Here is a 57,671-nt window from a genome sequence, read left to right as displayed (position 1 = left end):
GTGCTCAGTCTCGTCAATAAAGTACTCATTGTAGAAAATTTGCGGAAGGTGCTCACGCGACACTGTATGGTAAGCATCTCGTCCTTCTTGTAACGTACTGACATCGCCCACTTGTTGCCAAAAGTCGCCTTCAAATTGATAAAAGCCTTTTGTTAACAGACGGATATCGTCGATTAATTGGTCGGTTCGGTAATCCTCAACATGTTTTACGCCAGCACCCTTGGCTTTCAAGCGCATGTTGATATCTTTCGTCACTAGAGTCACCGTACTGCCGACAAATTTAATTTGTAGCTCTAATGCGACCTGAATGATGCGGTGGTCATTCTCGTTAAGCGCTAAAGCAGATGCACTTTGCTCTAGCTCATAGTCTGGGAAAATAGCTAAGGTACCGTTTGCTTGGTGATCGCCACTCAGCTGCGTTAACGGCACGCCCTCAACGATTTGTTCCGGCGTCGCATCTTGTAACACCTCTTCAAGCGACCGAATTGCAACGCGCGCATCGCGGCTGACGTCTTTATTTCGGTCTTTAATGTTGTCTAGCTCTTCTAAAACAACCATAGGAATAACAACGTTATGCTCGTCGAAGCTTAGAAATGCGAGTGGATCATGTAGCAGGATGTTGGTGTCTAAAACGAAGTACTTAGTGGCTTGGGTAGATTGACTAACATTTGCGGTCATGGCGTACACCTTTTGTTATCGTTTGATTAAAGCTTAGACCAAAATTCGTGACACAGGGATGACAGTCGCATTGTTTTTTTCTAATCTCCCCATTACTATTGCCGACCTTTAAAGTTAGTGCATAGGAAGGACGAAGTGAGCGAGTTTAGTTTAGGGCAACGTTGGTTAAGCGAAACTGAAACAGATTTAGGTCTCGGCGTGGTCACAGCCGTCGATGGACGACAAGTTTCAGTGATGTTTCCAAGTACTGGTGAAACACGGATGTACGCTAAATCCGATGCACCCCTCGCTCGATTTGTGCTGAATGAAGGGCAAGAAGCCACACACGCCGACCAATGGCGTTTTATCGTCACCGAGGCAAAAGAGCATCAGGGGCTGGCGATATACTTTGGCGAACGAATCGACTCAGGTGAAGACGTTATGGTGCCTGAGTCTCAGCTCGCTCACCAAATAGATACTAACCCAGCGTTGACTCGCTTTATTGCAGGACAAGCCGACCGACACGATCTCTACCTTCTGCGCATGCAAGGTTTGAAGCAATTAGCACGCTGGCAGCAAAGCCCCGTCGCGGGCCTATTAGGCGCCCGTGTGAACTTGTTACCCCACCAGTGTTACGTGGCGTCAACGGTGGCGAACCGCTACCATCCCCGAGTTATGTTAGCTGACGAGGTCGGCTTAGGGAAAACCATCGAAGCGGGCATGATCATCAAGCGCCAGCATGTCACGGGGCGCAGCCAACGCATATTAATTGCCGTACCTGATAGTCTTCGTCATCAATGGCTTGTTGAGATGAAGCGCCGATTTGCGCTTGATTTCAGTGTATTTGATGAAGCAAGAATCCGAGAAGCACAACTTGATAGCGATAATCCATTTTCTACTGAACAATTAGTAATTATCAACAACAAGATCCTACACGACGAACAGTGGCATGAAGCACTCATGGGCGCTGAGTTCGATATGCTTGTGGTTGACGAAGCGCATCACCTTAATGACAACACACCGGGCTATGAACACTTTGCTCAACTAGCGAAAGCGATTCCAGGCTTACTATTATTGACGGCAACACCTGAGCAGGAGGGTAACGAAGGACACTTTAAGCGTTTGCAGTTACTTGACCCAGACCGCTTTAACGATTTTAACGCATTCGAGGAAGAGCAGACCCATTATCGCGAACTTGCTGATAAAGCGAATGATCTGAGCGGCGAAGCATTAGATGAGCTACTTGATGAACATGGCACAGGTCGGGTTATGTTTAGAAACCGCCGTCAAAATGTAGGAGGGTTCCCAGCACGTCATTTTCACCCGGTAAAACTTCCAGAACCTGAAGATGATATGCGTGAACCATGGTGGCTCGGCGATCCCCGTTTAACTTGGCTGACCGACCATATCAAAAGTAACCGTGATGATAAAACATTGCTTATTTGCCATAGCGCGAAAATGGTGAATGAGCTCGCCGAGGCATTGCGTGTAATCGAAGGGATTAACGCTGCCGTATTCCACGAAGGCATGTCATTACTTGAGCGCGACCGCGCTGCCGAGTTTTTTGCCGATGACGACAACGGTAGCCCGATTTTATTATGTTCTGAGATAGGCAGCGAGGGGCGCAACTTCCAGTTTGTACATCAGCTCGTATTGTTCGATTTGCCAGAAAACCCGGACTTATTGGAACAACGAATTGGGCGTCTTGATCGCATTGGGCAAACCCATGATATCCAAATCTACCTGCCCTACACCGAAGATTCTGACGAGGGCATTCTATTACCTTGGTATCACACCATGAATGCATTCGAACAATGTAACCCGGTCGGGCGTCGTATGTATGACGAGTTCGCGCAACCAATCAAAAAGTCCTTACTGAGTTGCCAACCGCTACCTAAAGACCTACTCGAGCAGAGCGCCGTATTGCATCAACAATTAATGAGCGAAGTAGAAGCAGGCCGCGATAAACTTCAGGAATTGAATGCTTGCCGTCCTCAACAGGCCGAGTCCGTTATTTCGGCGATTGAAGAAACCAGTGATACTGAGCACCTAAATGAGTTTATGACCACGTTCTGGGGGCGTTTTGGCGTTGACACAGAAGAGCTCGACGAAACCCGAACTTTTGTCAAACCAAGTGAACATATGCGGGTTGAGGCGATCCCAGGTTTAAATGAAGACGGCATGACAGTGACATTTGATCGCACCACAGCGCTGAACTACGAGGATGCTGAGTTTCTTAGTTGGGATCACCCTCATGTTCAAGAAGCCTTAGATATTGTTACGCAACAAGATTTTGGTAGCGTATGTGTCACTAAGCTCAATAACAAAGCACTCCCAGAAGGCGCGTGGTTTATGGAAGTTGATTTTAGTGCACATATCAACGCGCCAACGAGTGCCGTTGCGCAAGAATTTTTCCCGCTACAGAACCACCGCATCTTACTCGATGGCCAAGGGCGCGAGCTCACCAGTAAAGTGCCGCGCGATGCACTCACAAAGCAGGCTGACTTCATGGATAAAAAGACATCCCGCCAAATTCTAAAACAGTTACGTGATGTCACGAAGTCGCACCTGGAGAAAGCACGTGAATCTGCTGATGCGTGGTTGGTGGAGCATGCCGCGTGCGTTCGCAAACAGCTCACAGACAGTTTAGGGAAAGAGCTACAACGTTTGACTAAACTCAAGCAACGCAATCCATCGGTGCGTGAGTCAGAAATCGAAGCGCTCCAAGCACGCCAACGCACGTTACTCGAAGCTCTTGAACAGCCGCAGCTGTCCTTGTTTGCTGTACGTATATTGGTGAACCACCACTAATGGCGTTGCTTAATTATCAACCACCAACCCGGCCCTATCTTAAGATAATCTATCGAGATGATGCCGTGGTTGTGGTTGATAAACCAGCAGGCTTACTCAGCGTACCGGGTAAAGCCGTTGAACACAGAGATTCGGTCTATACGCGATTAGCACGAGTTTTTCCAGATATTCGCGTAGTGCATCGCCTCGACATGGCAACCTCAGGTGTGATGATATTTGCAATCGGCAAGCCGGCACAAAGCCATTTGAGCAGGCAATTTCAGCAGCGCACCACAAAAAAGACTTATTTAGCCAAAGTTTGGGGTCGACTCCCAGGAGCAAGCGGCTGTATCGATCTGCCGCTCAGTTGCGACTGGCCTAATCGCCCCAAGCAGCATGTCGACTTTTTCAACGGCAAAGCTAGCCAAACCGGCTACCAAGTCATTGATAGCGGACCTCAAAGTAGCACGGTTAAACTGTTTCCCTATACGGGTCGGTCACATCAACTGCGTGTTCACATGCTGGCCTTAGAGTGCCCCATATTAGGTGATAAGTTTTATGCACACCCTGTTGCCTTCGAGGCGGCGGACCGCTTACTGCTTCATGCATTCGAACTCAAAGTCATCAGCCCACTGACCGAACAACCTTGTGTATTTACAAGTCCCTGTCCGTTTACCTAAATAACTAAAGAGTTACCCAGCGGGGACGATAAAAAGGTATGAAAACGCATCACCTTGTCATCTTTATCGCCATTTTACTTGGGTCTATATCTGCCTATGGACAGGACGACCGTGCCCGTTTTGTACCGCCGCACGAGGTTGTTTGGTTAAACGATTCAGAATCTCCCGAAGTGGTTTACCTCGCGCTGCAACGCGACCCACTTAAAAACTTTGAGCGGGGACAATTTGTAACCCTACCTACTTGGGGTTTACATCCGCTACAATCACCACTGATTAAATCGAGCTATCAGCAAGCGGCTGAACTGGGATGGCGTAGCTGGGCGATAACGCCACCAGACACACTGATAGAACCCTCTTCACTAGCCAACTACAATACTGACGTAGGTTATTATCAGCCCGATGCAAGCGCCTTAGATCCCTATCGTTCATCATTATTTAAGCGCCTTGACGCTATCTATGAGAAGATTAACCCACGACCAGGATTCACCGTCTGGGTGATTGAGGGAATCAGTGGCGCACTCTGGCTGGATTGGGTAAAAGAAAACCCCGAGGTAGCGCCCGATGCTGTTGTCTTGATCGACGTATTCTTACCACAATTACGACTTAATGAACTATTAAGCACGCAAATTGCAAAGCTACCGTTTCCGGTTTTAGATATAAAGTCGGCATCGGCGAATCGTTGGGTTACAACGCAATGGCCGATGCATAAAACCATGAGTGATAAATACCAACAGTTAAGTTATCGCCCACGTGTTTTGCTGACTCAACCGCCCGAAGTCGCCGACGAGCTTCACAGTGTCATAAAAGGCTGGCTTAAATTTCAGGGTTTTTAACAGCTAACGCATATCACGATGTTTTTTTATCACTTCGTAGGCCGACTGAATATCTTGAGCACGTTTTTGTGCTTCTTTCATGACGTGCTCGGGCAAGCCCTTAGAAGCCAGTTTATCCGGGTGGTGACGCGCCATTAACTTGCGATACGCCTTCTTGATTTCGGCATCAGGCTGATCGGATTTAACCCCGAGTACTTCATAGGCATCTTGCAATTCAGTTTGCGACGGCTTGGACTTTTGACCGCCACTCTGCCCTTGTCGTTTGTGCTGATGAAAGCGGAAAGCCGCCTTTTGCATTGCCAACCACTGGTCAATCTGAAAACGCCTAAAACCAAGTGTCTTGCCAACATTGATGAGCACTTCATGCTCAGCGCGATCCAGCACTCCGTCGTTAAGCGCCAACGCCATCAGTTGCTCCATGAATACTTGAGAAACTTCTCGGTTGCCATAAAACGACTCGCGAAACCGCTTCATCGTATCATTAAGCGGAAACGTTGATTGTTTACCCTCTCGAAACGCTGCTTGTGCCTCTTTTTTGGCTTCAGCGTCCAGTCGAAATTGCTTCATCAACTGCGACGCTTGTAAGATATCGCGCTCCGTCACGCGCCCTTTAGCTTTTGCTAGGTGACCCATCACGGCGAATAGCGTATACAAAAACAGCGCGTCTTTACCTGCGTCCTGTTTGCCATACATAAACTGCCCAAAGCCACCGCGATTCGCGAAATCTTGCGCCATGCCACGGTCGAACCAATGACCAATCAGCACGCCGATAATCGCCCCGGGTAATCGTAAAAACAAGTAGCCAGCCAGCGCACCAATTACCTTTCCCCAAATCATTGTGTGTCCTCTACCTGTTGGTTTAACTGGCTCAAGCGAGCCGGCGTGCCGACATCCGTCCAATGTCCTTTTAATAGGCTGCCCGCCACTTTGTTGCTCGCGATTGCATCGAGCAATAAAGGTTTTAATGGTCGAAAACCCGCTGCATAACTGGCAAATAGCTCAGGTGTGTAAAGCCCAATCCCGGCAAACGTGTAACCCGCTTTTTCCGAAGCTCTAGCATTCACCCGCCCGTTTTCAAGAACAAAGTCTCCCAGTGGATTGTGCGCTGGGTTCTGAACGAACAAAAGGTGCGCCCAATCATCAGATTCGAGTTCAGTGGGCAATTCAGCTAAGTCAGATTCAATAAAAATATCACCATTCACAACCCAAAAGGGGTTATCACCGAGTAAAGGGAGCGCTTTGATAATACCGCCCGCTGTTTCTAAACCGCCCTCCGGCTCGGGTGAATAGTGTAACCGAACGCCCCAACGTGAACCATCACCCAAGTACGCTTCAATTTGATCACCTAACCACGCATGGTTAATGACAATATCCGTTACCCCAGCACCGACGAGCTTCTCAATAATATGCTCAATCAGCGGCTTGCCAGCGACTTTTAACAATGGTTTCGGTGTCAAGTTAGTTAATGGCTGCATGCGCTTGCCGCGTCCAGCTGCGAGTATCATGGCCCTCATGCGCGCTCCCAAGCAGGAATGACACGCTGAGTCAGCCAGTGGTGATAATCGCTGAGCTGCGGATACTTCGCACTGACGTTACTAAGATAGCCTAAAGTGCGCGGTACATCTTTTAAGTACCCTGTTTTATCATCACGATGAGCGAGCCGAGCAAAGATACCTGCCGCTTTCGTATGCCGCTGCAGACCCATCCAGTCAAACCAGTGCTGCCACTGTTCTGCTGTTACTGCCGATGCCAATTGACCTGTCGCTTGGAGGTCCGCTCGCAGTTGTTGAGCCAATTCAGTCACTAATTCGTCCGACCATTCGATATAACAATCACGAAGCAAAGACACCGCATCGTACGTCATAGGTCCAATCACCGCATCCTGAAAGTCAATCACCCCTAAACCTTGCGGAGTTACCATCAAATTACGCGAGTGATAATCGCGATGCACACCGACTTGGGGCTGCTCAAACGCGTTACTAACCATCAGCTCACAGAAGTGTTGCCAGATGTCATCGTCTTCATCTGTCCAGTCGATATCGATATGCTGCATCAGCAGCCAGTCCTTAAACAGCGCCAGCTCCCGGTCAAGCAAGGCACGGTCAAACGGTGGCAACGCGCCCTCTGCGGTCTCGGTCACCTGCATCACTCGAGGGAGTATCGATAACGCTTGCTGATAATATTGACGCACATTTCGCTCCTGCAATTTTGACAGCAGCACCGTGTGGCCAAAATCGGTTTGCAGCATGTAACCTTGTTTGAGATCAACATTGAGAACCATAGGCACGGGAATATCGACTGCTTGATAGGCGTCTGCAACCAATAGAAAAGGACGCATATCCTCTTTATCGGGAGGGCAATCCACAGCAATTAAGCTGCGTTGACCATCGGAAGCCCGAAAATACCGCCGAAAACTTGCGTCTCCAGAAACGACTTCGAGCTGCGCTTGAGGATGCCCAGTTTGGGCTTCACACCATGCTGCCAGTCCAATCTCACGAGAATCTTCCAAAGTGCCTCCTCTCTATGCCAATATTTGGCGAAATAAGTACCAAATTGATCTCACTAAAATAGCAGAATACTCAGATTTGCTTTATTATACCAAGCTTGTAATTAATCATTAATTAACGACTACAAACGGATTAGTATCTTGCCATTGCGTTACAAAGTTGCCAAAGCATCCGCTGTGTTACTCACCCTCATCAGCGCATCGGTTTCTGCTCAGCAGAAGCTCACAGGTGTGTGCTCAGCTCGCTACAGTGAATGGAGCTTCGAAGAACCCAGCTTTGATGTGTCCGAGCAGCTGCCGGGTAGCATCTTGGTTCATTCCGACAACTCGAATGTGAGCAATAACGGCGAAGCCTTGTTCTCTGGTAACGTCAGTATTCGACAAGATGGTCAATGGCTTATGACGGAGTCTGCACGGATTAATCAAGAAAAACAAACCATTGACGCGAATCAAGGTGTTCTATTTTCTGATGGTTATATCCAAGTTAAAGGCGACTCTTTTAATTACAACGGTATATCGTCTATCGCGGAGCTACGTGAAACTGAATACCGCATGAAGAGCACTCAAGCGCGTGGGCAAGCCCAGCTACTGCGCTTATCAGAGCAACACGTCAACTTATTTGCCTCCAGTTTCACCACCTGCCCAACCGAGGATCCTGCTTGGAAACTCACAGCCGATCGGATTGAAATCAGCGAAGACGAAGACTTCGGTGAAGCATGGGGGGCAAAGGTAGAGCTGTTCGACATCCCCGTTATTTACTTACCGTACTTTACGTTCCCAGTGAACGATAAACGTAAAACTGGTTTTTTATATCCAACCATCGACACTTCGTCGATTAACGGTCTAGAGGTTGAGGTACCGTACTATTTTAATATCGCGCCCAATATGGATGCGACTCTAGCGCCAGTTTATATTAGTGAGCGCGGTACCATGCTTAAATCAGAATATCGCTTTCTTACTGAAAACTACGGCGGGCAGTTAAACCTCGAATACTTACAAAATGACTCTTTGCGTTTAGATAATGCCGATCGCTATCTATGGCATATTGACCAACAAGCGCAATTAGGTGAACACTGGCGTGCTTATGTCGATGCGACACAAATCTCAGATGATAATTACCTGAACGATTTCGGTAGTGACTTCGCAGGTCGAGCCGACACGCATTTATACCGTGTCGCACAAGTCGATTATTTGAACGATAACTTTTTTGCACGGGTACGCGCCGAGGATTACGAGCTACTGGGCCAGTATCAAAGTCCATTTAGAACACTCCCACAAATCTCGATGCGTTACGATCAAGGCAACTATACGGGGCTTAATTGGGCTGTTGAAAGCGAGCTAACCTACTTCCAAAATCAAGATGATGCCAATCAATACGCGACGCGCGCTCATTTAGAACCGAGTTTGAGTTACGCCGTTGAGGCGCCCGCATACGATGGCGAAGCGGAATTCTCCTATCTATACACGCATTATCGTCAAGAGAGCCCGAATGCCGAACTAGCCGACTCAGTTACACGCTCAATACCCCGAGCACGACTGCGAGGTCGTTTACACCTGGAGCGCTATTTTGATGGCGCCGAAGGTAGCCGTCGTCAAACGCTGGTACCTCAAATTCAATATCTGTATGTGCCTTATGAAGAACAATCGAGTATCGGCATTTACGATACCACGCTCATGCAAGATGATTACTACGGTCTGTTTCGCGCTCAACGATACTCAGGTCTCGATCGCATTGCAGAAGCGAATCAGATCACCTATGGTGCCACCACAAGTATCTTTGATGAGCGTGAGCGTGAACTACTGCGTTTTGCATTTGGTCAAATATACTATTTTGATGAAAGCCGCACTGAATTACTGCAGCAAAATACTGAACGTACATCCAGCAACACTGAATGGGTTGCAGATATGACGTGGGCGATCACGCCAAACTGGAGTCTAAAAAGTGCAATACAGTACGATACGGAACTAAATCAAACGAGAAAGAGTCAGACCGCTGTAGAGTATCGTTTTGATAACAAAAACCTCATCCAAGTCAATCATCGCAAAGCAACAAATATCTTAAACAGCGATATTGAACAAGTTGGGGCGCAAGCGGTGTGGGAAATTAATAACCAATGGCAGGTTGCGGCGAACGTTTATTACGATTTAGTCAATAGCCGCACCAACGACGCTATTTTAGGCGTTCAATATAGCAGCTGCTGTTGGGCATTACGGGTCAGTGCGTATCGACGCATCAGCCTTAACTTAGAGCCAGCGATGGCAGGCACGGCTGACGTTGGCATGCTGCAAAACACGTTTGCGGCACCGGAGTTTGACAATGGTGTTAGCTTACAGTTTATTATCAGCGGTCTTTCAAGCGACGGAAGCAGTCTGATCGAAATGCTCGAAAAGAGTATTTACGGCTACAGACGACCTTTTTACTTAAGTAACTAGTGGTACAAATAATGAAACAGTTAGTTAAATTTAGCACTTCAATCAGCATCGCTTTGATGATGTGCGTAACAGCGACGGCGGCTCAGGCACAGCAAGTGTTAGACCGCGTAGCCGTTATCGTAGATGATGGTGTCATTTTAGAGAGCCAAATTGAGCAGTTAGTAAAACAAGTAAAACAATCAGAAAACTTCTCGCCGGCTAATGCACCCTCCGACGAAGTGTTGCGTACCCAAGCCACTGAACGCTTGATCCAGCAACAACTGCAATTGCAGATGTCTGAGCGAATGGGTATTGAAGTATCTGAAGCGCAGCTTGATCAAGCTCTTGCTCGTGTTGCGCAAGAGCGCGGTATGAGTGTCGATGAATTGCGTGAAGCAACGGTTGCTTCAGGTCAAAGCTGGGCGGCGTTTCGTGAGCAAATTAAGACTGAAATTATCACCAGCCAAGTTGAACGTGCGTCGGTACAACGTCGCGTCTCAGTAACGCCACAAGAAGTTGAAAACTTAGTTAATCTGATTGAACAAAACAACGAGTCGCCGACCGAGTACCGGTTGCAGCAGATCCTTATTGGTGTCGATTCGGAAGCTTCCAGTGAAAAGCAGGAAACGGCAAAACGCCGCGCTGAGGCCGTTATTGACCGACTCAATGAGGGCGAAGACTTCTCTCAGCTGGCTATTCGCTCTTCGTCTGGTTCGAACGCCCTAGATGGTGGTGACTTAGGTTGGATGACAGAAAACACCATGCCAACATTGTTTGCTGAAGTTGTAAAAGGCAAAGGCAAAGGTGAAATTATCGGTCCTATCCGCAGTGGTGTCGGCTTTCACATTTTACGTGTCGCAGATAAACGCGGTGAGCAAGTTGTCGAAGTACAAGAAGTTGAAGCGCGTCACATATTGATCAAGCCATCGGTGATTTTATCGGATAACAAAGCTGAGGAAATGCTCAGTGAGTTCCGCCAACAAATTATCGACGGCGATAAAACATTTGCCGAATTAGCGCGAGAGCACTCAGCTGACCCAGGTTCTGCATCACGCGGTGGTGAACTCGGCTGGTCTCGCCCTGACCGTTACGCAGAGGAGTTCAAACAACAAGTGAGCACACTCGAAACGGGCGTCATCAGCGAGCCGTTCCGTACCCAATTTGGTTGGCATATTGTTGAAGTACTCGACCGTCGTACTCTTGATGCGACACAAGAGAGTAAGCGTGATAGAGCTTATCAAATGCTATTCTCTCGTAAGTACCGCGAAGAGGTAGACACATGGCGCCAAGAAATGCGCGACCGTGCTTATGTTCGCGTTGTAGCTAAGTAGTATGCGTCCACTGCTCGCGTTTACCCCCGGCGAACCCGCCGGGGTCGGTCCTGACCTCGCCGTCATGATGGCACAACAGGATTGGAATGCAGACATCGTAGCCATAGCTGACAGTGAGTTATTAACACAACGCGCTATGGAACTGGGTTTACCACTGACCTTAATTCCTTACGATGGCACCCGTCCGAAAAACCCGATGCTTCCGGGACAACTTTTTATAAAGCATATTCCCCTTTCAGCGCCGGCTGTAGCGGGTGAGCTGAATGTCGCTAATGGCCAATACGTTGTGGAAACCTTGTCTGTTGCATCGGATGGTAATTTAACGGGTGAATTTGATGCCATTGTCACAGGACCCGTTCATAAAGGTATTATCAACGAAGCTGGCGTCGCATTTTCTGGTCATACCGAATTTTTTGCTAACAAAGCGGATCGGTCTGATGTTGTAATGATGCTCGCAACAGAGGGCTTACGCGTTGCGTTAGTAACCACTCACATTCCGCTTGCCTACGTTGCAAAAGCTATTACTGCCGAGCGCGTAGAAAAAATCATCACTATTTTGCATGATGATTTAAAACAAAAGTTTGGTGAGGATGAACCGAATATTCTCGTCTGTGGGCTAAACCCCCACGCAGGCGAAGGGGGTCACCTCGGGCACGAAGATGAGGCGATTATTTCGCCTGTCATACGAAAGCTGCAACGAGGCGGCATGCACGTTTCGGGACCCTATCCAGCGGACACGCTATTCCAACCAAAGTATTTGGCGTCGGCCTCTGCAGTCGTGGCGATGTATCACGATCAAGGGTTGCCTGTGTTAAAATATAAAGGCTTTGGCAAAGCAGTAAATATCACTTTAGGGTTGCCTTATATCCGTACATCGGTAGACCACGGCACCGCCTTGGACATGGCGGGTAGCCCAGAAATTAATCCAGGAAGCTGTCAACTCGCCATTCAGACAGCCATTGATATGGTAAACAACTCAAGACTATGAGCAAAACTCACTTAGGGCACCGAGCACGAAAGCGGTTTGGGCAGAATTTCTTAAATGATGAAAACGTCATTGAATCCATTGTTGATGCGATCCACCCTCAGAAAGGCGAAAACTTAGTTGAAATAGGACCGGGGCTTGCAGCACTGACCGAACCTGTTGCCGATCGTTGTGAACACCTTCGCGTTGTAGAACTGGATCGTGATCTTGCCGATCGTTTAGAGTCTCATCCGTTCTTGAGCAAGCAATTAGAAGTGATTCGCGCAGATGCGATGAAGGTCGACTTTAAAACCTTTGCATCACCTGAGCACAAGCTCCGCGTGTTTGGCAACTTACCTTACAATATCTCGACGCCGCTGATCTTTCATTTGCTGAAGTTCAGTGACCATGTTGAAGACATGCACTTTATGCTTCAAAAAGAAGTTGTTGATAGATTAACAGCAGAGCCAGGCAGTAAAACCTATGGTCGCATCAGCGTCAGTGTGCAACAACGCTGTGAAGTTCAGAAGGTACTAGAGGTACCACCTGAAGCGTTTACACCACCACCCAAGGTCGAGTCAGCGGTTGTTCGTCTTCGTCCCTATGCCGTTAGTCCTACACCTGTAAAAGATGTTCAGCAATTACAGTCGTTATGTTTGACAGCTTTTAACCAAAGACGTAAAACAATTAAAAATAACCTTAAACAGTTAATTGATGATACGCAATTAGAGGCCTTGGGTATTAACCCGAGTGCTCGCCCTGAGACACTCTCGGTGGCGGATTATTGCCGAATCGCCGATTGGCTAACGGATAACCAGAAGTCCCTATGACGGTAAAAACACAAATTAAAATAGACGTGACAACCCAATATATCGCGGCACAGTCTAACCCGCGCCAGGGTCAGTACGTGTTTTCATACACCATCACGATCAGCAATCACGCACCCCACAACGTGACGCTCAAAAGCCGTGAGTGGCGTATTACCGACGCAGAGGGCAAAGTAACGCGCGTCGCAGGTGAAGGCGTGATTGGCCAACAACCCTGTATCGCTCCCGGTGAGTCGTTCACCTATACCAGTGGTACCGTAATCGCTACGCCCGTAGGCATGATGGAAGGTCACTATTTAATGCACTCGAATCAAGGCGAACCGTTTAAAGTGGCGATACCCTCTTTTCGTCTAGCGATTCCGAATATTATTCATTAGCAATATGGCGACGTACTTAGTTGGGGACATCCAAGGCTGCTACGCCGAGCTTATGGAGCTACTCAGTCAAGTTGGCTTCTCAAGCAAAACGGATTCGCTGTGGTGTGTCGGTGACATTGTCGCACGAGGTCCAGACTCAAAGGCTGCTTTAGACTTTTTTATTGATAGTGGCGACGCAGTGAATACGGTCTTAGGTAACCATGACTTAAATTTGCTAGCTGTATTGATGGGCTCGCGCGACGTGAACCCAAAAGATAAACTTGATGCAGTCGTCTCATCTAATCGTCGCTTAGACTATATCGACTGGATTCGACAGCAACCATTACTGCATCATTTCGAACAACACAATACGCTACTGAGCCATGCGGGGATTTATCCGTTTTGGTCAAGTCAGCAAGCTCGCGTATTGGCTACAGAGGTTGAGCAAGCCCTACGCAGTAGTGAGATGCCCCAATTAGTGAAGCAGATGTTTTCTAATCAGCCCAACAATTGGTGCTCAAGTCTTAGTGGAATTGACCGATACCGATTTATAATCAATGCGTTTACGCGTATGCGCTATTGTAGCGCCACCGGTGAACTGGAATTTCGCCGTAAGAACCATCCACATCAAGACACGGATGCCCAGTGGAAACCATGGTTTGAATTATCTCAAAGTAGTGAGCGAATTGTCTTCGGGCATTGGGCCGCGCTGATGGGAGAAACTCAAAACCCGATATATGTTGGGTTGGATACCGGTTGCGTTTGGGGTCAGTACATGACTCTGTTTCATTTAGAAAAACAACGATACTTTACACAACCGTCCCAATCTCAATCGTAGTTATAGCGATGCTGAGGATTGTCATATGAAAATTACTGTTGCAATGCGAGTTATTGGTGGCTTCGCGCTTATAACCCTGCTTTTACTGATTATCAGCTTAAGCTCGTTATTTAATATCAACAGCATTGGTACATCTGTCGAGCGCTTGAACGATAAAGCGGTGCCCGCACTCGAGAGTGTAGCAGGGCTTAAAGTCGACGTATTACAGTTGGGCGCATTGCAAAGTGAGACCTACTACGACGAGACGCTCGACCAGTTAAACAAACATCAAAAAGGCTTTGATAATACACGTCAGCAGTTTTCCGATTCACTCGATAAGACAATGACTCTGATCCGTGGGGAAGGCTATTCGAAGCTTGTCCAAAAACTAGAAACCGATGCTGGTCAATATGTTGACTCGATTGACACTCTTTTTGCCCAGCAGCGAAAATACCTTGAGCTCGGGCAAACAACCCGTGACCAATTAGATGAGATCGCATTTAACATAGACGATGCTTCGATCATGATGCTCGATACCTCTGATATGTCTGAGGTTGCTGACGTTAAACAGCTAGCGCGGTCCATTGAATCTTCCCTGTCGTCACTAGTAACACTTATGTATGACCTGAGTAACGCGGTGACTATTGACCGCGCTAAAGTTATTCAGAGTGAAATTAACATTAGTATTGATTCGCTGCGCCCTCGCTTGGAAAGTTTAGAGTCTGCAGTGACCAGTGACACCGAGCAGTTGGTCAATGATGGGCTTACGCTTATCCGCAACGCGCTCGACAAATTACAAGGCGCTAATTCATATCCGGACAATATTGTTAGCCGTCTTGAAACACGTGCTGATGAAGAGCGCACATTGGCAGAGTCAAAACAGAAACTAGATGGCCTAATCGGGCTTGCCAACGAACTACAGTCTGGGGTTCGCAATATAGCTGATGAAACGCGCAGCCACGTTGAGTCATCAATATCAACATCCAGTTGGATTAATAGCGTTTTAACCTTAATTTCGATCGTTTTGGCTATCGTCATTTCGTGGATAACTGTCCGCAGTATCAGTAACCCACTGCGCAAAGTTAATCACATGCTTAATATCATGGCTGACGGTAATTTGACCGAACGTGTTTCTTATTCGTCGCAGGATGAGTTTGGTACCTTAGCCGACAATACCAATAAACTGACTGACAACCTCCGTAAGTTAATTGAAGGTATTGCCAATCGCGCAACCCAACTTGCCACCGCGGCTGAAGAATCCTCAAGCGTATCGGATCAAACAACACGCGCTATTGAGCAGCAACGCAGTCAAATTGAACAAGTCGCCACGGCAACACAAGAAATGAATAATACCGCGAGCGAAATGGCCAGCGGTGCCGATCAAGCATTAGCCGAAATCCAGCATTCTGACCAAGAAGCGAAGCGCGTGCGCGGCATTTCAGAGCAGAACCGTGCCACCATTGAGCAGTTGGCCAAAGAAATCGAGGGTGCGTCATCGGTTATCAATCAATTGTCTGAGAATAGCAGGAACATCGGTGGAATCTTAGACGTCATTCGTGGCATTGCTGACCAAACCAATTTATTGGCGCTTAACGCTGCCATCGAGGCAGCACGAGCGGGCGAGCAAGGTCGTGGCTTTGCCGTTGTTGCAGATGAAGTACGTACCCTCGCGAGTCGTACTCAAGAATCAACCGAAGAGATTCAAAGCATGATTGAGTCACTCCAAACAGACTCACAACGTGCGGTTGAGGTTATGGAGCGAGGCCGTGCACAAGCCGAACAAAGCGTCCAGCAAACCGATGACGCGGCATCAGCACTGAATGCGATAACCGAATCAGTGCATCAAGCCGCCGATAGTAGTAATCATATTGCGAGTGCAGCACAAGAGCAAAGTCGCACCGCCAATGATATCAGTGAACGTCTTGAGGCAATTGTCTCGATTGCAGAGCAAACGGCTTCAGGCTCGAAGCAAACAGCGCAGGCCTCAAACGAAGTCGCTAAGCTGGCTGATGAACTACAAGACTCAATTAAGAGTTTCACGGTATAATTCGTGTCGCAAACAAAAAAGGCTTGCCGATTGGCAAGCCTTTTTTTATGGGTATCACTCAGTTAAACGAAGTTAATCTTTGCGAACTTACGCTTACCCACCTGATATACACCTGAGTCTGCTTGGGTGCAGATCATTTTTGTATCAGTGATTTTCTCGCCATCGCGTTTTACCGCAGATTGTTTAATCATGCGCATCGCATCGGATGTAGAAGAAACTAAACCTGCCGCTTTTAGCGCATTTCCAATAGCTATTCCCTCATCTCCGGCAGTCACCTCGACTTCATCAATATCATCGGGGATCGCATTCTTCTGAAACCGCTGGATAAAGTCTTGCTCGGCTTTTTCTGCTGCGTCTTCATCGTGGAAACGAGCGATAATTTCTTTAGCCAGCAATACCTTAATATTTCGAGGGTTTTCACCATTTGCTACTTGTTGCTTAAAGTCTTCAATTTCTTCTAACGGACGGAAGCTCAATAACTCAAAATAACGCCACATGAGTTCGTCTGATACAGACATCACCTTGCCAAACATTTCGTTAGCAGGCTCGGTAATGCCGATATAGTTATTCAAAGATTTTGACATTTTCTGGACGCCATCAAGGCCTTCGAGCAGTGGCATCATGATAACGGTTTGCGGGCGCTGCCCTTCTTCTTTCTGAAGCTCTCGGCCCATCAATAAGTTGAAGCGCTGGTCAGTACCGCCCATTTCAACGTCCGCTTTAAGTTCAACAGAATCCCACCCCTGTACTAGAGGGTAAAGGAATTCATGAATAGCGATCGACTGGTTTGCTTGATAGCGCTTTTTAAAGTCATCACGCTCTAACATGCGCGCTACGGTTTGACGTGCGGCAAGCTTGATCATGCCGTCCGCGCCTAGGTGATTCATCCACTCTGAATTAAAACGGATCTCGGTCTTCTTAGGGTCGAGGATCTTAAACACTTGCTCTTTATATGTTTCAGCATTGGCAAGCACATCCTCTCGCGTCAACGGTTTGCGCGTTACATTTTTACCCGTAGGATCACCGATCATGCCCGTAAAGTCGCCGATAAGAAAGATTACTTTATGACCATAATCCTGAAATACGCGCAGTTTGTTAATTAAGACCGTATGGCCTAAATGTAGATCCGGTGCGGTCGGATCAAAACCTGCCTTGATAATTAGAGGTTTACCCTGCTCTAGTTTCTCAGCAAGTTCACTCTCGATAAGGACTTCATCGGCACCGCGTGTAATTTCTGCTAATGCTTCGGCCACCTGAGGGGTCATTGAGCCAATCTCCTACGTCGTGAATAAAGTGTAAAAGAGCTAGTTTACGCCATTTATAGCCCTGTTTTAACCTCTTTAATACTGGTATTCTTGAATTTTTCATATTATCCTCAAGAAAATCGCTGTGAGCGATGTTTAACCAATTAACGAAGTGCGCATCCAAATGAATGTCCAAGTAGTACACAAAATCAAACAATTCATTGTTGATTTACCGCGTTCTCATAGAGTCCTCATCAGCTCTGTGTGCGCTTTATTATTCCTATTGCTTTTTGTGCCAACAGAACAGGCAACCGCATCTAAGAACACCAGCAAACCTGAAGAGCTGTTGCCAGGGCAGCGTTACCAGCTCGATCTGGTATTTGAGCCTGAGCAGCAGGTCGACAATCAACAACCTGAGTTATACTGGCAGACCTATGTTGTTAAGAGTGGTGACAGCTTAGCTAAAATATTCGATACGTTAGGGTTCTCTGCCCAGCAACTCTATCGCGTGACCAATTCAGGCGATGAAGCAAAGCAATTGCGCAATATGCACCCTGGAGATGAGTTACGGATTGCAACCGATGACAATGATGAGCTTGTGCAACTGGTACATCATATCAGCGGACTTCAAACACTCATGATTACGCGCCAGAACGACGACTTTGTCTCAGAAATTGAAACCCGCGAAGTAGAGACCCGTACCGAGTTTGCCCACGCGGTTATCGACAGTAGCTTCTGGAATGCAGCCATGAGTGCTGGCATGACAGATAACCAAATCATGAGTGTCGCCAATATCTTTGGTTGGGATATCGACTTTGCGCTCGATCTGCGTAAAGGCGACGAATTCAGCGTGCTGTTTGAACGTGAGTTTGTTGATGGTGAGTTTGTCGGCTACGGTAAAATTTTAGCCGCCGAGTTTGTCAACGAAGGTGAGGTGTTTCAAGCGGTTTTAAATACCGAGAACGGTCGTTATTACACACCTGAAGGCCGCGCCATGCGTAAAACGTTTTTACGTTCGCCTGTCAATTTCACCTACGTAAGTTCAAATTTCAATCCGCGTCGACTACACCCTGTCACAGGTCGTGTTCGCCCGCATAACGGCACCGATTACGTTGCTGCTGTGGGTACCCCCGTCATGTCTGCAGGTGATGGTAAGGTCATCAAAGCAAGCTACAACTCGCTCAATGGCAACTATGTATTTATTCAACATGGCGAACGTTATGTGACTAAATACCTTCACCTTAGCCGTAAACATGTCAAAACCGGTGACCGCGTCTCACAAGGACAAATTATTGGTCGCGTAGGTTCAACGGGGCGTGTAACCGGTGCTCACCTTCACTATGAGTTTTTAGTCAATGGCACGCACCGCAACCCGCGTACGGTTGAGTTACCCAAGGCGAAATCGCTATCAGAGTCAGAGCTACCCGCATTTAGAACGCACGCTCAACAGCTGGTTGCGGTACTCAACGACAACAAGCGAATCTACTTGGCTATGCGCTAATGAGTCTATATGTAGGCTTGATGTCTGGCACCAGCATGGACGCAATTGATGCGGTGCTATGTGACATTGAGCCTAATCGAATTGACTTCATGGGTGCCCATTCAGTGGCTATACCCGCGCTGTTAAAAGATAAACTCGAGCGCGCTTGTACACCTGATTTATCGGTGACTCACTATCACCAGCTCGGACGCGAATATGCTGAGTTATGCGCGCAAGCAATACACCAACTGCTCAAGCAAACCCGCATACCAGTCAGCCAGGTAGAGGCCGTTGCGAGCCATGGACAAACACTCTGGCATGCCCCCCCAAAGAACAAGGGCGAGACAGGCTTCAGTATTCAGCTCAACGATGCCGATTGGCTTGCGGTTAAAACTGAGCTGCCAGTTATTTTCGACTTTCGTGCACGTGACCTTGCATTAGGTGGACAAGGTGCCCCCTTAGTACCTGCGTTTCACCAATTTATTTTTGGCAATGCCAGTACTGACCCCATTGCCGTATTGAACTTGGGTGGAATCGCTAATATTAGCTTTCTCGGTTCATCTGCAAAACAAGCGATTGGTTTCGATACAGGCCCTGCTAATACTCTGCTCGATCAATGGATAGCGCGTCATAAGTCAGAACGATTTGACCACAACGGCGTATGGGCACAGCAAGGTGCATTAGATACGGCGCTGTTGAATGCACTATTGAACGATCCCTACTTTAGCCATCCACCGCCTAAAAGCAGTGGCCGAGAGTATTTTAATTTAACCTGGCTGGAGCAGTTTATCGGCGAACGTTATCGCCCAGTCGATGTTCAACGCACTTTGGTAGAATTAACCGCTAAAAGCGTTGCGCAGAGCCTAAACGAGTTACCCGAGACACCCACTAAGTTGGTGGTGTGTGGCGGTGGAGCATTTAATAGGTTTTTGCTCGAGCGCATTCAGCACTGCCTATCCGACCCTATTCCGGTGGTAGATAGTTCAAAGTTTGGTGTCGACCCACAACACGTCGAGGCTATGGCTTTTGCTTGGCTAGGTTGGTGTTTTGATAATAAAAAGCCAGCTAACCTGCCCTCCGTTACCGGTGCAAGTCAACTGGCTATTTTAGGTAAGCGCGTTAGCGCTTAATTCTACTCAGCGCCAAGCGCTTTAAACGCATCACGTGTTAGGTTTTCGTTTTCGGTTTCGCCGACTACGATGCTGTCTTCGATACGCACTCCGCCATATGGGCGCAGTTCATCAACACGTTGCCAGTTAATGTCCGAGCTGCCTTCAAATTCTTCTAGCAGTTGGTCAACAACGTACAAGCCGGGTTCGATAGTAAACACCTGACCGACTTCAACATCACGCAGTAAACGCAAGAACGGATGACGCTCATTGCGTGGATAGCTGTCGCCTTTGTCGTTCTTCAAAAAGCCACCGACATCATGCACTTGCAAACCGATAAAGTGACCCAAGCCATGTGGCATAAAGGCGCTGGTGATGCCTTTCTCATAAGCCGCCGCCGCATCGATAGTGATAAACTCGAACTGTTCCAAAATAGCGGCGATTTTATGGTGCATCGACACATGCAAATCGTAGTAACTTACACCCGGTTTGATTTCGCTCAGCAGTTCTTGTTGCGCTACATCAACGGCCTTAATGAGGTCTGCATAAAAGCCCTCTTCTTTAGCGTATGTGCGCGTGATATCCGCACAATAACCCTTGTACAAAGAACCCGCATCGATCAGGAACGAGCGGCTCACTGCAGGTGCTTCTGTATCGTAGACATCATAATGCAGGATAGCAGGATGCTCATTTAATGCGACGATGCTGTTATACGGCACCTGCGACTCACGGAAGTTCATCGCTGCTAAATAGTCAGCATGAATCTCCAGTTCACTTTTGCCCGCATAAAAAGCTTCTTTAGCTGCGATGTGTGCTTTAGCAGCTAGCTTGTTCGCCTCACGCAGGTTGTGAACTTCCCAATCGGTTTTTACCGCACGATGGAAGTGCAAGTGATCGATAAGTCCTTGAGGATTACGTGCCTTCACCGTCCAACTGCTCACCGGTTCAGCAAAGTCCTCGCCGATAAAGGCGGTGCGTTCCAACGCATCACCTAAATCAGCCACCAATGCGTCAAGACTATCAATGATTTTTAAATCAACGTGCTGTTGCCAATCTTCCTCGGGAATTTTGGCTTGAGAATGCCAAAAGTCACGCGCTTGAAATAAGTAAACCGTTGGTTTGCCCGCGCCTTTTTTATAGAACACGGCGCTTTTCGGGCTTTCAAGCACAGGCACCCAATACTTGAATAGGGGATTAACTTTATAAGGGGCAGGGTTGTCATCTAAAAAGGCAACGCGCGGCTGGCCTGCATAAACTAAAACAGACTCAAACTGGTTGTCTTCTAACGCTTTATCAAAGCGCTGCGTTACCGTTTCTAAATGCTTCGCGTATAAACTCATAATACTCCCTCAAATCGGAATGGATGGGAGCATTCTACCTAAAGGCTGAAATGAATTCAGCCTATTCGTTATATTGAGAAGCTTGAGCCGCAACCACAAGTCGTCGTTGCATTGGGGTTATTCACGAAAAAGCGCGATCCTTGTAGGCCTTCTTCATAGTCGACCACACCACCGACCAAATACTGCAAGCTCATTGGATCAACGACCAACGTCACGCCGTCCTTGTCGATTTGCATATCGCCTGCATTAATCTGCTCTTCAAAGGTAAAGCCATACTGAAACCCCGAGCAACCACCACCTGTGACATAAACACGAAGCTTTAGGTTCGGGTTTTCTTCTTCAGAAATTAACTTTTTAACTTGAGCCGCCGCATGTTCAGAGAACTCGATCGGCATTGCTTGCTCTACTGCCATAACATCACCTTAGTGAGCGTATTCAATACGCAATTTTCGCTTATATAGGGCGGTTAGGTCAAGAATCCTCACTCTTTTCTAACTCGAGTGAGCGGTTTTGACGCAGACTTTGTGTCCAATAAAATCGACGTTCTAGCTCACCTCGCCCGCCCTCGGTCAGGGTTACCCTAACATCTACATGCTCGGGAAGTACGCCTTCAGGCAAAATAAAGTCACCCTCGAGTAAACTAAAGTAACGCATTGAGAAAAAGTGGGGGTGAGGCTCGATATTAGCCAGTTCGAGTAAATTATAGCGTTTAACGGTTTTTTCCCCAGTTCGCGCCTGTAACTCGATGGTGATTTTACCCTCAACGAACTGTCGGCGTTGTTCTATCTGCAACAAAGCGAGTGAAAAGTGGAAGTGTCGTTTACTGATGTTGGGGGTTAGCGCAAACGACTCAATGACAACACCGCCTTGCTCAAGCTCCGGCGCCATAATCTTTTGATAAAACGCGACATCTCGGCGTAACGCATAATTCTCATTCTGTAGTTCCGATAGCTCAGACTGCAACTCTTCATTTGCGGAACGCTCGATATCCAACTCAACACTCAGCACATTGGTTTGATATTCCAACCCCTCAATTTGCCGATAAAGCTGGTCGAGCCGTTGGTCTTGCTGGGCAACAGTCTGCTCCTTAACTTCGGCAGCCTGCCCACCTAGCCAATAGGCAAAGTAAATGCTCACACCAGCGAGTACTAGGCTGCCTAGATAGAATCCTAAAGCACCAATTCGCTGTTTCAGTCGTTTGAGCATATTTCCGAGCTTCATATTTGTTAACTTCTGTTTATTCTCAGCAATCGTGGTATGTTAGATAATATCACTGACAAACCAACCTGTTAGCTGCGTGTAGGACCATAGAACATGCAATTTTCTCGGCAAGCGATCATCAAAAAAGCGCGCAAGCAACTCGCTGCCCCGACAACCACTGTCGCAATCTGTATCCTAGGGTTACTCGGCGGTATTGTAGCTGCCTTGTTTATCGTCGTTTTTCGCTTCGCTATCGATCAAAGTGCCTATCTTGTCGGTAATGTGACTCACTGGCAACAGCCTTTACCGACTTTTTCTCGGTTTGCACTCCCAGTCGGCGCCGCACTCGCGCTATTTGTGTTATTTAAACTCTCTCGAGCCAAACGTATCCGCCTCGGTATCCCTTATGTAATCCACCGCATGAAACAGCAGTACGGTATGTTGCCTTGGCGCAGCACGGTGAATCAATTCTTTGGCGGTATCATTGCGCTCGTAGCGGGTTTCAGTGTTGGTCGAGAGGGACCCGCGGTGCATTTAGGTGCCGCTGCGAGCACTTGGCTTGGTTATCATATCGATACTCCAAAAAATGCGGTCCGCACACTTGCAGCCTGTGGTATTGCTGCGGCTATTGCGGCGTCATTTAATACTCCGCTCGCTGCCATGGTGTTGGTAATGGAAGTCGTGCTACGCGAGTATAAGGTCCATATCTTTATTCCAGTCATGCTTGCCGCTGTAGCCGGCTCAATAATCACCGACCAAATATTTGGCCCTGCAACCGAGCTAATGCTGTTAAAAGGACAAGAACTCCCCGAAAGCCAGTTTGGCTTTGTGATCTTATTAGGGGTTGCGGTTGGTATCGTGGGCGTATTGTTTAAAAAGCTCATGCTCGATGTCATGGAAACCGTAAAAGATACAGCGATGCTCACCCGCTTATTGTTTGCGGGCTTGATAACTGCTTTCCTCGCAGTCATTATTCCCACGAGTTTAGGGCCCGGCCTTTCAACGATTCAACAAGTTGTCCAGTTTCAAGATCAACAGGCTGTCTTGCTCACATTGCTGCTAGCCAAACTGGTGGCTAGTGCAATTGCCTTAGGCATGGGTACACCGGGTGGTTTAATCGGTGCGGCGTTTGGTGTCGGTGCTGCTGTGGCGGCTCTGTTCGTCAACATCCTTGTGCAATATCAGTTAATTGGCGCCGAGCATTTAGATTCCTACATACTGTTGGGGATGGCGGGTATTCTTGCCGCGTGTATTCACGCACCGATGGCTGCTCTACTTGCGATTGTCGAGCTGTCAGGTAGCGTCGAGATTATCGTGCCGGCAATGCTGGTGATCGTTCCTGCCTATCTGATCTCATCACAACTGTTTAATTCGAAGTCGGTATTTATAGCGCAGCTCGAATTACAAGGATTGCCTTATCAGATTCCACCGGTCGCCGTAGCACTGCAGAAGACAGGTGTTGAGCATGTCATGGAGACACAATTTAAATTGCTACTCGAGCCTACTCAAAATGAGCTTTTGGACGTATTAGAAAAGGCCAGTAACCAAACCGTTATTGTCATGAATGTCGATGAGGATAATCTGCCACAATACCGTATCGTCACATACGATATCGGCGCAGGCGACAGTCCCTCGCTTAATTACATGCCGATTATCGGACTCAAAGTGACATCAACATTATCAGAAGTCTGGGATGAGCTAAGCGGTCAGCGCCGCGGAGCAGTCTACATTTTCGACCAGGACAATGGCGAACCCTGTGGCATTGTCACTTGGGAAATCGTTCGTCGCGCTCTGCAACGAGAGCTTGCTTAAGAGGAGTTGTATTCATTATGTCCACACTGCTTTGGATTAAAGCCCTGCACGTCATTTTCATGGTGGCGTGGTTTGCGGGCATTTTCTATTTACCGCGCTTGTTCGTTTACCATGCGATGACTAATCAACCCGCCGTGGATGACCAGTTAAAAGTCATGGAGCGCAAGTTACTCTACTTTGTCACGCCATTTGCTATTTTAACGCTCATTTTTGGTGTCACATTAATGGTCATGTATGGCAGTGCTTGGGTCGCCGCGTCAGGTTGGCTTCACGTCAAGCTCGTCCTAGTGGCGCTATTGTATGGCTACCATGGCTACTGCTTTAAGTTATTAAGTGATTTCAAGAATAACCGTAATACGCGAAGCCATCGCTTTTACCGTGTGTTCAATGAATTCCCGGTGCTGCTGTTGTTTGCGGTTGTCATTTTGGCGATCGTCAAGCCGTTCTGATTTTTTTGCAGACAATATCTGGTATACTGAGCGTCCAGTGACATCCGCTGGCAAAGGGCTTAATACGATATGAATTTCACCGGCTCCAACATCCTCTCGGTCAATCAGTTTGATCGAGACAGTGTCGAATACATTTTTTCCGTTGCGGACAAAATGCAACCATACGCACGACGCCAAAAGCGCACTAAAGTGCTTGAAGGCGCCATTCTTGGTAACTTGTTTTTTGAGCCTTCAACACGGACCCGAGTGAGCTTTGGTACCGCGTTTAACCTGCTCGGTGGCGAAGTACGCGAGACAACAGGGATGGAGAGTTCGGCAATCGCCAAGGGCGAATCACTCTATGACACCGCGCGCGTATTAAGCAGCTACAGCGATGTTATCGCCATGCGACACCCTAAATCAGGTTCCGTAGCTGAGTTTTCGGAGGGCAGTCGGGTGCCGGTCATCAACGGCGGTGATGGTGCCAATGAGCACCCCACTCAAGCCCTACTCGATTTATACACCATCGAAAAAGAGCTGGCGTATCATGGGCAAAGCATCGATAACATGCACATATGCATGATCGGCGACCTGAAGTATGGACGTACGGTACACTCATTATCGAAGCTACTTACCATGTACAAAAACGTGCGCTTTACCTTGATATCGCCGCGCGAACTATCGATGCCAACGTCAGTGCTCGATGCACTTGATAATGCGGGCCACGCGTTCCATATCACCGAGACAATGGAAGGCATTGTCGACGCGGACATCGTTTATCAAACCCGTATTCAGCAGGAGCGATTTGCGTCGCCCCAAGATGCGGATCAATATCGCGGACGCTTTCGATTAAACCAAGCTATCTATACCAAGCACTACAAGCCTAATACCGTCATCATGCATCCATTACCGCGTGATTCGCGTTCAGAAGCGAACGAATTGGATAATGATCTGAACCAAAATCCAAATTTAGCGATATTTAGACAGGCCGATAATGGTGTCTTAATTCGGATGGCATTGTTTGCACTGACATTGGGTGTGGTTGATCAGGTCGAGCAGTACGAGTGCCCTGTTAATTGGTACAGCGATAAGCGTTAAATCTGTCAAACAAGTTTAAGGAACTGTTCATGAGTCGTTCAGAACAATTATTTACTCAAGCACAATTAAGTATTCCGGGTGGTGTTAACTCACCGGTACGTGCTTTTAATGGCGTGGGCGGAAGCCCTATTTTTATCGAGCGTGCTGATGGCGCTTACATGTTTGACGCAGACGGTCAGCGCTACATCGATTATGTAGGCTCGTGGGGCCCGATGATTTTAGGTCACAACAACCAAGTCGTGCTAGATGCGACCATTACTGCTGCGCAGCGTGGCTTAAGCTTTGGAACGCCCACCGAAGTCGAAATTACCATGGCCGAAAAAATTCGCGAGTTAGTTCCCTCTATCGAGAAAGTTCGGATGGTAAACTCGGGCACTGAAGCGACCATGACTGCGATTCGACTCGCACGTGGTTATACCGGACGCGACAAGATCCTTAAGTTTGAAGGTAACTATCACGGCCACGCCGATGCGTTGCTAGTGAAAGCAGGTTCAGGTGCATTGACCTTGGGTGTTCCTAACTCGCCCGGTATTCCGGAAGATTTTGCGAAACATACGTTGACCGTCGAATATAACAACATCGACTCAGTTAAAGACATCTTTTCAGAATATGGCGACCAAATCGCGTGTATTATCGTTGAGCCGGTAGCGGGTAACATGAACTGTATTCCTCCTGTTCCAGGCTTCTTGGAAGGTTTGCGCGACATTTGTGATGAGTACAGTTCAGTACTGATTTTCGACGAAGTCATGAGTGGCTTCCGCGCGGCGCCTGGTGGCGCACAAGAGCGTTACAACGTGATTCCAGACTTAACGACCCTAGGTAAAGTGATTGGCGGCGGCATGCCCGTCGGTGCCTTCGGTGGCAAAAAAGAAGTCATGGACCATATCGCGCCAACAGGTCCGGTGTACCAAGCTGGCACGTTGTCCGGCAACCCCGTTGCCATGTCGGCTGGCCTTGCCGCGCTCTCACAATTGAGTCAGGAAGGTTTATACGAGCAATTGTACGCGCGTGTTGATCAATTACTTGATGGTATGCAAAAACTCGCCGACGAAGCGGGTATTCCGTTTACCACTAACCGCGCTGGTTCGATGTTTGGCTTCTTCTTTACCAATGAGAAGCACGTCACCTCATACAAACAAGCCACTGAGTGCAATATGGAACATTTCAAAACGTTCTATCACAGCATGCTCAAACAGGGCGTTTACCTAGCGCCTTCGGCTTACGAAGGTGGCTTCATGTCAGCGGCACACACCGAGCAAGACATCGAAGACACCTTGGCAGCGGCTAAAGTTGCGTTCAGCAAACTAACAGCCTAACCGCCAAATAGACGCTCAAGCCAGCTTTTCTCCTCGACTTGAGCGTCGCAATTCATATCTTCAGCGAGCGGTGTCGGCGGTGCCGGTAAAATTACCGCTTGCTGGCAACTATCAGGAATGCGTGTCCCCAGCTTTTTATGAAAGCTCTGAAATGTCAGTCCATCAACGGGAATCAATGACAAAGGTGCTGGTTGTACTTTCTGATAGAAGCGCGACACCATCGGTAAGGCACCCGAGCTACCACTTAACCACGTAGTCTGGTTATCGTCAGTCCCTAACCATGCCGTAACCACATAGCGCCCATCAATCGAGACGAACCAACTGTCTTTGTAGTCATTAGTGGTGCCGGTTTTACCTGCCATCGGTGTACCAGGAAATGCCTGACCCAAGGCGTTTGCTGTTCCTTTGCTAACCACGCCAGCCATCGCGTAACGCGTTAAATACGCTACCTTAGGACTCAACACGTGTTTTCTCACTTCGCGAGGGTTCTCATAGACGGGTAAGCCATCATGAGTCGTGATCGCATTTATCGTCTTTAACGGCTGAAAAACGCCATCATTGGCTATTGTTGAAAACACGCGAGAAACAGCCAATGGCGACATTTCTACTGCCCCCAAGGTGAGTGATGGATAGTCACGAATGGGCGTCACAACGCCCATTTTTCTGAGCTGTGTAATGAGGGTCTCGATACCCACCTGCAAACCAATCCGCACAGCTGGCAAATTGCGTGAGTAGACCAGTGCATCGTAAATCGTCATGTCACCCCAGAACTCGCTATCGTAGTTTTGCGGCTGCCAAGGCTTGCCTTGTTCGTCGGTTAGTGTAACGGGCTCATCGACCACATGGCTATTCAGTTCCATTGATTCAGATTCACTCATTGCCGTCGTATAGATAATTGGCTTTATCAATGAACCAATCGGCCTTAAGGCTTTAATCGCTCGGTTGAAACCAACTTGGTTGGCATTACGCCCACCAACCAGCGCGACTAATGTGCCGCTACGGTAGTCACTCACAACCAACGCGCCTTCAAGGTCAGCGATCTCACGCCCAGGCACACCGTCTGCCATCACCCGTTCAGCTCGATGTTGAGCCTCAATATCTAAAGCCGTGAAAATCTTAAGGCCGTCTTCCTGCCAGTTTGGGGGCAGCTTGATTCGATTCAGCTCTTCTTTTACACGCTCCAGGTAATGCGGAAAGCTGTCCTCAACTAAACGCCGCGAAGCACGCACTTTTATTTCTGTTTCAATAGCAGCAATAAAATCAGACTTACTGAGTAAATCATTTTCATACATCAATCTAAGCACAAGGTCTCGACGCTCACGCACACGCTCGGGGTAACGTCGAGGATCATAATAGGAAGGGCCTTTGACCATCGCTATTAACAGTGCAACCTGGTCGGCTGTCAGCTCCTGAACTTGGCGGCCAAAATAATATTGGCTAGCCAGTCCGACACCATGAATCGCATGACGCCCGTCCTGACCAAAATAGACTTCGTTAAAATAGGTTTCTAAAATCGTGTTTTTATCAAATCGGTAATCAATAACCAACGACATCATCGCCTCGTGAAACTTACGCCATAGCGTTTGTTCACGAGTAAGGTAAAGGTTCTTAACCCGCTGTTGCGTCAATGTACTACCGCCCTGCACTGTGCGACCTGCTTTAATGTTTGCAGCCAACGCGCGCAAAACTGATAAGGGCGAAACACCCGAGTGATGATAAAAGTTCTTATCCTCTACGAGCAGCAATGTTTCAGTCATCAAGTTAGGAATCACTTCAAGGCCCACTAACAAACGATCTTCATTACTGAGTGAATTGATTCGGCCGATTAACTGAGGCTCGAGTTGGATCGCATCCAGTTGGCGCCCATCCGGCCAACTTACGATACTCGCTATTTTTCCGCGTTGAAAATTAAGCTCAACACGCTGCGACATTTTAGGACCATCGGCGAAGTCGAATGGACGACGATGCACCATTAAACGCTCGCCCGAGACCGAAAAGTAGCCCGTTGCCTCGGTTGAGCCACTGCGTTGGTAACTTAACCGCTCTAGCACATCGATCACTTGCGCTTTCTCAATCACATCACCAGTGCGCAAAGTTTTCTCCGCAGCATAAACAAGTGCTGGGGCTTGATACCGTTGGTTGGCAAAAACACGGGTCAACGTGGCATCTAAATAGATTAGATAAAATGCCGAGACCACGACCACTAACAGACCGATTTTTAAGGCTGTTTTGATGATGTAATTTAACCAGGGTTTACTTGTCATTCAGTTGTCGCTTAGTTTTTACCGTGGCAATCGCTTGCGTTGGATCATCAGGCCACGGGTGTTTCGGATAGCGTCCGCGCATTTCCTTTTTTACGTCCTGGTAACCAGAGCGCCAAAATGAAGCGAGGTCATGAGTTCTTTGCAATAAGCGCCCTGCCGGCGACAGCAAATCGAGCGCAATGGCGACGTGGCCATTCAACACACTCGGCGATGCCACTTCGCCGAATGCTTCTTGCAGCTTAATCGCAACTGTTGGCAAACGTGTCGTGTCCGTGCCAACTGGATAATCAATTAACACGCGTCGACCACTCGGAGCGTGCCAGTGCGTCGGACACCATGTGTCAAAAATGAGCTGTCCTTCGTAGCTCAGCGTATTGAGCAACGCTTGTTGAGGCTGCCACTGCCGTAACTGCTTCACGCTCTTGATATCAAGCCAATAAGGCACCGCCCAATCAGACAGATGCGCCAGCAAATCGCTATCATAAGGCGCCACATTAAAAAGTTCAGGGCGCACGCGATGCAAAAATTGTAGCCTTGCCAATAGCCCTTCAGCCGCGCCACTCCAGTTAAACGTTGCTAACCCATGGTGCTGAACCCACTGTATCAGCGCTTCAGCAAGCGCCTCAGAACTCAGCTCAGTGGGTGTTTGGTGTGCATCAAAGACAACGGCACCGCTGACTCGCTCCACCGTTTTAAGCAGACGTTCGCCATCCTTAGACCAGCTATACGTAGTCCGCTCAACAGCGTTCATCGCTGGATGGTTTAACAAACGTTGCTTGGTAATAGGAAGATAGCCCAGCAGTCGGTTATGGCGTTGTTGCTCGCTTAACCGCAGCTGAGTCACAATAAAATAGCTTTCGCGCTGTCGATGACCAACAGTATTTTGCACGTCATAAATACGCGCCCCACTGACCAATAGCGCCTCATCGTCGCTATCTTGAACAGCAACACGGTCAGCAAACCCGAACAGTACGGCGTCTTCGACGCCATCAAAGTGAGTCGTCCCCGACGGTGCAATCGCAAACACCTGACACCAATAGGCAAAGCGCTTGCCCCACAATGACGAAAGCGATAGATGCTGCGCGTGTTGTTGTGCCGATAAAATGCTGTCTGCAGCAGTGCAGTGTCGATCCGGCTGTTCGTAAGTCGCTAGCCACTGAGCCAACGCACGTAATAGAGCCTCATCACTATGCTCCCGCGCGTGTAAGGCAATACAAGCGAGTCTGATATCAGTACCGAAATTAACGATCTGTTGACCGTCGGCGGTCAAGCGCCCTTCACGCATGACGTTTAGGTCAGTCAGTGACTGGCAAGCCGCATCAACCAATGTGGCATTCGGGGCAGTAAACCAATTCAATTGCTCCACGTCGCTACCCCATACTTTCACTTGTGCGACGAGGTCGGTGAGCTCTTGAGTAGCAACATCAGGTGGATTGAACGCAGCCAATCGTTGTTGTGTCTCCTGACTCCAAAGCCGATAAGCACGACCAGGCTGCTGCCGTGCTGCACGCCCTGCTCGTTGCTCACTACTCGATTTGGCAATCATTGCAGTCGTGAGTAAGCTTTCACGGTACTGCGGTTGGTAGACTGATTGTCGTTGTCGTCCCGTATCCACGACCGCGTCGATACCATCAATGGTCAGTGAAGTCTCAGCAATATTCGTGGCAAGGATGATGCGTTTAGCCGCACCTGCTCGGATAACGCGCTGTTGTGTATCAGCGGTTAAACTGCTATGCAATATAGCCACATCCCCACCTATCTGTATTTCATGTAAACGTTGTTCAACATACTTGATCTCGCGCATGCCGGGCAAGAACACTAACACTCCTTTACGTGCGTGCTCGAAAGCTTCCTGAACAACGGGGATACACTCGTCTAACCAACGATCCAAACGCGAGGGTGGGCGGTAGTGAATATCCAGTTCAAAACGCTTTACATGAACCGATAGCAACTCAAAACGTTGTTCAGTGGTTTCCGTGAGCCACTTTGTCAGCGCTTCCCCGGGCAGCGTTGCTGACATGATTAACAGGTTGATATCGGGACGAAGTGGCAATAGGTCCAGCACCAAAGCGAGGCTTAAATCACTTTGTATATTGCGTTCGTGGAATTCGTCGAAAATGACGGTGGCGACGTCATTAAGTTCTGGGTCTTGTTGCAGCCAGCGCGTAAAAACGCCTTCAGTGATCACCATCAAACGGGTCGCCGAACTGCGCTTTGAATCACCGCGAATACTATAGCCAACGGATTTACCAACAGGCTCATTTAACTGTTCAGCTAAAAAGTGTGCAATTGATAAGGCCGCAACGCGACGTGGCTGCAATAACACAATTAACCCAGCTTGCTCACTATACAGTGCGGGTGATGCCAATAAATGTAACGGCAATGCCGTTGATTTACCAGCGCCTGGCGGCGCTTCTATTACAACTCGAGCGCCTGGACAGCGCTCGAGTAAAGGTTGCTTAATCGCATCAATAGGTAGGTTTAACACGACGACCTATTCACCATTTATTAATCAGCTAATAGCGTAGCAGCAATCGTGCGAGCACCCATTGCAGTCGCACCTGCGGCCCACATGGAGGTTGACGATTTCTGATAAGCACCAGCTAAGTCAAAGTGTAACCAGCCCTGTCCCTCGTTCGGCGCAAAACGCAATAGGAAACCCGCCGCATTGCTTGCGCCACCGGCACCGCCACCTTTTTGAGGACGACTGTTTGCGCAATCAGCAAACGGTGATGGCGTGTTTTCCATATGCCATGTTGCTAGAGGCAAGCGCCATAACAGTTCCTTTTCTTGCGCCGCACAGTTTAGTGCACGTGCAGCCGCCTGCTCATCAATACTGAACACCGCATTAAACTCGTTGCCTACCGCCATTTGCGCGGCTCCGGTTAGCGTGGCTGCATCAATGACTTGCTTAGCACCCGCTTCACCCGCAGCCATTAGGCCGTCGGCAAGCACTAAACGCCCTTCAGCGTCAGTATTGACCACTTCAACGCGCAGACCATTTTTATAGGTAATGATGTCACCTAATTTGTAGGCTTTGCCGCTGATCATGTTCTCGGCGCAACACAAGAATAGCTTCACGCGCTTGTTAAGCCCTCGGCGAATAGCGGTTGACAGCGCGCCTGCGAGCGTCGCCGCACCGCCCATATCGCACTTCATGCTCAACATGCCTTCACTTGGCTTAATGCTGTAGCCACCTGAATCGTAAGTAATGCCTTTACCTACCAAGGCGTAGTCGACCGGTGCATTTTCATCACCCGTTGGATTGTAGTCAATCACCGCCAATACAGGCGCATGTTGGCTAGCGCGGCCCACGGTATAAATACCCATCCAGCCTTCGTTCTTCAATTCGTCGCCCACGATAAAACGCGCACTCACATGTTCAGGCGCCACACTCTTAAGGTGTTCGCTCACGCGTTCAGCCAAGCTTAATGGATAGATTTCTTCGGCAGATAAGTTCACCAACTCTCGAGTAAATTGGTTAGCAGCGCGCATATCATCAAGCTGCGCAACGACGCCTTGGTCAGTATCATTCCAAATGACTTGGTTATCTGACATGGTTGAGTTGAAGCCTTGGTAAAAGGCCCACTGACTCTCAAGATCCCATCCAGCTCCGGTGAGTTGCACTGAAGCATAGCCTTGACCATCGAGGTGTCGCCCGGCTTTTTGAATTTTCCGTAGATTTTCAACACTATCGGAGCCAATGTGCACATTGACACCTTGGTCGGAGTGACTCACTAAAACCGACTGTTTTAAAAACGCCGCAGGCTTATCCAAAGTTAGAAAAACACTTACTGAGCTAGACATCAGAATCATCTCCCATTAATTTGTCGATGCGTTTACTTTAGGGTTATGAGGACGGTCATGCAATTTAACAAGCCACTCGAGGTGGGCACTTTACGCCAACGATATAAACGGTTCTTAGCAGATATCGAATTTGCTAACCAACCCCAAAGTATCGAAACTGTCCACTGCCCAAATACCGGCGCCATGACAGGCTGCGCGGAACCAGGCTACAAAGTATGGTGTAGTGTATCAGATAATCCCAAGCGCAAATATGCAAAGACTTGGGAGTTAGCGCAAAACTTTGCTGATGAATGGATAGTGATCAACACCCAACGTGCCAACCAAGTTGCAGGCGAGGCGTTAGCGCACGGCGTAATACCAGAACTCAATGACTTTACAGTATGGCAAGCAGAGCAACGCTATGGCGAACAAAACAGCCGGATTGACTGGTTAGGTCAATCTACCGAAGGTCGCCAGTGCTATGTTGAGGTTAAAAGTGTCACGTTAGTAGAGCAGCAATGCGGCTACTTTCCCGACACCGTCAGTGCGCGCGCTATTAAACATGTGCAGGAGTTAGAATATATGCGCGCTCAAGGGCATCGTGCCGTGATGCTATATGTCTGTATGCACTCTGGAGCTGATCAGATAAAACCTGCGGCTCACATCGATCCAAAATACGCAAACGCCTGTATTAAAGCAGCGAAAAATGGTGTCGAATTTTATGCGCTCAACACCGAAATTAGTGAGCAGGGTATACGAGCCAACGGCGTGCTCCCGATAGTGCTGGGTGACGAATAATACAGGCTGTATGACTACTCAAAAAGTTCGAAAAGGCGTTGCCATAAGTGGGTCTTTCTGCTATATGTAGCGTCCTTTTTTTCAGCTTGTTTAATTTAAGAGCAGCGAATTAACTGTAGGAGAACCATGATGCCAGAGGGCAAGAAGAAAACGCATGGCATCCTGGCGCTTGCCGGGCTAGAGCCGTATCAAGAGAAGCCGGGCGAAGAATACATGAATGATGAGCAGCTAGCTCACTTTCGCAAGATTCTAGAAGAATGGCGCCGCCAATTACGTCAGGAAGTGGACCGTACGGTTCACCATATGAAAGATGAAGCTGCAAACTTCCCTGATCCGGTCGATAGAGCCGCGCAAGAGGAAGAATTCAGTATCGAGTTGCGCACACGCGACCGTGAACGCAAGCTCATCAAAAAGATTGAGAAAACTCTGCAAAAAATTGAAGAAGATGATTTCGGATTCTGTGGCTCATGCGGCATCGAGATTGGTATTCGCCGCTTAGAAGCACGTCCAACAGCCGACTTATGCGTCGATTGTAAAACTCTTGCAGAGATTAAAGAAAAACAGATGACCGGTGCTTAAGCCGATTCAACCACAGTCATCACCGCATTATCGGGGTCGGTTCGCACCGACCCCCTCAGGTCCGTTACACTTTGGTTCACTTGTTGCAGCACTGGGCAGTTTCTTAGATGCGCGTGCTCACCTCGGCAAATGGCTCGTACGCATCGAAGATGTTGATAAAACGCGCGCGGTCGCCGAAGCTGACCGACAAATCCTTGATCAACTTGAGGCGCACGGTTTGGTGTGGGATGAACCTGTTATTTATCAAAGTCAACGGGATACGACGTATGCCGATGTACTCGACAGTATCCTAGAACACACTTATGCGTGCGACTGCAGTCGCAAGCAGATACGCGCTCATGGACATTACTATAATGGCCACTGCCGAACGCGCCAACCTCGCCCAGCACCTTATGCGATACGTTTTAAAAACGACAATCCACACACTCACCTGTTTGATCGTCGCCATCAGCGTGTCGAAGCAGAAATCGAATTTGCCCAAGAAGACTTTATTCTGCGTCGGCGCGATGGGTTGTTTGCTTATCAGTTAGCGGTCGTTGTCGACGATCTTGAACAAGGCATCACCGATATTGTGCGAGGTTCGGATTTATTGATCCCGAGTTTTTGGCAGGCAACATTGTGGCAAACCTTGGGGGGATGCACACCCCGCTGGCTACATTTGCCATTGGTTACCGGCGTAGACGGACGTAAATTAAGTAAACAAAACCACGCACCAGCCATCGACTCAACACAGGCAATAGCAAACCTCGCCGCTGCAGCTGAGGTTCTATCGCTCCACATCGGGTCAGCAAAAGACTACGATAGTGTTGACTCACTTTTAGAAGCCGCTGTTCAACAATGGCAATCACAGTGGCAAATGATCGTATAATAAAGGTACAATACGCGCGCTAATAACATGAGCGTGCAGACGTAAAGCGGAGAACAGTCATTATCAAGCAATTCAAAAAGCTAGCTGAGCGAGCAATGTCGAGCTTTAAAAAGCCCACTAATAGCCGTTTACCACAGCTAACTAAGCTGACGCGCGATCAGCATCCAATATCTCGCAAAGACATAAGCGATAACGCCCTTAAAGTTTTGTATCGCCTCCACAATGCAGGCTTTGACGCCTATTTAGTGGGCGGCTGCGTGCGCGACCTATTACTCGGTATTCAACCGAAAGATTTCGACGTCACGACTAATGCGACGCCTGAACAAGTGAAAAGACTCTTTCGCAACTGTCGCTTAATCGGTAGACGATTTCGCTTAGCCCACATCGTATTTGGGCGCGACATTATTGAGGTCGCCACCTTCCGTGGTCATCACAAAGAAGAAGGTGATGAAGAAGCACCATCGCAAACACGCAAGCAGCCGGTTGCAAAAACCGACGAGCAAGGTTTCTTAGTTCGCGATAACGTGTATGGCTCAATAGAGGAAGACGCCGAGCGTCGTGATTTCACCGTAAATGCAATGTATTACAACATTGCTGACTTCTGCATTTACGACTTTGCCGGTGGTAAGAAGGATCTTGATGCGGGCGTTTTACGCCTGATAGGCGATCCCGAGCAGCGCTACCGCGAGGATCCTGTACGCATGCTACGTGCAATACGCTTTGCGACAAAGCTCAACATGCAAATGGATAAGCATGTGCAGGACCCCATCATCGAAATGTCAGCGTTGCTTAGAAATATTCCACCCGCTCGTCTGTTCGATGAGTTCTTGAAGATGTTTATGGCGGGTAAGGCCAGCGCAAACTTCGAGATGATGGTCAAACATAACCTGTTTCAACAAATGTTCCCGGTGCTTAAAACGTACCTGAAAGACGAGCAGTCGCCTGCCATTGCGCTCATAGAGCGCGCCTTATCTGACACAGATAAGCGTGTTAATAACGATCAGCGTGTCACGCCTGCGTATCTCCTTGCAGTGATGCTGTGGTATCCGATGGAGGCACGTCGCTCGCAATTAGAGGCTGAGTCTGGGCTACCACCGATGGATGCGCTTAACATTGCTTCAGCCGATGTGGTTGATCGTCAAAGCCAAACCGTCGCGCTACCTAAGCGGTTCTCACTACCGGTAAGAGATATTTGGCAATTACAGCTACGCCTACAAAGCACACGCGGCGGCAAGGCGATGAAGGTGCTTGAGCATAAAAAGTTCAGAGCCGCTTACGACTTTTTGATGTTACGGGCAGAGATTGAAGGTTCGGATGAACTGATTGAACTCAGTCAGTTTTGGACTAAAGCACAAAAAGCACCGGCAAAAGTCATTGGTAAAAAGCCAGGGCGCACAGGACCAAAGCGCCGACGTCGTCCACGCTCGCGCAAAAAGCCTAAAGGCTCTGAGAGTAATGAGTAATGCATACATTGCGCTGGGAGCCAATTTAGGCGACCCAGCGCAGCAACTAAAGCAGGCGCTTGCCCGCCTCTCGCACACCGATGAATTGCGGTTGCTTGACCTGTCCTCTCTCTACCATTCTCGCCCAATGGGTCCGCAAGACCAACCCGATTATGTCAACGCAGTATGCCAAGTAGCCTGTAATACACGCTCGGCGGCACAACTTTTAGCTTTGCTACATCAAGTTGAGGATGAGTTTGGACGCCAACGCATTCGTCATTGGGGAGAGCGCACACTCGACTTAGATCTACTTCTGTTCGATGATATCCGCTCTGATGACGAGGCGCTTAAATTACCGCACCCGGGTATTTATGAGCGGCGCTTTGTATTGCAACCCTTAGCGGAATTCGCGCCGCAACTCGAATTGCCAAATAACCATACCGTATCGCAGCAACTTGCGACGCTTACCGATGAGCCTCTTGCCGTGTTATGCTCACGTTCTGAACTTATGACTTTGCTCAGTTAAGGATAACCCTATGGCTGCGATGACCATTGCCAAACTACAAAAAAAGAAACAACAAGGCGAGAAAATTGCTTCGCTGACAGCTTACGATGCGAGTTTTGCCAAACTTATGGCAGAGCAAGGCGTCGACTGCATCTTAGTAGGTGACTCTTTGGGCAATGTAGTACAAGGTCGGTCATCAACGGTGCCCGTCACCATCACCGATATGGTTTACCACACCGCTTGTGTGCGTCGTGGCGCCCCCGACGCATTTGTCATGAGCGATATGCCTTTCATGAGTTACGGCACCTTGGACGACACACTCAAGAATGCGACTCAACTTATGCAAGCCGGCGCTAACATGGTCAAACTCGAAGGCGGTGATTGGCTCATCGATTCGGTCAAAGCCTTAACCGAGCGCGGCATTCCTGTATGTGCACACCTGGGATTATTACCGCAGTCGGTAAACGTCTTAGGTGGTTATCGGGTGCAAGGCAAAGAAGAGGCGCAAGCGCTGCATTTAATCGAGCAAGCCCAACAACTCGAGGCGGCAGGTGCTCAGCTACTTGTGCTTGAATGCATTCCAAACTCGCTCGGCAAGCGTGTCACACAAGCTCTCAGCATCCCGACCATTGGTATTGGCGCGGGACCGGACACTGATGGTCAAATTTTAGTTATGCACGATATGCTCGGTATGAACAGTGACTATCTGCCCAAATTTGCAAAGAACTTTTTGGCTGGTTCAGATGGCATTGACGCCGCTTTTCGACGGTTTACCGACGAGGTAAAATCGGGTGCGTTTCCAGCATTGAAGCATAGCTACGAGGGCTAGTTGTGTTAGTACTTAAAAATCTTAAAAGTATGCGCCAGTGGCGCTCTGAGCAGACATCGTCAGTTGCGTTAGTGCCCACCATGGGTAATCTGCACGAGGGTCATTTGAGCTTGGTTAGAAAAGCGCAAACGCTCGCTGAAAAAGTGGTTGTCAGTATCTTCGTTAACCCGATGCAGTTTGGCGCTGGCGAAGATCTTGATAACTACCCGCGTACCTTAGAGCAAGACTGTCGCCTGTTGAGTGAAGTCGGTGCTCACGCGGTTTTCACCCCAACCGTCCAAGAAGTTTACCCGCGCGGACTCGAACAGCAAACCCGCGTCGAAGTGCCCGACATCAGTGATATTCTGTGTGGCGCCAGCCGACCTGGTCATTTTACCGGCGTAGCAACAATCGTGTGTAAGCTATTTAATATGGCGCAACCCAACATCGCGGTATTCGGTGAGAAGGACTTTCAGCAACTGCAGGTGATTCGCTTAATGGCGAGCGATCTCTCGCTACCGGTGAAAGTCGTCGGAGCCGCCATTCAAAGGGAGCCCTCCGGTCTTGCCATGAGTTCTCGAAATGGCTATTTATCCGATGCACAGCGACACCAGGCGAGTCATATTTATCAGCAACTGTGCTGGGTGAAGCAGCAGTTACGTGATGCCACCCAGGTCAGCTCGCTGTGTCAGCAAGCAAGCCAACAGCTGGAGCAGCAGGGTTTTAACGTCGATTACTTTGAAGTGCGCAATGCGCATGACCTCACACCGGCGTCGAGTGACGCATCGGAGTGGGTCATTCTAGCGGCGGCAAAACTCGGTAACACACGCCTTATTGATAATCTACGCGTCCCGAATCAAGCCTAACTCGCGCATTTCAGTATGCAGAGCGCCTCGTAAGCTGGTTGCCTTTTCAGCGATTTCACGTTGCTCTTCAATAATCTCGCGTAACATGTCATGGGTCGTCAACGGATTAGCCAACACGACCCTGAATACCACCGTAGGTACACGATGATAATGCTCAGGTGTTAACTTGGTACGCGATACGAATGAACGACCACTCTCACGCTGACGCTTTTGGATATAACGAGTCAGTGCATTTAAGTGCGGTGTTAGGCGCTCCACTTGCTCAGCATTAGCCTCCGCAAGCGCTTGTTTCACTCGTCTTGGCACAAAGCGATAGGTCAGTAAGCAAAGCTCGGGTTCGGTAATCACCTCAAAATCATCTTGCTCGGCTATTAAGTGAGAAAAGTAACGCGCTTTCTCTAGGCTGTTATTGATAAGCAGCTCATAACCACGACGCCCAATCACATGCATGGCAGAAAACACCATCATCGCCATACCGGGACGAGAGCCTTCCATTGTGTGTGAGCCCAAATCTTTTGAACCTTGGCGAATAATATATTCCGCGTGATGTTCGATCGCCTTAACCATGGCTGGATCTTTAAATAACACTAATCCCGCACCCATTGGCACATACATTTGTTTATGTGCATCAATCGTCACGCTATCTGCACGCTCGATACCATTGAGCAAGTGTCGATAATCGTTAGACAGCAAGGTGGCACCACCCCACGCCGCATCGACATGGAAGTGTATACCCAATTGTTCGGCAATGTCGGCCATGTCAGCTAAGGGGTCAATATGTCCGGTCTCGGTGGTACCGGCAACACCGACTATCGAGAGTACTTCTCCGCCTTGTTCACGCACGTTTTGGCATGCTTGTTTCAGTGCGTCCACTTTGATTCGGTTGTTGGCATCGGTTGCGACCGCTACCAGGTTTTTCCGCCCTATCCCCAAGACATCAGCCGCTTTACTTAGAGAATAGTGCCCACGCTCCGAGACCAATATGACCAAACGCTTATAGTTATAATGCGCCAGCCCAGCCGCTAAGCCCTCTGCTGCAATTCCAGCAAAGTCACCATCGGGTTTAAGCAATCGGTTACGCGCTACCCACAAGGCCGTCATATTGGCAATTGTTCCGCCAGAGCAAAATGCACCGAGCGAATGTTGTGCGCTGTGCATCCAGCGGTTGTAAAACGAAGATTCGCGTTGATAGACCAGATGGTGCAACATGCCGATGACATTACGTTCGAGCGGCGTGAATGCTTTTGAGGTTTCAATTTTGACTAAGTTCTGATTAAGACCCACCATCAGCTTAGCCAATGGCATCAGGAAGTAAGGCAACGCCGAAGTCATATGCCCAATGAACTTCGGTGACGCTGTATGTACCGAATGCGCCACCAACTTCTCAAGCAGAAACTCCGTATGATCTGAAACAAACTGGGGGTCTTCTGGGATAGACGCTTTTTCGAAGTCACGTTCGATATCCTGCAGCGGCTTTTCCTTTGCCACAATGTGATCACCCAAAAACCCTAAAAGGTTTTCGGACAAGTCCTTCTCGATTCGACTCAACGTTGAATCGGGTGCCTCAGGTAACGTAAAAATACGATACAAGGCCTCTTGGTTCACTTCTGCGTATGACTTATCGTCAGCGTCACTCATATAGTTACCTGTTCACATTCTCGACTGCAGTCACTGCCGTCGTTAAATCAGCGGTTAACCGCCATAGTGCCTGTCCACTGGCTAAATACTTCCGCTCAAAAGGCGTCATCGCCTGAGCGGAATCAATTCCTAAGTAGCTCACCTGTGCATCCACCTGATTCAAGCTCAGCGCTTGTGAGACTTCAAGCAAGTAAGTACTCCAATTCGAACGCATTTGTAGCTGCCCACCTATTTGCACAACAGCAGGCCACACGGGCGAACCGTGCCAACGACGCGCCAAATGCGCCTGTTTAGGCCATGGGTTTGGATAAAGAATCGTGTGCAACTCAACCCGCCACTTCGCATCAGCGACCAAACGCCAGAAATCGAGCAAGTCAGCTCTTACAAGGTAATAACGTTGTCCTCGCGACGAGGCCTCATAAAAGTCATGCTTATCTAAACGATGACTCGACTTATCGACCCCTATTACTAATGCCTCAGGGTGTTGTTCGGCGAGTTTTGCAGTACTCTCACCTACGCCACAGCATGAGTCGAGGATAACCGGTCCCTGCCACGCTTGCACACGCTCGTTGACTGCATCAAATGCGGCTTGGTTGTGTGCTTGTATCGGCTTTAAAAAGGTCGACTGCCAGTGTCGCAGAGCGACACCGAGCGTATCTTCGTGAGGACCGGTTTGGTTCGAATGAACCGGACGTGCTTCATGACTCACGAACGAATTCCCTTACCTTTTTCTAGCAAATAATAGGCGCCTGAGAAGAACACCACATTAAACGCAATTAACACCCACATCGCTGTAGCTATCCCGACATCCGATTGGCCAAGGAAGCCATATCGGAAACCATTAACCATGTACAAAATAGGATTAGCCATTGATACGTTTTGCCAAAATTCGGGTAAAAGCGAGACCGAATAAAATACGCCACCTAAGTATGTCAGTGGCGTCAATACAAACGTCGGTACGATTGAGATATCATCAAATGTCTTACCAAACACACCATTTAATAATCCACCCAGTGCGAACAGCGTAGACGTCAGTACCACCGTCAAGATCACATAACCAATGTGTGCAATGCTGATATCGACAAACAAAAACGACACGCATGTCACAATCACAGCGACAATCATCGAGCGAGCCATGCCGCCCCCGACATAACCGAGTATGATTGCCCACGTCGGCACAGGTGAAACCAGCATCTCTTCGATATTACGCTGAAACTTTGCACTAAAAAAAGACGACGCGACATTGGAGTAAGAGTTGGTAATGACCGACATCATGATCAAACCGGGTACAATAAACTCCATATAGCTCACGCCGCTCATGGTGCCGATGCGCTCACCGACGATGCTACCAAAAATAACAAAATAAAGTGTCATCGTAATCGCAGGTGGCACTAAGGTCTGGACCCAGATACGAAGAAACCGCGTACACTCTTTTATCCAAATCGTTTTTAGCGCGATTAGATTGGCCGATGCATTACTCATTGATTGCTCTCCTCTTGTTTTCGGCCGTTCTCAACCATATGCACAAATAATTCCTCTAGGCGATTCGCTTTATTGCGCATGGATAGCACTTTAGCCCCTTGCTCACTCAGCTGCTCAAACACCTTATTCAAACCAACGTCTTTCTCGACGTCGACCTCAAGGGTGTTCTCGTCTGTCCAACGGTTTTCGAAACCATCGATAGCAATATTTTGATGACCTTCTTGTAAATCCAAAATAAAGGTTTCACGACTCAACTGAGTCAGTAGCTTTTTGATCGATGTGTTTTCGACAATGCGCCCTGCATCGATGATGCCGATGTTACGGCACAGCGTCTCTGCCTCTTCTAGATAATGAGTGGTCAGAATAATGGTGATACCTTCTTTGTTGATTTGCGTAAGGTAATCCCACATAGAACGACGCAGCTCAATATCAACGCCCGCAGTGGGCTCATCCAAGATCAACAGTTTTGGTTCGTGTAGTAACGCACGTGCAATCATCAAGCGGCGTTTCATGCCACCCGATAGCGCGCGGGCAGGCTGATCACGCTTATCCCACAGACCCAATTGCTTGAGGTACTTCTCGGAGCGTTGGTGCGCCAGCTTACGTGGCACACCATAATAACCCGCTTGATTAACAACAATCTGGCGTACTGTTTCAAACTGGTTAAAGTTAAATTCTTGCGGCACTAAACCGATCTGTCTTTTTAAATCAGCTAACTGCGTATCGAGATCGTAACCGAAGACAGAAACCTGACCTTCGGTTTTATTCACCAAACTTGAGATCACACCGATAGTCGTTGATTTACCGGCACCATTAGGCCCGAGCAGGGCATAGAAATCGCCCTCTTTAACGGTCAAGTCGATGCCTTTTAGCGCCTCAAAGCCGCCTTTATAAACTTTTCTTAAGCCCTTAATTTCTAATGCATTAGTCATTACTAAAATTTACTCCTTTCCATAGCCCCAGCGTTGCATCAGCGACTGCTCTAGACCCAAGTGATCGAGCATGCGCGCGACCATAAAATCGATTAGGTCATCGATCGTTTCGGGTTGGTGATAAAAGCCTGGCGCAGCAGGCATCACGGTGACGCCCAGTTCACTTAACTGCAACATATGACGCAAATGAATCGCTGAAAGCGGAGTTTCACGCGGTACCACAATCAATTGACCGCGTTCTTTTAAAACCACATCGGCGGCTCGCTCTATCAAGGTATTGCTGCTGCCCAAAGCAACCGATGACAAGGTGCTTGTTGAACACGGGCAAATAATCATTCGCTTAGGTGCCGCAGATCCCGATGCGACGGGCGAAAACCACTCCTCTTTGCCGAACACTTGCAACTGTTGAGGCGCGACCTCCACTCCACGTTTATTCAGAAGTGCAACCCACTGTTGCTGCATCTTTTCTGGCGCAGCAGATAAACTGACCTGGTGTTCAGTCGCCATTACAACACGTGCCGCACTTGATACGAGAAGATAGACCTGTTGCTGCTGTTGTATAAGACATTCTACCAAACGAATAGCATAAGGGGCACCCGATGCCCCCGTAATTGCGACCGTAATGCGGTTATCTTCAGATTTCATGTCATTCATCTAACCTATGATTAAGTGGCTTGTAACGCTGTCACTAAACGTCCCTGCATTCCCTCAAAACCACCATTACTCATGATGACGACGGTATCACCCGGCTCCAGGCCATCCATCGTATGCTGTAACATTGCCTCAGTTGTACTAAACACCGTTGCCGCAGGTACTGCACTGGCGATGTCCCAAGGAATTGATTCTGGCGCGAATATATTAACACTATCCGCGTCAGCAAGCGCACTGGCTAATGCATCTTTGTGCACGCCACTTTTCATCGTATTCGAGCGCGGTTCAAGTAGTACGATAAGGCGACCCGCTTCACTGTTCTTTAACGCATCGACCGTGGTTTTGATGGCCGTTGGATGATGCGCGAAATCGTCGAACACACGAATACCGCGGTGCTCTACCAACAACTCCAAGCGGCGTTTGGGTGCCTTAAATGTCGCTAGTGCGTCGGCAGCTTGCTCGGGTAATACGCCTACATGAAACGCGGCGATCATCGCCATGACAGCATTTTGCATATTATGCGTGCCTACAAGTGGCAACTTCACATGCACTTCGCGATCGTCACGGCGTAAAGAAAACCGCGATGCATCAACGGCGTTGGCTTGATAGCGCCAGTCCTTTCCGACTCGCACGACATCGCTCCAACAGCCTCGTTGAATGACTTCTTCAATCGCATCGATCTGATTAGGGATAATGACTTGTCCGTTGCCGGGCACGATACGTAGCAAATGAGCAAACTGCTTTTGAATATCAGCGAGGGTGTCAAAAATGTCCGCATGGTCAAATTCAAGGTTGTTGATCACCAAAGTGTTGGGCGCGTAATGGACAAACTTTGAACGTTTATCAAAAAAAGCGGTGTCGTATTCATCCGCCTCAATCACGAAAAAGTCGCTGTGCCCCAAGGATGCACTCACACTGAAGTTACCGGGAACACCCCCTATCAAGAAACCCGGTTGATAGCCATTCGCCTGCAAAATCCAGGTCAACATACTCGCGGTGGTGGTTTTTCCATGAGTCCCCGAAACGGCTAGCACCCAGCGTTTTTCGAGCACATTGTCATGCAGCCATTGAGCACCAGAACAATACCGTAGCTTTTGATTCAATACCGCCTCGACCTCGGGATTTCCTCGGCTCAAGGCATTACCAATGATAACTAAATCAACTGATTGATCGATGTTATCGTCGCGATACCCTTCTTTGAGCTCAATACCAAGCGCGCGCAATTGATCACTCATCGGCGGGTACACTTGCTGATCGGAGCCTGTCACCTGATGGCCAAGCTCCGTCGCTAAACGAGCGATACCGCCCATGAATGTTCCACAAACACCAATTATATGAATATGCATAATTAATTTTATCGGGCTAAAATAAAACACTCAGTGTATCACTCACGCGAACAATCAACAGGATTTTTGCGCAGAATTAATGTACGATACGCGTCCATACACCTGTCACGAAAAAAAGGGAATGGAACGACATGAAACGCCTGCTTCCAACGCTCCGTGCTGATAACGCACCTGAAGGACTGATTTCAGTTCTTAATACCCTACAAATTGCCGCTAAAGAGATTTCCTTTCGGCTGCACCAAGGCGCTCTCGCCGGGGTATTGGGCTCAACATTGGATGAAAACATTCAAGGTGAAACGCAGAAAAAACTGGACGTAGTAGCCAACCAACTGCTTAAAACCTTGTTACTCGAATCACCTCGCGTACATGCAATAGCTTCTGAAGAAGAGGACAGCATTGTGCTCAGCCCCAACTCGGGCGAGTATTTGGTGGCGTTCGACCCGCTGGATGGTAGCTCAAACATCGATATCAACGGCACTGTGGGTACTATTTTCTCGATCCTACCCAAACCCGAAACGCCATCTAACGATGAATCGATGTTTTTACAAAAAGGTCGCCATCAAGTGGCAGCGGGGTATGTTCTTTACGGACCTTCGACTATGCTTGTCATGACCACAGGCAACGGTGTGCGGACTTACACCTTAGACCAAACAGTCGGCGAGTTCTTGCTCACTAAAGACACCGCGGCAATCCCCGCCGATACTCAAGAGTTTGCAATCAATATGTCTAACCAGCGTCACTGGAGTAACGCGGTAAGAGAATACGTTGAGCACCTTCTGTTGGGCGAAGAAGGTCCACGCCAAAAGAATTTTAACATGCGTTGGAACGCCGCCATGGTTTCTGATGTCCACCGCTTAGTCACCCGCGGCGGTTTGTTTACGTACCCATGGGATGCGCGTAACCCCGAGAAGCCATTTAAGCTACGCTTGATGTACGAGGCTGCACCTATGGCAATGATTGTCGAACAAGCAGGCGGCGCCGCGAGCAACGGTTATATGCCGATCTTAGACATTGAGCCAGAACACATTCATCAACGGGTTGCCGTTATTATGGGTTCTGCTAATGAAGTGCAAAAATGCGTTGAGTATCACGAGAAGCACGGGTAAAGCGTTGGCTTAAGCCCTTGCTCCGACAGCGACAAACGATATAATTCACTAGTTAACAACTTTACTGATGTAGGAATCATTATGAGCTTAGGTAACGTGCCTGCGGGTAACAATCTTCCAGATGAAGTCAATGTAATCATCGAGATCCCAGCGAATGCGGATCCAATCAAATATGAAGTCGATAAAGACACAGGTACCCTATGGGTTGACCGCTTTATGGCGACACCTATGTTTTACCCGTGCAACTACGGATTCGTAAACCACACCTTGTCGCTTGACGGTGACCCGGTCGACGTACTTGTTCCTACGCCTTATCCACTACAAGCAGGTTCAGTCATCAAGTGCCGTCCTGTTGGCGTACTTAAAATGAGTGACGAATCAGGTGAAGATGCAAAAGTTATCGCCGTACCTGTGAGCAAACTCACAAAAGAGTATGACCATGTGCAGGATATTGATGACCTTCCTGAATTGTTGCGTGCTCAAATCACTCACTTCTTTGAGCGCTATAAAGAGCTCGAGAAAGGTAAATGGGTTAAAGTTGAAGGCTGGGGCGACGCAGCGGCTGCAAAAGAGGAGCTCGAATCCTCTTATAAGCGCGCTCAGAAGTAATCATGGCCTCTGCCATTGAAATAGATCGTCTTGCCTTTGCTTGGCAAGGCGATCAGCTCACATTAGATATCCCTCAGTGGACCGTAGAAGCGGGCGAAACCGTTTTACTACGGGGACCTAGTGGCAGTGGCAAATCGACATTATTATCTCTGTTGGCGGGTATTAACGTAGCCCAACAGGGGACCGTACAACTACTCGACCAGTCGCTCTCGGATTTATCCGGTCGTAAACGTGATAAATTTCGAGCTGACCATATCGGTTATATTTTTCAGCAATTTAACTTGCTGCCCTATTTAAGCGCACTCGACAACGTTCTTTTGGCCACTCAATTTTCGCCTAAACGACGCCAACGAGTCGCTGCTAGCGGACATTCCGCAGAACACCTGGCCGTTGAATACCTTCAACGTCTCGGTTTAACGTCAACACAGCTTCATCAAACCGCAGTTCATTTAAGCGTTGGGCAACAGCAGCGAGTGGCAGCTGCGAGAGCGTTACTCGGCGCGCCTGAATTGCTGATTGCCGATGAGCCAACTTCCGCCCTCGACAGTGATCGGCGAGACGATTTTATCAAACTTTTACTCGAACTCAGCGAGCAGAATAATACAACGGTGTTATTCGTCACACACGACGCTAGTCTCGGACAGTACTTTAATCGCCATGTTGAATTAAGTGATATCAACCGAGCGTCGGGAGGTTTAGCCCATGCTTAAACTCGCGATAAAAAGTCTAGCCAACCGCAAAACCAGTGCCCTACTTACGGTTATCGCGATTGCCGTCAGTGTCGCGCTGTTACTTGCCGTTGAGCGGGTGAAAGAGCAAGTTCAAGCGAACTTTGCCAACACAGTATCCGGGACTGACCTCATCGTCGGTCCAAGAAGTGGCGACGTACAGTTGTTACTCGCATCGGTATTTCATATCGGCGCATTAAATAACAGTATGAGTTGGCGGAGTTATGAAGAACTCAGTCAAAATCGCCAAGTGAAATGGTCTGTGCCTATATCGTTAGGCGACAGCGTAAGCGGCATGCCGGTCGTTGCCACCACGGTGGGTTATTTTCAACACTTCAAATATGCCAACCAGCAATCACTTCAACTACTTGAAGGCGATTGGTTCAAGCGCACTGAACAAGCGGTATTGGGTGCCGATGCGGCCGAGAAGCTTGGATATGCTGTAGGCGATCAGTTAATTATTGCGCACGGCACAGGCGGCATTAGTTTCAGTGAGCACAGTGGTCACCCCATTGATATCGTGGGTATTTTGAAGCGTACAGGAACACCCGTTGACCAATCGGTTTACGTCGATTTAGAGACACTCGAAGGGATTCATGGTGGTGAGTCTGAACATGAGGCACACGATGAGCATCATGATGAGCATGCCGATCATCATCACCCAACCGATGCGATTAGTGCTGCATTGGTGGGTCTAAAATCTCGTCAAATGGCGCTGTTCATGCAGCGTGATATCAATACAGCGGCTGGCGAGCCGCTGACCGCACTGATGCCAGGTCAAACGTTACAACAACTTTGGAAAACGCTGCGTGTGTTTGAGCAAGCATTGAATGGTATCTCAGCGATCGTCGTTGTGATTGGTCTACTCGGCATGCTAACGATACTGCTTGCTAGCTTACGTGAACGCAGCCGCGAGATGGCTGTATTAAGAGCCGTAGGCGCTGGCCCGGGTACACTATTTACCTTATTGGTCACAGAAGCCGTGTTACTGACGATCGTGGCTACGGCTTCAGGTCTCACGCTATTGTACATCCTGCAAATCTCCCTTTCCGGTATTATTCAACAACAAACTGGACTGTTGTTCGCTTTACAGTGGCCGACAGTGGCAGATTGGTGGAGAATGCTGTTTGTGGTTATTGCAGGCTTTTTAATGAGTCTTGTACCTGCTTGGCGAGCATATCGCCAATCACTTGCAGACGGTTTAACGGTGAAAGTATGAAGTATATAAAGTTATTTCTCAGCACTGCGCTGCTGTTTCTCGCCAGTCAGAATCTAGCGCTTGCGAGCGAAAAAATCGGTTGGAAGGATCTCGTGCCTGAAGGTTTTACACCGCCGCCAGTAAAGCCACAGTCATATTACGACCAAAACCCTGAGGAAGCGGAACAGAAGTTTCTTGATGCGCCTGTTGTAGAGGCATTGGATGGTAAGAAAGTAATGATCCCAGGCTACGTGGTGCAGCTCGAAGGCAACGCGGACGCTGTTACCGAGTTTCTGTTAGTACCGTATTTTGGCGCCTGTATTCATGTACCCCCGCCACCACCTAACCAAATCATTCATGTTAAGTTCGCCGAGGGTGTTCCTTACGAAAACACCTATGACGCAGTTTGGGTTGAAGGAACGATATCAACCCAACGCACGGACAGTGATTTAGCGGTAACCGGTTATTCAATGAAAGCAGAAAGTGTAACCGTCTACCAATAAGCGCCTTAGTTGACGTTGGCGGATTGCTTAGCTAGTAACTCCGCCAACTTTGCCGCTGGCATGGGTTTGGCGAAATGAAAACCTTGCGCCTCTGCCACTTCGAGATTTTTGAAATAACTCACTTGCTCCTCTAACTCAACCCCCTCGGCCAACACACTCAATCCAAGCCGGTGCGCCATATTAACAATGGTTTCGATGATAATCCGGCCACTGTCTTCGTTCGAGTTATGGACAAAGGTTTTGTCGATTTTAATTCGGTCTAGCGGCAGTTTCTGAAGATAGCTCAATGATGAGAACCCGACCCCAAAATCATCAATCGCGACATGAATGCCTTGGCGTTTTAACCGATAAAGAATATCGGCTACCAAGTCGGGATCTTCCATCACGATACTTTCGGTTATTTCTAACTCGAGTCGATCCGGACTTACATTATGGTTTTGCAGCTGTTGCTCAACCAACTCTGGAAAGTCACGCATTCTAAATTGAGGTACTGAAACATTAACCGCGACCCGCAGTTCGGGTAGACCCAGCTCATCAAATTGACGAATTTGTTGGCAGGCTTCCTCGATAACCCAAGCACCTATGTCAACAATTAGCCCTGAGTACTCGGCGAGTGGAATAAATTCACCGGGGGATATATAGCTACCGTCACGCTGAGGCCACCGTAACAAGCTCTCAACCCCAATAATCCGTTGAGTCGTCAAGCATATCTGCGGCTGGTACCACACCTGCAAACGACGGTCTGCGAAGTCAGCTCTGAGCATGCGTACGATATGCAAGCGACGTTGTGTCTCTTGCTCCATATACGGCAAGTAATAATTATGGCGCTCAAACGAGTTCTTTTTCGCGTTTTTTAGCGCGATATAAGCCTGCTTAAGTAAGCTCTTTCCGCTTTCATGCTCACTGTTAGAGGCTGCGGTGAAACCACACGTAATGCTAAGTGGAATATGATGCTCACCGGCACGGTACGGAAGTCTGAAGAGCTCATTTAAATTGCGAGGCGAAATGATTTCCTCAGGCCCAATGAGCCCAAAGACATCCGCCGCAATGCGCGATACAAAAACCTCTTGCCCCAATTGTTCACTCAACCGCAAAGCAACAGAACGCAACAATAGGTTACCGACGTCTTGACCTAAACCGTCGTTTACATCCGAAAAATGGTCAATATCAATAATTGCGACGACCGTTTTCTCGTCTTTATGCTTCGCCAGCGAAGTTAAACGGCGTGAGAATTCGCCGCGGTTCGCAACACCTGTAAGCGGGTCGCGGTAAGCGGCTGCGCGCAATTCCTCAAACAAGTTGGCATTTTCGAAGCCAACAGCGATATTGGCGAGGAACACCTCGAGGAGCTCTTGATCATAGTTCTCGAGAAGCTCAGCAGTCTCTATGTACGCTGCGGCTTGGTGAACCTGTCCATCAATAAAAAATACCGAGGCACCTTCGAGCTGCAGGTGTCGTTTCTCACGTAAGCACTGCTTAACTGCATCCTCAATAAACTTTGAATTTAGACTTGAGAGTGAACGGTTAATACTCCCAGCAAACTGTCCTGCTGCACCTAACACCAAAATTTCGTTATCTTGATGCGGCGCTCGCGCCCCAACAATACCCTCAGCACTTAACCCCAATAGCGAAGCCAACTGCGTAACCACGCCCTCTGAGAAGTTTACAATGGAGTGCTTCTCCATCAGATTTGAAGCGGAGTGTATGATTTTACGCAAACCACGACGGTTTTCGTTGATCGTGCGGAGCTGCTGATAGGAACGAATAGCCGCATAGACAGTTGTTAATAATCGGCTACGTGTTAGTTCAGTTTTAGTTTTGTAATCATTGATATCGTAGTCTTTGATGACGCTCTCTTCAGGAGCGTAGCCTGGCTGACCAGTTCGCAAAACGATACGAATTTCGTCATTTCGGAGTTCGCTTCGTATTGCACGAGCGACCTTTAAGCCGGCATCATCAGATTCCATGACCACATCTAACAAGACCATGGCAATATTGTCTTGATGAGCAAGCACATCCATGGCTTGCTCACCACTATAGGCGTGAATAAACTCGAGCGATTTATCAGCAATAATCACGTCAGAAAGTGCCATTTTGGTTACGGCATGAATCTCTTGATCATCATCGACGATCAAAATTTTCCAACTTTCTAACGCGGTGATCGCCTGTGCTTCATCATCGTCATCGATAAGAAACAGAGGTTCTTCATTATTACTGCTCATTCTTGCCTGCGATTTGTTAAACTCGATATAACAATCTAGCCATATCGACCTTCAACTGCAAGTATTTATCAGCGGTTCGTCAGAAATGGACGTCAACTGACAGGTAAGGTCCCGAAAAGCGAATATCACTGTAAGTGTCATCAATATCGTCGAGCTTAACTTCCATGTCTCGGTATCCTAAACTAACACTTGCATCAATGGCTGCATTATCAAGAAATTGGTACTCAACTGATGCACTGATGTCGCGGATATCACTATCATCAAAGCTCACCGCACTCGCTTCCGCGTTAATCCACCACGAGGTGAAAGGTAAGCCTATTTTAGTCGCAGCATAAGCCATAGGCACTGTACCCGAGAACTCAACCGGCGTTACTGCCGCATCAGCAACGATATAACTACTATTACCATCAAAACGCTTAGCATTGACACCTAAGTCAATCGATATGATGTCATTATCAAATATTTCGTAGTAAAGGATGTAATCAACGTGACTGAAGTCGCTCTCTGGGTTAATTCCCTCACCATCGACGGTCATATCGTTCCAACGCGCTTTAAAGTTTGGAATCAAGGGGATTGGATGTTCGACCGCAACGTAATAACTTGAAAACGCCTCGCTTTGATCATCGTAATTGCCTAAACGTACCTGAGGATCAAACGCTGAAATAGAGCCATCCACATTACCATCCCAGTATTGACCTCCCGCAAACACACCAAAAATTGTATCGGCATTCGCTGCCATTGGTGCAACCGCCAAAGCCGCAACAGGCAATATCTTCACAAATTGTTTCATAGTCTAACCTTTTTAAGTTCTTTAACCCTGTGCTAACAAGCTACGTAGTTCGATAAGTGCAGCGTTGGCACGAGAAATATAATTAGCCATTACCAATGAATGGTTCGCCATCAGACCAAAGCCAGAGCCATTCAGTACCATAGGGCTCCAGAGCGTCTTCTGCGTAGACTCTAATTCACTGATAATCTGTTGCAAGCTAATTAACGCATTTTTATCTTCTAGAATGTCGTTAAAATCAATTTCAACGGCTTTTAAAAAATGTAACAGCGCCCAAGATGCGCCGCGCGCCTCATAAAAAACATCGTCAATTTCCCACCAACTTGTCTGTTCGCGTACAATCTGAGGCGTGGGCGTGGACTGCCGCGCCTTTGCATCACCCGCTAACGTCACATCAGGTTCGACTCGTGCGACGCTGGCACTCAAACGGCGTGATAACGAGCCTAGACGCTTTTCAACTTCAGCAACCCATACACGTAAATTATCAGAGCGTGAATAAAACTGTGCCGAATGATCATTAGGATCAGCCAACGCAAGTCGATACTGCTTTAACTGCTTAATGACTTCACTAAACTCGCTCTCTGGAGAGGGAGCGAACCAACTCGTGTGATCAATGTTCATCGCAGGTTGTGCAACAACAAGAAAACTATTCTCTGCTGACTGAGACTGTGAACGGCTGTACTCATTACGCATGACTAACATCAAGTCTCGGCTCATTTGCACGACACCATACTCCCAAGCAGGAATATCATCGACCCATGCAAATGGAGGTAGGATATCGTTGCTCATATAACCCCCTCGCTTGTTCAGCAGGGTATCTAACACCTCAATAGCCGCTGTTGCGGTAGCAAAACCGTTAACAGGCTCTAGATTGAGCTGCTCGGCTTGAGTTTGAACACGCTGCTTAACACTAAAGGTGTCCGGCTCCTCGGAAAACCACCAAGCGGTCAGCCAAAGAATCAGTAGCAAAAACACGAGCGATATGAGTAACCACTTACTACTCAAATTAAATTTACCAATGCGCATAGTATGTTATCGACCCTCAACCTGGACTGAAATTAATTGTGTCTGATTAGTATCGTACGAGATGGTGAGATTAAAAGTTTCCCCTTTAACCAAAGGTTCTTTGAGACCCATCAGCATGAAGTGATAACCACCACTTTGAAAGACGACTTGCTCCCCTGGCTGAATGGAAAGCTCAGGTACATGCTTCATTGACATCATACCGTCTTTCATCACATGTGTATGGATTTGAGTCATTTTGCTAACACTTGAGCTGACACCGGTAATAATAATCGGTGAGGATGACGTGTTTTCGATAGTCGCGAACGCAACGCCGTTTTGTGAGCCAGGAATAGATTCTTTCGCACGTGCATCGGAGATATTCAAAGCATCTTGCGCCATGGCGCTTGTCGACACCATAAGCGCAAGACCTGCCAGTAGTTTTAACATTATTCTCACCTCAATTAATGATCATTGAGATGATGTTACACGGTTTTTCGTCGATCTCGAAATACAAAGTACAAGATAAGTAAACAAACGATAAGAGGCCAAAACATGCCAATACCGGTAAATATCAGTGCAATAAAGCCTGCCGCGAGACCCAGTAATACGCTACCAAATACAGTCATTACAACAAAGAAAACCAGACCGACAACCGCAAACCCAATTAGCAGACTAATACTGAACTCGAGCACCGAACCAACGGCAAAGCCCAAACCCGATAATATTTCTGGGGCAAAAAATAGCGCACCGACAACAAGTAACGCGATTAACCAACCTTTACCAGAACTACGTTTATATGTGGACATATCGCCCTCCTGATGTATTCACTCCATTCTGTTTAATTCAATCTCCGTGCCAAAAGTTAACCCTATGTTTTATATACATTTTTTTAAATAGCCATGGCGATGTGTTGGTATTATGCAGTCTTAGAAATAAAAAAACCGCCACTTAGTGGCGGTTTTGACCAACTCGATTCTGTTAGAAACGGTATTCAACTTCGGTATAAACATAGCCGCCGTTGAACCCAATAGGCGAGTTGGTAAGCGGGTACTTAAAGATACCATTAAACTGGTTACCTTCGCCGCGCTCATCAGGATACTCGTTGAATAAGTTCTGCGCACCAACGGTCACATCAAACTGGTCACTTAACGCGTAGCTTAACGTGATATCAGTAATCCAGTTAGGACCATAAGTTTCTTTACCACTGGAATAGTTAATACTGTACGTGCCAAAGTAACTAAATTGAACATTACTCGTCCAGCGACCCATTTCATGGGTTAGCCCTAGTGAAGCGCTACTTGAAGGCACTGATTCAGTCATTCTTACGCGCTCGTCTTCATCAAAGAGCACTTGCTCGAGTCCATCAAGCAACGACGGTAAGTTCACCGAATCAATTTCGGTATCATTGTAGCCATAGGCAAGTTGCGCTTTTAATGAACCATAGCTGCTCAAGTCATAGTCTTTGCTGACCACCAGGTCGATACCCTGAGTCGTTGTATCCACTGCATTCACAAAGAAGCGTGCATTATCTGCGTTGGTCTGCGATAAAGCTTCAGCAACAGCAGGTGAATCAGCTGGTGACACATCACCTGATAGGATGATGCGGTCATCAATGGCAATTTGATAGGCATCTAACGTGACCGCCAAGCCGTCATAACCATTCCACACCACGCCTAAGCTATAGCTCTGAGATTCCTCGGGCTCTAACCGACCGATATCAAGCGCGGTTGCGACATCGCTCAGGTTGTTGAACGTACCTGATTGCTCTGGTACCAAACCATCACCACGATCAACGAATAGTGTCGATACGTTGGTGAAGTACAGTTGCTGAACGCTTGGCGCACGGAAACCTGTATTCACTGCACCACGAATAGCGAATCGGTCAGTGATGTCGTAACGACCTGACACTTTCCAGCTTGTATTGTCACCGAAGTCTGAGTAATCCTCATAGCGTACTGCGGCGCTCCACAAGAAATCTGTGGTGAGTTGGTTCTCTGCCTCTAAATACACGCCGATATTATCGCGACTTTGATCAATTTCGGACTCAGGTGTAAAGCCACTAAATCCTTGGCTACCCGACGGGCGATCTTGATACCCGCCATCAATGTACGACGCTTCTTCACCCGCTTTAATTTGATAACTGTTTTCCCGATAGCTGATGCCTGTCGCTACCGATAAGTCAGAATTATTCACGAAAGGAATAAAGCGTTGCGCATCAATCGTGACGCTGGTTTCTTTGTTTTCCAGTGTACCGGCTTCAAATGAGGTCGGTGTCGCAGTTGGACCTAACGATGCATTAAGTGAATTTTTTACGTTGTACTGGAACTCACTGACGCCGTGTCCCGCACTGACATCAATGGTCCATTCACCTTGCAACCACTCGTATCCAGCATAGGCAGAGTAATCTTTTACATCCGGTGCAAGGATAGGCAAGAAGCCATCAGGGTAAATTTCTGTCAGCGTGTTAGATTGCAATGCACGGCGATAAAATGCACCCGACTCTGAAGAGCGGTCACTGACGCCAGCAAATGCGTAAACTGTGCCACCTGCTGCCACTTCTTGTTCATAATTCGCAAACAAGGCTGCGTTTTCATAATCGGCATCACCGACATGGAAACTATATCGATCAAAGGTTTCTTCGCGAGGATCCGGATCACCATTTGGCAATTCTGGATACTGTTGACGCGGATCAGGGCCGGCACGATTAGTCCGGTTTTTATGGTGAAACTCACCCGATACGGTCAATGACCCTGTATCGCCAACTTTAAAGCCACTGCTCGCTGACAGTTTGTATTGCTCGCCATCACCATCGTAGGTCTGACCGATTTGTGCGTTGGCAGTACCGCCTGAATCATTATCCTTCAGGACGATATTTATGACACCTGCAATAGCATCTGAGCCATACAGTGCAGCCGCACCGTCACGTAACACCTCGATGCGTTTAATAGCAGAGATAGGAATTGCGTTTAAGTCGACATTTGAACTACCGCGACCTGTTGTGCCGCTTAAGTGAACGAGCGCAGATTTGTGTCGGCGCTTACCGTTGACTAATACTAACGTGTGATCAGGTGAAAGCCCACGCAACGATGCAGGGCGAACCGCATCGGTACCGTCCGTGACAGATGAAGATGGGAAATTAAAACTCGGCACTGCATATTGCAATGCTTTAGCAGTCTCTGTGATACCCGTAGCAGCCAAATCTTCTGCTGAAATGATATCCACAGGTGCTGCGCCGTCGGTTGCAGTCCGATACGATAAACGTGAACCCACTACCTGAATGACTTCCTCTACATCGGCTTCTGCTTGATCTTGCTGCTGAGCCAACGTAGGCAAAGAACTGAGCGACGTTGCCGTAATCACGGCCATCGCGATTGCATTATATTTTCTCATTGACTGCTCTCCATGGACCTTCAACACAAAGGAATTGTGCCGGTCAATATACCAGTAGTTAAGAGTACGCAGATAATGCAGTTTACGATTATATATAAACAAAAATTATAGGTAGCGTGCGCCTTTGGCGCACGGGCGGTGTGGATTGTCGCGCAGGATGCGCGACCTACGTCGCACGGTCGTTACCACCATCGTAGCGAGCCCCTTTGGCGCACGGGGCGATGTGGATTGTCGCGCAGAATGCGCGACGTACGTGGCTCGGTCGTTATCACCGTCGTAGCGTGCGCCTTTGGCGCACGGGCGGTGTGGATTGTCGCGCAGAATGCGCGACGTACGTGGCACGGTCGTTATCACCGTCGTAGCGTGCGCCTTTGGCGCACGGGCCGGTGTGGATTGTCGCGCAAGATGCGCGACCTACGTGGCACGGTCGTTACCCCCATCGTAGCGTGCGCATTGTGCGCACGGGGCGGTGTGGATTGTCGCGCAGAATGCGCGACGTACGTGGCACGGTCGTTACCCCCATCGTAGCGTGCGCATTGTGCGCACGGGGCGGTGTGGATTGTCGCGCAGAATGCGCGACCTACGTGGCACGGTCGTTATCCCCATCGTAGCGTGCGCCTTTGGCGCACGGTTGGGTGTGGATTGTCGCGCAGAATGCGCGACGTACGTGGCACGGTCGTTATCACCGTCGTAGCGTGCGCATTGTGCGCACGGGGCGGTGTGGATTGTCGCGCAAAATGCGCGACCTACGCCGTACGGGCGCGACGGACGTCCGGCGAGCAGGCATAAAAAAACCCCAGCCAATCGGCTGGGGTCATTCTATTTGAAGTCTGGCGGTGTCCTACTCTCACATGGGGAGACCCCACACTACCATCGGCGCTGGTATGTTTCACTTCTGGGTTCGGAATGGA

General features: G+C 48.4%; 52 protein-coding genes and 1 rRNA gene (1 of these 53 running past the window's edge). 29 read left to right on the top strand and 24 right to left on the bottom strand.

Translation table 11 applies throughout. From position 1 onward, the window contains the following. Positions 1-678, bottom strand: the 5' end (the start) of a protein-coding gene (locus DFP83_RS04965; protein ID WP_110573783.1) for a PhoH family protein. The gene continues 726 nt to the left of window position 1, outside the view; 678 of the gene's 1,404 nt are visible here — the first part of the coding sequence; the start codon lies at positions 676-678; its stop codon lies beyond the left edge, outside the window. Positions 679-813: 135 nt separating this feature from the next. Between DFP83_RS04965 and rapA the strand changes: the two genes are divergently transcribed. Genes rapA through DFP83_RS04950 form a run of 3 tightly spaced genes read left to right on the top strand, consistent with a single transcriptional unit; the run spans position 814 to position 4,960 of the window. Next, on the top strand, positions 814-3,468 hold the full coding sequence (gene rapA, locus DFP83_RS04960) for an RNA polymerase-associated protein RapA (RefSeq protein ID WP_110573781.1): 2,655 nt from the start codon (positions 814-816) through the stop codon (positions 3,466-3,468). Then, positions 3,468-4,127: a pseudouridine synthase gene (locus DFP83_RS04955; RefSeq protein ID WP_110573779.1), complete on the top strand. Its 660-nt coding sequence runs from the start codon at positions 3,468-3,470 to the stop codon at positions 4,125-4,127. The genes rapA and DFP83_RS04955 overlap by 1 nt, the downstream gene beginning before the upstream one ends. 38 nt (positions 4,128-4,165) lie before the next feature. Continuing rightward, positions 4,166-4,960, top strand: coding sequence for a DUF3530 family protein (locus tag DFP83_RS04950; protein ID WP_110573777.1), 795 nt, complete (start codon positions 4,166-4,168; stop codon positions 4,958-4,960). A gap of 3 nt (positions 4,961-4,963) precedes the next feature. Here the strand turns inward: DFP83_RS04950 and djlA are convergent, their stop codons facing one another. From djlA to DFP83_RS04935, 3 genes are read right to left on the bottom strand one after another with little or no spacing between them, the layout of a single operon-like run. After that, on the bottom strand, positions 4,964-5,797 hold the full coding sequence (gene djlA / locus DFP83_RS04945) for a co-chaperone DjlA (RefSeq protein WP_110573775.1): 834 nt from the start codon (positions 5,795-5,797) through the stop codon (positions 4,964-4,966). Next, entirely contained in the window at positions 5,794-6,474 is a 681-nt protein-coding gene (murU, locus tag DFP83_RS04940; protein WP_110573773.1) for an N-acetylmuramate alpha-1-phosphate uridylyltransferase MurU, read from the bottom strand. Before murU ends, djlA begins: the two co-directional genes overlap by 4 nt. Further along, a complete protein-coding gene (locus tag DFP83_RS04935; RefSeq protein ID WP_110573771.1) occupies positions 6,471-7,469 on the bottom strand; it encodes an aminoglycoside phosphotransferase family protein in 999 nt (332 codons plus the stop codon). The genes murU and DFP83_RS04935 overlap by 4 nt, the downstream gene beginning before the upstream one ends. 138 nt (positions 7,470-7,607) lie before the next feature. Between DFP83_RS04935 and DFP83_RS04930 the strand changes: the two genes are divergently transcribed. Genes DFP83_RS04930 through DFP83_RS04900 form a run of 7 tightly spaced genes read left to right on the top strand, consistent with a single transcriptional unit; the run spans position 7,608 to position 16,220 of the window. Continuing rightward, positions 7,608-9,899: an LPS-assembly protein LptD gene (locus DFP83_RS04930; RefSeq protein WP_110573769.1), complete on the top strand. Its 2,292-nt coding sequence runs from the start codon at positions 7,608-7,610 to the stop codon at positions 9,897-9,899. A gap of 11 nt (positions 9,900-9,910) precedes the next feature. Continuing rightward, on the top strand, positions 9,911-11,209 hold the full coding sequence (surA, locus tag DFP83_RS04925; protein ID WP_110573767.1) for a peptidylprolyl isomerase SurA: 1,299 nt from the start codon (positions 9,911-9,913) through the stop codon (positions 11,207-11,209). A gap of 1 nt (position 11,210) precedes the next feature. Then, entirely contained in the window at positions 11,211-12,197 is a 987-nt protein-coding gene (pdxA, locus tag DFP83_RS04920; protein ID WP_110573765.1) for a 4-hydroxythreonine-4-phosphate dehydrogenase PdxA, read from the top strand. After that, positions 12,194-13,003: a 16S rRNA (adenine(1518)-N(6)/adenine(1519)-N(6))-dimethyltransferase RsmA gene (rsmA, locus tag DFP83_RS04915; protein ID WP_110573763.1), complete on the top strand. Its 810-nt coding sequence runs from the start codon at positions 12,194-12,196 to the stop codon at positions 13,001-13,003. The genes pdxA and rsmA overlap by 4 nt, the downstream gene beginning before the upstream one ends. Further along, a complete protein-coding gene (gene apaG / locus DFP83_RS04910; protein ID WP_110573761.1) occupies positions 13,000-13,377 on the top strand; it encodes a Co2+/Mg2+ efflux protein ApaG in 378 nt (125 codons plus the stop codon). Before rsmA ends, apaG begins: the two co-directional genes overlap by 4 nt. Positions 13,378-13,381: 4 nt before the next feature. After that, positions 13,382-14,194: a symmetrical bis(5'-nucleosyl)-tetraphosphatase gene (locus DFP83_RS04905; RefSeq protein ID WP_110573759.1), complete on the top strand. Its 813-nt coding sequence runs from the start codon at positions 13,382-13,384 to the stop codon at positions 14,192-14,194. Positions 14,195-14,219: 25 nt separating this feature from the next. Continuing rightward, on the top strand, positions 14,220-16,220 hold the full coding sequence (locus DFP83_RS04900; RefSeq protein WP_110573757.1) for a methyl-accepting chemotaxis protein: 2,001 nt from the start codon (positions 14,220-14,222) through the stop codon (positions 16,218-16,220). Positions 16,221-16,282: 62 nt separating this feature from the next. On the opposite strand, the gene tyrS is transcribed toward DFP83_RS04900, so the two are convergent. Further along, the gene (gene tyrS, locus DFP83_RS04895) at positions 16,283-17,485 is read right to left on the bottom strand and encodes a tyrosine--tRNA ligase (protein ID WP_110573755.1); all 1,203 of its coding nucleotides are present in this window, start codon (positions 17,483-17,485) and stop codon (positions 16,283-16,285) included. A 163-nt stretch (positions 17,486-17,648) separates the two neighbouring features. On the opposite strand from tyrS, the gene DFP83_RS04890 reads away from it, so the two are divergent. Both DFP83_RS04890 and DFP83_RS04885 read left to right on the top strand, forming a co-directional pair. Further along, positions 17,649-18,965: a peptidoglycan DD-metalloendopeptidase family protein gene (locus DFP83_RS04890; protein ID WP_110573753.1), complete on the top strand. Its 1,317-nt coding sequence runs from the start codon at positions 17,649-17,651 to the stop codon at positions 18,963-18,965. Then, positions 18,965-20,074 (top strand): anhydro-N-acetylmuramic acid kinase, encoded by a 1,110-nt coding sequence (locus DFP83_RS04885; protein ID WP_110573751.1) that lies wholly within the window; start codon positions 18,965-18,967, stop codon positions 20,072-20,074. The genes DFP83_RS04890 and DFP83_RS04885 overlap by 1 nt, the downstream gene beginning before the upstream one ends. Positions 20,075-20,076: 2 nt before the next feature. Here DFP83_RS04885 and pepQ read toward each other — a convergent pair whose 3' ends face one another. The 3 genes from pepQ to DFP83_RS04870 form a co-directional block, all read right to left on the bottom strand. Next, on the bottom strand, positions 20,077-21,393 hold the full coding sequence (gene pepQ, locus DFP83_RS04880) for a Xaa-Pro dipeptidase (RefSeq protein WP_110573750.1): 1,317 nt from the start codon (positions 21,391-21,393) through the stop codon (positions 20,077-20,079). A 68-nt stretch (positions 21,394-21,461) separates the two neighbouring features. After that, entirely contained in the window at positions 21,462-21,806 is a 345-nt protein-coding gene (gene erpA / locus DFP83_RS04875) for an iron-sulfur cluster insertion protein ErpA (RefSeq protein WP_006954293.1), read from the bottom strand. A gap of 58 nt (positions 21,807-21,864) precedes the next feature. Then, positions 21,865-22,614 carry a DUF6776 family protein gene (locus DFP83_RS04870; protein WP_110573748.1) on the bottom strand — a complete coding sequence of 250 codons (750 nt, stop codon included), beginning with the start codon at positions 22,612-22,614 and terminating at the stop codon, positions 21,865-21,867. 93 nt (positions 22,615-22,707) lie between these two features. Between DFP83_RS04870 and DFP83_RS04865 the strand changes: the two genes are divergently transcribed. The 4 genes from DFP83_RS04865 to hemL all read left to right on the top strand — a co-directional run bounded on the left by DFP83_RS04865 (position 22,708) and on the right by hemL (position 27,247). Further along, the gene (locus tag DFP83_RS04865) at positions 22,708-24,405 is read left to right on the top strand and encodes a chloride channel protein (protein WP_110573746.1); all 1,698 of its coding nucleotides are present in this window, start codon (positions 22,708-22,710) and stop codon (positions 24,403-24,405) included. Positions 24,406-24,422: 17 nt separating this feature from the next. Next, positions 24,423-24,854, top strand: coding sequence for a protoporphyrinogen oxidase HemJ (gene hemJ, locus DFP83_RS04860; protein ID WP_110573744.1), 432 nt, complete (start codon positions 24,423-24,425; stop codon positions 24,852-24,854). 69 nt (positions 24,855-24,923) lie between these two features. Then, positions 24,924-25,931, top strand: coding sequence for an aspartate carbamoyltransferase (locus DFP83_RS04855; protein WP_110573742.1), 1,008 nt, complete (start codon positions 24,924-24,926; stop codon positions 25,929-25,931). 29 nt (positions 25,932-25,960) lie between these two features. Next, positions 25,961-27,247 carry a glutamate-1-semialdehyde 2,1-aminomutase gene (gene hemL / locus DFP83_RS04850; protein ID WP_110573740.1) on the top strand — a complete coding sequence of 429 codons (1,287 nt, stop codon included), beginning with the start codon at positions 25,961-25,963 and terminating at the stop codon, positions 27,245-27,247. Here hemL and mrcB read toward each other — a convergent pair. From mrcB to pepB, 3 genes are read right to left on the bottom strand one after another with little or no spacing between them, the layout of a single operon-like run. Beyond that, a complete protein-coding gene (gene mrcB, locus DFP83_RS04845) occupies positions 27,244-29,511 on the bottom strand; it encodes a penicillin-binding protein 1B (RefSeq protein ID WP_110573738.1) in 2,268 nt (755 codons plus the stop codon). The two genes, hemL and mrcB, sit on opposite strands and share 4 nt — an antisense overlap. Then, complete coding sequence (hrpB, locus tag DFP83_RS04840) at positions 29,501-31,999, bottom strand: ATP-dependent helicase HrpB (RefSeq protein WP_110573736.1); 2,499 nt, start codon at positions 31,997-31,999, stop codon at positions 29,501-29,503. Before hrpB ends, mrcB begins: the two co-directional genes overlap by 11 nt. Positions 32,000-32,019: 20 nt before the next feature. After that, on the bottom strand, positions 32,020-33,318 hold the full coding sequence (pepB, locus tag DFP83_RS04835; protein ID WP_110573734.1) for an aminopeptidase PepB: 1,299 nt from the start codon (positions 33,316-33,318) through the stop codon (positions 32,020-32,022). A 57-nt stretch (positions 33,319-33,375) separates the two neighbouring features. Between pepB and sfsA the strand changes: the two genes are divergently transcribed. The 7 genes from sfsA (at position 33,376) to panC (ending at position 39,163) form a co-directional block, all read left to right on the top strand. Continuing rightward, the gene (sfsA, locus tag DFP83_RS04830) at positions 33,376-34,095 is read left to right on the top strand and encodes a DNA/RNA nuclease SfsA (protein WP_110573732.1); all 720 of its coding nucleotides are present in this window, start codon (positions 33,376-33,378) and stop codon (positions 34,093-34,095) included. A gap of 129 nt (positions 34,096-34,224) precedes the next feature. Then, a complete protein-coding gene (gene dksA, locus DFP83_RS04825; protein ID WP_110573730.1) occupies positions 34,225-34,674 on the top strand; it encodes an RNA polymerase-binding protein DksA in 450 nt (149 codons plus the stop codon). Continuing rightward, a complete protein-coding gene (gene gluQRS, locus DFP83_RS04820) occupies positions 34,667-35,542 on the top strand; it encodes a tRNA glutamyl-Q(34) synthetase GluQRS (RefSeq protein WP_110573728.1) in 876 nt (291 codons plus the stop codon). Before dksA ends, gluQRS begins: the two co-directional genes overlap by 8 nt. 95 nt (positions 35,543-35,637) lie before the next feature. After that, on the top strand, positions 35,638-37,005 hold the full coding sequence (pcnB, locus tag DFP83_RS04815) for a polynucleotide adenylyltransferase PcnB (protein ID WP_110573726.1): 1,368 nt from the start codon (positions 35,638-35,640) through the stop codon (positions 37,003-37,005). Then, positions 36,998-37,510 (top strand): 2-amino-4-hydroxy-6-hydroxymethyldihydropteridine diphosphokinase, encoded by a 513-nt coding sequence (gene folK / locus DFP83_RS04810; protein WP_110573724.1) that lies wholly within the window; start codon positions 36,998-37,000, stop codon positions 37,508-37,510. The genes pcnB and folK overlap by 8 nt, the downstream gene beginning before the upstream one ends. A 10-nt stretch (positions 37,511-37,520) precedes the next feature. Further along, positions 37,521-38,318, top strand: a complete 798-nt coding sequence (gene panB, locus DFP83_RS04805; protein WP_110573722.1) for a 3-methyl-2-oxobutanoate hydroxymethyltransferase — start codon at positions 37,521-37,523, stop codon at positions 38,316-38,318. Between the two features lie 2 nt (positions 38,319-38,320). Next, the gene (gene panC / locus DFP83_RS04800) at positions 38,321-39,163 is read left to right on the top strand and encodes a pantoate--beta-alanine ligase (RefSeq protein WP_110573720.1); all 843 of its coding nucleotides are present in this window, start codon (positions 38,321-38,323) and stop codon (positions 39,161-39,163) included. Here panC and panP read toward each other — a convergent pair. From panP to mpl, 6 genes are read right to left on the bottom strand one after another with little or no spacing between them, the layout of a single operon-like run. Beyond that, on the bottom strand, positions 39,140-40,801 hold the full coding sequence (gene panP, locus DFP83_RS04795) for a pyridoxal-dependent aspartate 1-decarboxylase PanP (RefSeq protein WP_110573718.1): 1,662 nt from the start codon (positions 40,799-40,801) through the stop codon (positions 39,140-39,142). The genes panC and panP overlap by 24 nt on opposite strands. A 4-nt stretch (positions 40,802-40,805) precedes the next feature. After that, positions 40,806-41,510 (bottom strand): tRNA (guanine(46)-N(7))-methyltransferase TrmB, encoded by a 705-nt coding sequence (gene trmB, locus DFP83_RS04790; RefSeq protein ID WP_110573716.1) that lies wholly within the window; start codon positions 41,508-41,510, stop codon positions 40,806-40,808. Next, entirely contained in the window at positions 41,507-42,283 is a 777-nt protein-coding gene (locus DFP83_RS04785; protein ID WP_110573713.1) for an ABC transporter permease, read from the bottom strand. Before DFP83_RS04785 ends, trmB begins: the two co-directional genes overlap by 4 nt. After that, positions 42,280-43,215 carry an ABC transporter ATP-binding protein gene (locus DFP83_RS04780; protein WP_110573712.1) on the bottom strand — a complete coding sequence of 312 codons (936 nt, stop codon included), beginning with the start codon at positions 43,213-43,215 and terminating at the stop codon, positions 42,280-42,282. Before DFP83_RS04780 ends, DFP83_RS04785 begins: the two co-directional genes overlap by 4 nt. Positions 43,216-43,224: 9 nt before the next feature. Continuing rightward, positions 43,225-43,860, bottom strand: a complete 636-nt coding sequence (locus DFP83_RS04775; protein ID WP_110574031.1) for a flavin prenyltransferase UbiX — start codon at positions 43,858-43,860, stop codon at positions 43,225-43,227. 20 nt (positions 43,861-43,880) lie between these two features. Then, the gene (gene mpl, locus DFP83_RS04770; RefSeq protein ID WP_110573710.1) at positions 43,881-45,212 is read right to left on the bottom strand and encodes a UDP-N-acetylmuramate:L-alanyl-gamma-D-glutamyl-meso-diaminopimelate ligase; all 1,332 of its coding nucleotides are present in this window, start codon (positions 45,210-45,212) and stop codon (positions 43,881-43,883) included. Between the two features lie 131 nt (positions 45,213-45,343). Between mpl and DFP83_RS04765 the strand changes: the two genes are divergently transcribed. From DFP83_RS04765 to DFP83_RS04745, 5 genes are all read left to right on the top strand, one after another. Next, entirely contained in the window at positions 45,344-46,318 is a 975-nt protein-coding gene (locus DFP83_RS04765; protein WP_110573708.1) for a class 1 fructose-bisphosphatase, read from the top strand. 81 nt (positions 46,319-46,399) lie between these two features. After that, a complete protein-coding gene (ppa, locus tag DFP83_RS04760; protein ID WP_110573707.1) occupies positions 46,400-46,927 on the top strand; it encodes an inorganic diphosphatase in 528 nt (175 codons plus the stop codon). Between the two features lie 2 nt (positions 46,928-46,929). Further along, a complete protein-coding gene (locus tag DFP83_RS04755) occupies positions 46,930-47,637 on the top strand; it encodes an ABC transporter ATP-binding protein (protein WP_110573705.1) in 708 nt (235 codons plus the stop codon). Continuing rightward, positions 47,630-48,874, top strand: coding sequence for an ABC transporter permease (locus DFP83_RS04750; protein WP_110573703.1), 1,245 nt, complete (start codon positions 47,630-47,632; stop codon positions 48,872-48,874). The genes DFP83_RS04755 and DFP83_RS04750 overlap by 8 nt, the downstream gene beginning before the upstream one ends. Beyond that, positions 48,871-49,356 carry a DUF3299 domain-containing protein gene (locus DFP83_RS04745; protein ID WP_181416374.1) on the top strand — a complete coding sequence of 162 codons (486 nt, stop codon included), beginning with the start codon at positions 48,871-48,873 and terminating at the stop codon, positions 49,354-49,356. Before DFP83_RS04750 ends, DFP83_RS04745 begins: the two co-directional genes overlap by 4 nt. A gap of 5 nt (positions 49,357-49,361) precedes the next feature. Here the strand turns inward: DFP83_RS04745 and DFP83_RS04740 are convergent, their stop codons facing one another. The 6 genes from DFP83_RS04740 to DFP83_RS04715 form a co-directional block, all read right to left on the bottom strand. Further along, positions 49,362-51,578, bottom strand: coding sequence for an EAL domain-containing protein (locus tag DFP83_RS04740; protein WP_110573701.1), 2,217 nt, complete (start codon positions 51,576-51,578; stop codon positions 49,362-49,364). 79 nt (positions 51,579-51,657) lie between these two features. Continuing rightward, on the bottom strand, positions 51,658-52,368 hold the full coding sequence (locus tag DFP83_RS04735) for a TIGR04219 family outer membrane beta-barrel protein (RefSeq protein WP_110573699.1): 711 nt from the start codon (positions 52,366-52,368) through the stop codon (positions 51,658-51,660). 21 nt (positions 52,369-52,389) lie between these two features. Beyond that, the gene (locus DFP83_RS04730) at positions 52,390-53,391 is read right to left on the bottom strand and encodes a DUF2333 family protein (protein ID WP_110573697.1); all 1,002 of its coding nucleotides are present in this window, start codon (positions 53,389-53,391) and stop codon (positions 52,390-52,392) included. 6 nt (positions 53,392-53,397) lie between these two features. Continuing rightward, a complete protein-coding gene (locus tag DFP83_RS04725; RefSeq protein WP_110573695.1) occupies positions 53,398-53,817 on the bottom strand; it encodes a copper chaperone PCu(A)C in 420 nt (139 codons plus the stop codon). Between the two features lie 35 nt (positions 53,818-53,852). Then, the gene (locus tag DFP83_RS04720) at positions 53,853-54,176 is read right to left on the bottom strand and encodes a hypothetical protein (RefSeq protein ID WP_110573693.1); all 324 of its coding nucleotides are present in this window, start codon (positions 54,174-54,176) and stop codon (positions 53,853-53,855) included. Between the two features lie 172 nt (positions 54,177-54,348). After that, positions 54,349-56,760 carry a TonB-dependent receptor plug domain-containing protein gene (locus DFP83_RS04715; protein WP_110573691.1) on the bottom strand — a complete coding sequence of 804 codons (2,412 nt, stop codon included), beginning with the start codon at positions 56,758-56,760 and terminating at the stop codon, positions 54,349-54,351. A gap of 240 nt (positions 56,761-57,000) precedes the next feature. Between DFP83_RS04715 and DFP83_RS13505 the strand changes: the two genes are divergently transcribed. Continuing rightward, positions 57,001-57,288, top strand: coding sequence for a hypothetical protein (locus tag DFP83_RS13505; RefSeq protein WP_126753145.1), 288 nt, complete (start codon positions 57,001-57,003; stop codon positions 57,286-57,288). Positions 57,289-57,588: 300 nt separating this feature from the next. Here DFP83_RS13505 and rrf read toward each other — a convergent pair. After that, positions 57,589-57,671 (bottom strand): 5S ribosomal RNA (gene rrf, locus DFP83_RS13790); the annotation flags it as partial.

Source organism: Idiomarina fontislapidosi, assembly GCF_003226255.1.
GTDB lineage: Bacteria > Pseudomonadota > Gammaproteobacteria > Enterobacterales > Alteromonadaceae > Idiomarina > Idiomarina fontislapidosi.
The sequence above is the reverse complement of the archived record's forward strand: the minus strand, read 5'-3'. Positions and strand labels throughout refer to the sequence as shown.

Coding starts and splice junctions, on each gene's coding strand:
- DFP83_RS04955 (WP_110573779.1), top strand. CDS start 3,468: ATGGCGTTGCTTAATTATCAACCACCAACCCGGCCCTATCTTAAGATA.
- DFP83_RS04950 (WP_110573777.1), top strand. CDS start 4,166: ATGAAAACGCATCACCTTGTCATCTTTATCGCCATTTTACTTGGGTCT.
- djlA (WP_110573775.1), bottom strand. CDS start 5,797: ATGATTTGGGGAAAGGTAATTGGTGCGCTGGCTGGCTACTTGTTTTTA.
- murU (WP_110573773.1), bottom strand. CDS start 6,474: ATGAGGGCCATGATACTCGCAGCTGGACGCGGCAAGCGCATGCAGCCA.
- surA (WP_110573767.1), top strand. CDS start 9,911: ATGAAACAGTTAGTTAAATTTAGCACTTCAATCAGCATCGCTTTGATG.
- pdxA (WP_110573765.1), top strand. CDS start 11,211: ATGCGTCCACTGCTCGCGTTTACCCCCGGCGAACCCGCCGGGGTCGGT.
- rsmA (WP_110573763.1), top strand. CDS start 12,194: ATGAGCAAAACTCACTTAGGGCACCGAGCACGAAAGCGGTTTGGGCAG.
- apaG (WP_110573761.1), top strand. CDS start 13,000: ATGACGGTAAAAACACAAATTAAAATAGACGTGACAACCCAATATATC.
- DFP83_RS04905 (WP_110573759.1), top strand. CDS start 13,382: ATGGCGACGTACTTAGTTGGGGACATCCAAGGCTGCTACGCCGAGCTT.
- DFP83_RS04900 (WP_110573757.1), top strand. CDS start 14,220: ATGAAAATTACTGTTGCAATGCGAGTTATTGGTGGCTTCGCGCTTATA.
- tyrS (WP_110573755.1), bottom strand. CDS start 17,485: ATGACCCCTCAGGTGGCCGAAGCATTAGCAGAAATTACACGCGGTGCC.
- DFP83_RS04890 (WP_110573753.1), top strand. CDS start 17,649: ATGAATGTCCAAGTAGTACACAAAATCAAACAATTCATTGTTGATTTA.
- DFP83_RS04885 (WP_110573751.1), top strand. CDS start 18,965: ATGAGTCTATATGTAGGCTTGATGTCTGGCACCAGCATGGACGCAATT.
- pepQ (WP_110573750.1), bottom strand. CDS start 21,393: ATGAGTTTATACGCGAAGCATTTAGAAACGGTAACGCAGCGCTTTGAT.
- erpA (WP_006954293.1), bottom strand. CDS start 21,806: ATGGCAGTAGAGCAAGCAATGCCGATCGAGTTCTCTGAACATGCGGCG.
- DFP83_RS04870 (WP_110573748.1), bottom strand. CDS start 22,614: ATGAAGCTCGGAAATATGCTCAAACGACTGAAACAGCGAATTGGTGCT.
- DFP83_RS04865 (WP_110573746.1), top strand. CDS start 22,708: ATGCAATTTTCTCGGCAAGCGATCATCAAAAAAGCGCGCAAGCAACTC.
- hemJ (WP_110573744.1), top strand. CDS start 24,423: ATGTCCACACTGCTTTGGATTAAAGCCCTGCACGTCATTTTCATGGTG.
- DFP83_RS04855 (WP_110573742.1), top strand. CDS start 24,924: ATGAATTTCACCGGCTCCAACATCCTCTCGGTCAATCAGTTTGATCGA.
- hemL (WP_110573740.1), top strand. CDS start 25,961: ATGAGTCGTTCAGAACAATTATTTACTCAAGCACAATTAAGTATTCCG.
- mrcB (WP_110573738.1), bottom strand. CDS start 29,511: ATGACAAGTAAACCCTGGTTAAATTACATCATCAAAACAGCCTTAAAA.
- pepB (WP_110573734.1), bottom strand. CDS start 33,318: ATGTCTAGCTCAGTAAGTGTTTTTCTAACTTTGGATAAGCCTGCGGCG.
- sfsA (WP_110573732.1), top strand. CDS start 33,376: ATGCAATTTAACAAGCCACTCGAGGTGGGCACTTTACGCCAACGATAT.
- dksA (WP_110573730.1), top strand. CDS start 34,225: ATGCCAGAGGGCAAGAAGAAAACGCATGGCATCCTGGCGCTTGCCGGG.
- pcnB (WP_110573726.1), top strand. CDS start 35,638: ATGTCGAGCTTTAAAAAGCCCACTAATAGCCGTTTACCACAGCTAACT.
- folK (WP_110573724.1), top strand. CDS start 36,998: ATGAGTAATGCATACATTGCGCTGGGAGCCAATTTAGGCGACCCAGCG.
- panB (WP_110573722.1), top strand. CDS start 37,521: ATGGCTGCGATGACCATTGCCAAACTACAAAAAAAGAAACAACAAGGC.
- panP (WP_110573718.1), bottom strand. CDS start 40,801: ATGAGTGACGCTGACGATAAGTCATACGCAGAAGTGAACCAAGAGGCC.
- DFP83_RS04785 (WP_110573713.1), bottom strand. CDS start 42,283: ATGAGTAATGCATCGGCCAATCTAATCGCGCTAAAAACGATTTGGATA.
- DFP83_RS04780 (WP_110573712.1), bottom strand. CDS start 43,215: ATGACTAATGCATTAGAAATTAAGGGCTTAAGAAAAGTTTATAAAGGC.
- DFP83_RS04775 (WP_110574031.1), bottom strand. CDS start 43,860: ATGAAATCTGAAGATAACCGCATTACGGTCGCAATTACGGGGGCATCG.
- mpl (WP_110573710.1), bottom strand. CDS start 45,212: ATGCATATTCATATAATTGGTGTTTGTGGAACATTCATGGGCGGTATC.
- DFP83_RS04765 (WP_110573708.1), top strand. CDS start 45,344: ATGAAACGCCTGCTTCCAACGCTCCGTGCTGATAACGCACCTGAAGGA.
- ppa (WP_110573707.1), top strand. CDS start 46,400: ATGAGCTTAGGTAACGTGCCTGCGGGTAACAATCTTCCAGATGAAGTC.
- DFP83_RS04755 (WP_110573705.1), top strand. CDS start 46,930: ATGGCCTCTGCCATTGAAATAGATCGTCTTGCCTTTGCTTGGCAAGGC.
- DFP83_RS04750 (WP_110573703.1), top strand. CDS start 47,630: ATGCTTAAACTCGCGATAAAAAGTCTAGCCAACCGCAAAACCAGTGCC.
- DFP83_RS04745 (WP_181416374.1), top strand. CDS start 48,871: ATGAAGTATATAAAGTTATTTCTCAGCACTGCGCTGCTGTTTCTCGCC.
- DFP83_RS04740 (WP_110573701.1), bottom strand. CDS start 51,578: ATGAGCAGTAATAATGAAGAACCTCTGTTTCTTATCGATGACGATGAT.
- DFP83_RS04735 (WP_110573699.1), bottom strand. CDS start 52,368: ATGAAACAATTTGTGAAGATATTGCCTGTTGCGGCTTTGGCGGTTGCA.
- DFP83_RS04730 (WP_110573697.1), bottom strand. CDS start 53,391: ATGCGCATTGGTAAATTTAATTTGAGTAGTAAGTGGTTACTCATATCG.
- DFP83_RS04725 (WP_110573695.1), bottom strand. CDS start 53,817: ATGTTAAAACTACTGGCAGGTCTTGCGCTTATGGTGTCGACAAGCGCC.
- DFP83_RS04720 (WP_110573693.1), bottom strand. CDS start 54,176: ATGTCCACATATAAACGTAGTTCTGGTAAAGGTTGGTTAATCGCGTTA.
- DFP83_RS04715 (WP_110573691.1), bottom strand. CDS start 56,760: ATGAGAAAATATAATGCAATCGCGATGGCCGTGATTACGGCAACGTCG.
- DFP83_RS13505 (WP_126753145.1), top strand. CDS start 57,001: ATGCGCGACGTACGTGGCTCGGTCGTTATCACCGTCGTAGCGTGCGCC.